Raw genomic sequence first — 55,359 nt, 5'->3', positions numbered from 1 at the left:
AGCAGCCGTACTTCGTGCTTCCCGCCGACGGATCGGTGTTCGCGATGGCCGGCCTGTACGAGTTCTGGCGGGACCGGACCCTGCCCGACGACCACCCGCAGGCATGGTGGGCGACGTGCTCCGTCATCACCACCGAGGCCGAGACGACCCCGCTGGCGGCGGCCCCGCAGGAGGGCCCGCACACGCTGGCGGACATCCACCCGCGGATGCCGCTGATGCTGACACCGGACCGCTGGGACGCGTGGCTCGACCCGGCGCGGACGGACACCGACGACGTCCGGTCGCTGCTGGAACCGCCGCCCGCGGGACTGCTGCGGGCGTATCCGGTGTCCACCGCGGTCAGCAACGTCCGCAACAACGGACCGGAGCTGCTGAAGCAGCTGGAGGGGCCGGAGGAGGGCACACTCTTCTGACGTGACCAACGTGACCAACGTGACCAGTGAGATCGTCGGGACGGACGCCGGGGACGCCCGTATCACCTGGCATACGGCGAGGAGGCCCCGGCTCGTGCTCGCCGTCGGCCACGGCGCCGGCGGCGGTGTCGGGGCCCGCGACCTCCAGGCGCTGGCGGCGGTGCTGCCCGCGCACGGAGTGACCGTCGCGCTGGTGGAGCAGCCCTGGCGGGTGGCCGGCCGGAAGGTGGCCCCCGCGCCGAAGACCCTGGACGTGGGCTGGCGGGGCGTGTGGCCGGCGCTGACCGCGCCCGGACCACCCGTGATCTCCGGCGGCCGCAGCGCGGGCGCCAGGGTCGCCTGCCGTACGGCCGTGGAGCTCGGCGCGCACGCCGTCCTGGCCCTCAGCTTCCCGCTGCACCCGCCGGGCAGGCCGGAGAAGTCCCGCGCGGCCGAACTGCTCGGGTCGGGCGTGCCCACCCTCGTCGTCCAGGGCGGCAACGACCCCTTCGGGAAACCCGAGGAGTTCCCCGAGGGGACGTACGAACTGGTCGGGGTGGCGCACGGCGATCACGGCTTCGCCGTACCGAAGCGGGCGGAGCTCACCCAGGACCAGGCCATGACGCTGATCACGGACGCGGTGGTGCGGTGGAGCGGGTCACTCGGGTAAAGCTTCGGGAATGCCGCGCACCGGCCCACTGTTGAGGCGGACAGAAGTGCTGAAGCACCAGCGCCGACGTCGTAGGAGAGGAAGTCCGCCGCATGGGTTCGACCATCTGCCCGCCCGTCGCCCACGATCAGACCGTGAGCGGGCTTCGTCCGGCGGGATCCGACGCGGCCCGCGGCAGCCGAGCTGACCTGGACTGGACAGTGCTGCACGCGGCGAGGACCGTCCCGGTTCGGGCGGCGGGCGGACCGGATCGTCGTCTATCCTCCGATTCTGATGGGACCGGTTTCGGTCCCGTCCGGACATTCGAGGAGGTGGGTCCGGTCACTGGGACCGACGCAGGGACCGAACACGGCCAGGCGGAGCAGCCCGAGGGCCGGGGCACGGGCGACGTGACGACGGAATCGTCCGCCGAGCGCAGCGCGCGCTTCGAGCGGGACGCGCTCGAGTTCCTCGACCAGATGTACTCGGCCGCGCTGCGCATGACGCGCAACCCGGCCGACGCCGAGGACCTGGTGCAGGAGACGTACGCCAAGGCGTACGCGTCCTTCCACCAGTTCCGGGAGGGCACCAACCTCAAGGCGTGGCTGTACCGGATCCTGACGAACACGTTCATCAACTCCTACCGCAAGAAGCAGCGCGAGCCCCAGCGCAGTGCGGCCGAGGAGATCGAGGACTGGCAGCTGGCGCGCGCCGAGTCGCACATGTCGACCGGTCTGCGCTCGGCGGAGTCGCAGGCGCTCGACCACCTGCCCGACTCGGACGTGAAGTCGGCGCTGCAGGCGATCCCCGAGGAATTCCGCATCGCGGTCTACCTCGCGGACGTCGAGGGCTTTGCGTACAAGGAGATCGCGGACATCATGGGGACACCCATCGGTACGGTGATGTCCCGGCTGCACCGGGGCCGCCGTCAACTGCGCGGCATGCTCGAGGACTACGCCCGTGACCGCGGACTGGTCCCGGCCGGTGCCGGAGAGTCGAACGAAGCGAAAGGCTCGGGCTCATGAGCTGCGGAGAGCCGCACGAGACGGATTGCAGCGAGATCCTGGATCATCTCTACGAGTTTCTCGACCATGAGATGCCCGACTCCGACTGCACCAAGTTCGAGCACCACTTCGAGGAGTGCTCGCCGTGCCTGGAGAAGTACGGCCTGGAGCAGGCGGTGAAGAAGCTCGTCAAGCGCTGCTGCGGACAGGACGACGTGCCGACGGACCTGCGCGCCAAGGTCATGGGGCGGATCGACCTGATCCGCTCCGGGCAGGCCGTGCCGGAGCACGACATCTCCACCGCCCCGGCGTCGCAGGAGTCCCGAACTCCCGCCCCGAAGCGGTGAGTCGTCACTCGTCCGTGCTAATCCCCGGGGCTTGAGCCCGCGGACCCCCCGCCCGCCGTTCTAGGCTCCCCACCGGAGCCGCGACGGCCGGGGGAGGCGCGTGATGGAGACCGTTCCGGCACGGGCCCGTGTCTACGTCCTCGGTGTCGCCGCCGTCGCGCTGCTGTCTCTGCGGGAGCTGCCGGCCGCACACGCGCCCTGGCCGGCGGTCCTCCTGCTCGCCGTGGTCTACGGGGGCTGCGAACGGGTCGCCGCCCGCTGGCAGTTCGCCGGAACCTTCTTCCCCGTACTGCTCGCGGGAGCCTTCCTGCTGCCCCCGGCCGCCGCGGCCCTCGTCGCGGTACCGGGGGCGCTGCTGTCCCCGGTCGACGATCCACCGCGGGGCCTGCGGCGGACCTGGCGGGCCGCCCAGCTCGTCCTCGCGGTGTGGGCGGCGGCCCGGGCGCAGGGCGCGCTCGGCGGACGGGACGCGGTCGCCGTGCCCGACTTCCCCTACGCGCTGGTGCCCGCCGCAGCCGCCGTACTGGCCTTCTGCGTCGTGCTCTGCCTCCTGGAGGGCGGCCTCGGGGCGCGGGCCGCCGGGGGCCCGCCCGTGCCCACCGGGCCGCGCGGGGCGGCGCGGCGGATCTGGCGGGGGCCGTTCCCGCGGACCCTGGCACCGGTCGCCGTTCACGGGCTAGCCGGGCTGATGATGGCCGTGCTGTGGCGCAGCCCCTACGGCCCGGTCGCCGCGCTGCTCGTGCTGTGCCCGATGGGTGTCTCCTGGTGGGCGTTCGCCCAGTACCACCGCGAGCGGGCCGCGCACCGGGCGACCATCCGCGCGCTGGTGCAGGCCGTCGACATCAAGGACGGCTACACGCGCGGGCACAGCGAGCGGGTCGGCCAGGCGTCCATGATGATCGCCCGCGAACTCGGCATGGACGACGAGCGGGTCGAGGTGCTGCGCTTCGCCGGCATCCTGCACGACGTGGGGAAACTGGGCGTCCCCACCCGCCTGTTGCGCAAGGACGGGCCGCTCACCCCCGAGGAACGCCGGGTGATCGAACTGCACCCCGAGTACGGGCACGAGATGGTCCGCGGGATCTCCTTCCTCGGCGAGGCCCGGGCGGCCGTCCTGCACCACCACGAGCGGCTCGACGGCAGCGGATACCCCTACGGCCTCGCCGGCAGCCAGATCCCCGAGTCCGCGCGGGTGGTCGCCGTCGCCGACGCCTTCGACGCGATGACCTCCACCCGCTCCTACCGCAGGGCCCGGCCCGTGGACGCGGCGCTCGCGGAACTGGGCCGCTGCGCCGGCAGCCAGTTCGACCCCCGCATGGTGACGGCCCTGCTGCGGGCACTGACCCGGCACGGCTGGCACCCCGTCGCGACCGGCGACGAGACCCGCCCGCCCCACCCCCGCCCGCCGGTCCCGAGCCTGCCGGAGACCCGGCGATGAGTGCGCGCCGGCCCCCTCGCCCGCGCACCCTCGTCCATGCCGCCGCCGCCCTCCTCGGTGCCCTCGCCCTGCTCACCGTGGTGCGCGCCGGCGGCCTCGCCGAACGGCCCCTCGCCCTCGCGTTCGGCCTGTTCGTCACCGTCGGTGAGCTCACCCTCCCGCGCTGCTGCCCCCGCTCCGGCGAGGAGACCTCACCGCCCGGCGTCCGGGTCGGGGAGGCCGCGCCGCTCGGGGCCGCGGGCGCCCTGTCGTACGCGCTGGTCGCGGCGGACGCGGGGCAGCCCACGCACCACGGTGTCGCCCAGGTCGTGGCCGTGGTTCTGGCCGGCACGCTCCTCGGCAGCGTGCCGCACATCGCGCGCGGGCAGCAGACGACCTCCGACCATCTCGCCCGGCGCGTGCTGACCACCGGATTCGCGGCCGTGTGCTGCCAACCCCTGCACCCCGAGGGGGTGTCGGAGCTCCGGGCCGGGTCCGCCCACGCGGTGTCGCTGCTCGCGCTGCTGTCCCTCACCGCGCTGTGCGACGCCGTCCTGGCCGCCGCGCTGGCCCACTCCCGCACTCGCCGGCCCTTCGGCCCGCTGCTGCGCGACGAACTGCGGGCGCTGCTCGGGATCGGCTCCGCCGTCATCGCGACCGGAGCGGTGATGGCCCTCGCCGTCGCCGTGGTCGGGCTCTGGGCGCTGCCGGTGTTCTCGCTGCCGCTGCTCCTCGCCCAGCTGTCCTTCCGGCGGTACGCGGCCGTCCGGACCACCTACCGGCAGACCATCGCCTCCCTCGCCCGCGCCACCGAGGTCGCCGGCTACACCCCGGCCGGTCACGCCCGGCGGGTGGCCGCGCTCAGCAAGGCCGTCGGACGCGACCTCGGCCTGTCCGGACCCGCACTGACCGTGCTGGAGTACGCGGCCCTCATGCACGACATCGGGCAGCTCAGCCTGGTCGATCCGGTGCCGGCCGGAGCCACCGCCGGGCTGTCCGTCGACGAGCAGCGGCGGATCGCGCTGCTCGGCGGTGCCGTCGTCCGGCAGACCGGCGTCGACGCGGCGGTCGCCGTGGTCGTGGAGCGGCAGGCCGACCCCTGCGGGGAGCAGCCGACGGCCGCGCGGATCGTGCGGGTCGTGAACGCCTACGACGAGAAGGTCCGCGACGCCGGGCCCGGCGGTCCGCTGACCGCGCTGGAGGAACTGCGCCTGGCGACCGCCGGGGACTACGCGCCGGAGGTCGTGGAAGCCCTGGCCCGGGTCCTGTCCCGGGACTGTCTTACCCTGCCCGTGGCTGGGTAACCCATGGGTAATGAGCGCCCTTCCAGCGGTACGTGGTTGGATGCGATGGAAAGGGTGTCCGGGGGCAGCCAGCCCACTCCACGGAACTGGCAGGCGGAATCGTGAGGATCTTCGGCAAGGGACGGCACCGGCCCTCCGCCTCCTGGCGGCAGGCCACCGACCGCGCGTTCACCCTCATCGGCGACGGCCGGTACGAGGACGCCGGCGCGCTGCTCACACGGGCCGCCGATCTGGAGCCCTGGCTGTCGGAGTCCTGGTTCAACCTCGCCCTGCTGCACAAGTTCCGGCACGACTGGGAGCAGGCCCGCGCGGCCGGACTGCGTGCCGTCGCCCTGCTCGACCGGGAGACCGGGGCGCCCGACTGGTGGAACGTGGGCATCGCCGCCACCGCCCTGCAGGACTGGCCGCTGGCCCGGCGGGCCTGGCAGGCGTACGGGCTGCGGGTGCCCGGCGGTGCCACCGCGGCCGGTGAGCCCCTCGGCATGGACCTGGGCAGCGCGGCCGTACGGCTGTCGCCCGAGGGGGAGGCCGAAGTGGTGTGGGGGCGGCGGCTGGACCCCGCCCGCGTCGAGGTGCTGTCCATTCCGCTGCCGTCCTCCGGGCGGCGCTGGGGTGAGGTCGTGCTGCACGACGGGGTGCCGCACGGCGAGCGGACCACCGCCGCCGGGCACGCCTACCCGGTGTTCGACGAGATCGAGCTGTGGGCGCCCTCACCCGTCCCCACCTGGGTGGTTCTCCTGGAGGCCGCCACGGAGGCGGACCGGGACGCGCTGGAGCAGCTCGCCGCCGACGCCGGCTTCGCCGCGGAGGACTGGTCGTCGTCCGTACGGCTGCTGTGCCGGATGTGCTCCGAGTCGCGGATGCCGTCCGACGAGGGCGACGGCGAACACCTCGACCCGCACGACCACAGCGAGCCGGGCCATCCCGGACCGCTCGGGCACCGGACGGACGGGCAGCTGTGGGTGCCCGAGCGGGAGTGCGGGCTGGCCGCGCCGGCCTCCCTGGTGAGGGGCCTGCTGGACGGCTGGGTCGCCGACAGCCCGGACGCTCGGGACTGGCGGGACCTCGAAGAGGTGTGCTGACGCAGGCCGCCGGGCGCCCGTCGTGGCCGCCCGCGCCCCCGCGGCCGGGCCCGCCCGCCGCAACCGGCCCGCGCCGCCGCGAGGCAGGCGCCCCGTACCCTGTATCCAGCATGCACCCCCTGTTTTTCTAGGAAGGCGTACGTCGGTCATGGCGCAGCAGGACACCGATCAGCAGCACGCGGGCGTGCTCCCCGTGGACGACGAGGGCTTCGTCGTCGACACGGAGGACACCGAGGAGCGCGAGAACGCCTGGCGTGAGCGCGGCACCTCGCGGCCGATCACGGTCGTCGGCAACCCGGTCCTGCACAAGGAGTGCAGGGACGTCACCGATTTCGGCGACGAGCTCCAGCAGCTGGTCGCGGACATGTTCGCCTCGCAGCGCACCGCCGAGGGCGTGGGCCTGGCCGCCAACCAGATCGGCGTGGACCTGAAGGTCTTCGTCTACGACTGCATGGACGACGAGGGCAGGCGGCACGTCGGCGTGGTCTGCAACCCGAAGGTGGTCGACCTGCCCGCCGACCGGCGCCGGCTGGACGACAGCAACGAGGGCTGTCTGTCGGTGCCCACCGCCTACGCGCCGCTGGCCCGCCCCGACTACGCCGAGGTGACCGGACAGGACGAGCGGGGCGCGCCGGTCAGGGTGCGCGGCACCGGTTACTTCGCTCGGTGTTTGCAGCACGAGACCGATCACCTGTACGGGTACCTCTACATCGACCGGCTCTCCAAGCGTGAACGCAAGGACGCGCTGCGGCAGATGGCCGAGAACGAGCCCCGCTACCCCGTGGTCGCCAACGACTGACGCCCCACCGTCCCCGTACTCCCGACGCCTGTTCAGGTCTCCCGTCCTGAACAGGCGTCGTGCGTCTGTGCGTCGCACGTCCGATCGTCTGCGCTCGTTCGGTGATCCGTAATCAGTCACAGACGGGGACCGGCGGGGCACTGTGGGGTAGTGAATGAAGCAAATCCGTTCCCAGAACGGTCAGTTGTAGGGCTGAATGGAGTGTGAGGGGATACGCAACGGCGCACGCCCGGGTACGGCGGGAGGGGCGTGTGCGACTGGCGGCTGAGAGGGGTTTGTTCGTGCATGCTTTCCCACACAGCACCACACCGACGGCGATCGCGGTTCCTCCTTCGCTCTCTCTCCCGGTGATCGAGACAGCGTTTCCCAGGCAACTGCACCCGTATTGGCCCAGGCTCCAGGAGAAGACGCGTACCTGGCTCCTGGAGAAACGGCTCATGCCACCGGACAAGGTGACGGAATATGCCGACGGCCTGTGCTATACGGACCTGATGGCGGGCTACTACACCTCCGCCTCCGACGACGTCCTCCAGGCGATAGCCGACTACAGCGCGTGGTTCTTCGTCTGGGACGACCGTCACGACCGCGACATCGTGCACGGCAGGGCCGGCGCCTGGCGGCGACTGCGGTTTTGCCTGCACGCGGCCCTCGACGCCCCGCACGACCACCTGCGGCACCAGGATCCGCTGGTCGCCGCCTTCGCGGACTCCATGGTGCGGCTCTACTCGTTCCTGCCCGGAGCGTGGAACGCGCGGTTCGCCCGCCACTTCCACGAGGTGATCGACGCCTACGACCGGGAGTTCCACAACCGCACCACCCAGAGGGTGCCCACGGTCGAGGAGTACCTGGCCCTGCGCCGCCTCACTTTCGCCCACTGGATCTGGACCGATCTGCTCGAACCGAGCGCGGGACTCGTCCTTCCCGACCCGGTGCGGAAACACCCGGCCTATCGGCGGGCGGCCCTGCTCAGTCAGGAATTCGCCGCCTGGTACAACGACCTGTGCTCCCTCCCGAAAGAAATAGCGGGTGACGAGGTGCACAACCTCGGACTCAGCCTCATCACGCACGAGGGTATGACCCTGGAAGAGGCCGTCGGGGATCTCAGGCGCCGGGTCGAGGAATGCGTCGACGAATTCCTCGTGGCCGAACGCGAGGCATTACGTTTCGCCGACGAACTCGGTGACGGCGCGGTACACGGAAAGGAACTCGGCACCGCCGTGCGGGCCTGCCTCGGCAATATGCGCAACTGGTTCAGTTCCGTCTACTGGTTCCACCACGAGTCCGGCCGGTACATGGTCGACAGCTGGGACGACCGGTCCACGCCCCCGTACGTCAACAACGAAGCGGCAGGTGAGAAATGACCGTCGAGTCCGTGCAACCCGAATCCCCCGCGGTCCGCGAACTGCGGGAGCCGCCCCTGGCGGGCGGCGGCGTCCCGGGCCTCGGCCACGGCTGGCAGCTGGTCCGCGACCCGCTGGCCTTCATGGCCGGCCTGCGCGACCACGGAGACGTCCTGCGGCTGAGGCTCGGGCCCAAGACGGTGTACGCCGTCACCGCGCCGGCGCTCACCGGAGCCCTCGCGCTGAACCCCGACTTCATCATCGCGGGGCCGCTGTGGGAGTCGCTGGAGGGACTGCTCGGCAAGGAGGGCGTCGCGACGGCCAACGGGCCGCTGCACCGGCGCCAGCGGCGCACCATCCAGCCCGCCTTCCGGCTCGACGCGATCCCGGCGTACGGCCCGATCATGGAGGAGGAGGCGCACGCGCTGGCCGCCCGCTGGCAGTCGGGCGAGACCATCGACTGCACCTCCGAGTCCTTCCGGGTCGCCGTGCGCGTGGCCGCCCGTTGTCTGCTGCGCGGCGACTACATGGACGAGCGGGCGGAGCGGTTGTGCGTCGCGCTGGCCACCGTCTTCCGGGGCATGTACCGGCGGATGGTGATCCCGCTCGGACCGCTCTACCGGCTGCCTCTCCCGGCCAACCGCACATTCAACCGCGCGCTGGCCGATTTGCATCTCGTCGTCGACGAGATCGTGGCCGAGCGGCGGGCATCTGGTCAAAAGCCGGACGATTTGCTGACGGCATTGCTGGAGGCGAAGGACGACAATGGCGACCCCATCGGGGAACAGGAGATCCACGACCAAGTGGTCGCCATCCTCACGCCCGGCAGTGAAACCATCGCGTCCACGATCATGTGGCTGTTGCAGGCGCTGGCCGAACATCCGGAACACGGGGACAAGGTGTGCGCGGAGGTCGAAGCCGTCACCGGAGGACGCCCGGTGGGATTCGAGGACGTCCGCAGGCTCACGCACACGAACAATGTCGTCGTCGAGTCCATGCGTTTGCGTCCCGCGGTATGGATATTGACGCGTCGGGCGGTCAGTGACACGGAACTCGGCGGCTATCGCATTCCGGCTGGGGCCGACATCGTGTACAGCCCGTACGCCATCCAGCGCGACGCGCGTTCGTATGCGCGGAACCTGGAGTTCGACCCCGACCGCTGGCTTCCGGACCGGGTGCGGGAGGTGCCGAAGCACGCCATGAGCCCGTTCAGCGTGGGCAACCGCAAGTGCCCGAGCGACCACTTCTCGATGACGCAGCTGACGCTCCTCACGGCGGCGCTGGCCACGAAGTACCGCTTCGAACAGGTGTCCGGTTCCCGCGACGCCATACGCGTGGGCATCACCCTGCGTCCGCACCGGTTGCTGCTGCGGCCGGTGCCCCGGCGGTGACCGCTCAGGCCGCCTCCGGCCCCCGGAACGTGCGCCGGTAGGCGTTCGGGGTGGTGCCCAGCGCGTTGTTGAACTGATGGCGCAAAGCGGCCGCGGTGCCGAACCCGGTTCGGCCCGCGATCGCGTCCATCGTCTCGTCCGTCTCCTCCAGCAACCGCTGGGCCAGCAGCACCCGTTGGCGCAGGATCCAGCGGTAGGGCGTCGTCCCCGTCTCCTGCTGGAAGCGGCGGGCGAAGGTGCGCGGGGACATGTGGGCGCGGTCGGCGAGCTGCTCGACGGTGACCTCCTCGTCGAGGTGCTCCGCCATCCACACCAGCACGTCACCGACGGTGTCGCAGGAGGACCGGGGCAGTGGCCGCTCGATGTACTGTGCCTGTCCGCCGTCCCGGTGCGGTGGTACGACCATCCGCCGGGCGATCTTGTTGGCGACCTCGGTGCCCTGCTCCTTGCGCACGAGGTGCAGACACGCGTCGATGCCCGCGGCGGTGCCGGCCGAGGTGATGACCGGGTCCTCGTCGACGTACAGCACGTCCGGCTCGACGGTGACGTGCGGGTACCGGCGTGCGAGCGCCTCCGCCTGGTGCCAGTGCACGGCGCAGCGCCTGCCGTCCAGCAGCCCGGCCGCGGCGACCAGGAAGACGCCGGAGCAGACGCTCAGTACCCGGGCGCCGCGGGCCGTCGCGCGGCGCAGCGCCGCCAGGAGTTCGGGCGGGAAGTCGCGGGACTCGTAGTTCTCCCCGGCCGGTACGGCGATGAGGTCGGCCTCCTCCAGCCGCTCCAGGCCGTGTTCGGTGTGCAGGCTGAAGCCCGCCCGCGAGCGCAGCGTCGGCCCCTCGGCCGAGACCACCGCGAAGTCGTACACGGGCAGTCCGTCGTCGCTGCGGTCGGTGCCGAACACCTCGCACGCGACGCCGAGTTCGAAGGGGTTCACGCCGTTCAGGATGACCGCGGCCACGTTTCGCAACATGCGACCAGTGTGCCTCGAAAGTGGCAGTAAATCGAGGCCCTACGGCAGTCCTGCCACTGTTGGTAAGGAGTGTCCGGCGCAAGACTCTTGTACATGGATACGACACACGCGCAGGCTCTCATCGGAATGCTGACCGTTCTCGGGCTGCTGGTGTTCATGGTCACCCCCGCGGTGATCGGCATCGTGCACGACCGGCGGATCGAACGGCAGATCAAGCAGGCGGAGCGGTCCCACCGGGATCCGGCCCCCGCCCGCCCCGGACGGACGCGGTCTCAGCGCTTCGTCACCACCACCGTCACCCACCACTCCTGAAGCCCCTTGCAGGCGACACGGCCGGCCGCGGAGGCGCACAGCGGCCGGGACGCGGAGATCCGGACCGTCCCGGCCGACACCGCCTCGAAGGCGGCGGAGGCGTCACCGGGCAGCAGGACGACACCGCTGTTGACGGCCCTGAGGCCGGGGCCGTCGGCGGCGACCGTCGACCAGGGCCGGGCGGCGGTGCCGTCCAGGGCGACCCGGATCACCCCACCGGCCGGCAGGCAGACCCTGCGGCCGCTGTCGCCCGCGTCGAGGGCCGGCCGCGCCGCACAGGCCGCGGCGGAGCCCCCCGTGGGGGCCGCACTGCTACTGGTACTGCTACTGCCGCTGCCGCGGCCTGGTTCGCTTCCCGTTCCGGCCTGCGTGCCGCAGCCGGCGAGGGCGAGTGCCACCGCCGCGAGGGCGGCGATCCGGTGCTGGACGGTTCTGCTCATGGGGCGACCTCCTTATCCCCTGGGACGTGTCGGCCGCCCGACCGGATCCACCCGGGCCCCGACCGCCGACGCGGCCGGGACCCGGTGCGGAGCGGTGATCAGCTCGTCGTGACGGCGGTGTCGTCGATGACGAAGCTGGTCTGGAGCGAGGAGTCCTCGACCCCGCCGAACTTCAGCGTGACACTGCCGGAGCCGGCGAACGACGACAGGTCGACGCTCTTCTGGACGTACCCGGTGGCCTTGTTCAGGTTGGAGTAGGTCGCCAGCGTGGTCGAGCCGGCGGTGACCGTGAGCTTGTCGTAAGCCGTGGTGGTGCTCGTCTCGGCCGAGTCGACGTGCAGGTAGAAGGTCAGCGTCGCCTTGCAGCCGCTGGGCACCGTCACCGACTGGGACAGCGTGTCGGTGTGGGCGGAGCCGTAGCCGTCCAGCCAGGCGTAGGAGGAGCCGCCGTGCGCCGCCTCACTCGCGGAGCTGGTGATGACCCCGCTGCTGGTGCTCCAGGTGGTGGAGCCCGACTCGAAGCCCGGGTTGCCGAGCAGCTGCGCCGAGGTGCAGCCACCGCCCGAGGCGCCCACCGTCCACGTGAAGGACGCCGAGCCGGAGGCGCCCGTGCTGTCGGTGGCCGTGACCGTGGTGCTGTAGGTGCCGGCCGTGGTCGCCGTGCCGGAGATCAGCCCGGTCGAGCCGTTGATCGACAGCCCCGTCGGCAGACCGCTCGCGCTGTACGTCAGGGTCGCGCCCGCGCTGTCCGAGGCGGAGATCTGGAGACTGACCGAGCCGCCGGTGGCGGTGGTCCGGCTGCCCGGGTTGGTGACGGTCACCGTGTTGCCGGTGCTGCTGCCTGAGGTGAAGGCGCTGGTGCCGTTGGGGGTGCCCCAGCCGGTCGGGCCGTCGTAGCCGGTGGCCGCGGTGCAGAAGTAGGAGGGGGAGCAGCTGCCGTTGCTGCCGCTGGTGACGTCGTAGAGGGCCGAGGTGTGGGTGTAGGGGTACTTGGCCGGGTAGTCGGCGCTGCCCGGGGTGCCGGCCAGCGCGTACACGCCCGCGATGATCGGCGCGGAGGCACTCGTACCGCCGTAGACCGCCCAGCCCGAGCCGCCGTAGGTGTCGTACACGGCCACGCCGGTCGCGGGGTCGGCGACCGCCGAGACGTCCGCCTCCATGCGCTTGGAGCAGCCGGTGTCGGTCTGCCAGCTCGGCTTCGGGTCGTACGCGGAGCAGCCGGAGCCGGTGCCCTCGGTGCTGCTCGTCTTCCACACCGACTCGCTCCAGCCGCGGGAGTTGGACGAGGTGGACAGCGCGGTGCCGCCGACGGCCGTCACGTACTGCGAGGTCGCCGGGTACTCGGCGCCGTACGCGGAGTCGCCGGAGGACACGGTGATGGCGACGCCCGGGTGCTTGAAGTAGGAGGTGTCCTCGCCGGTCTGGGCGGAGGACTCGTCGCCGCCCCAGCTGTTGGAGACGAACTTCGCTCCCAGCGCGACGGCCTCGTTCTCGGCGGTGCCGAGGTCGGAGTCGTTCGCCGAACTGGCCTCGACCAGAATGATGTTGCAGTTGGGGCAGACCGCGCTGACCATGTCGATGTCCAGCGCCTCCTCACCCGCCCAGCCGGTGTCGTTGGTGGGCAGCGAGGTGGTCGAACCGGTCTGGCTGACCTGCTTGAAGCAGCCGTTGGCCTTGGTGCAGGCCGACAGTCCGAACTGGGAGCGGTAGGTGGCCAGGTCGGCGGCGGCGTTGGGGTCGTTGTAGGCGTCGACCACCGCGACCGTCAGACCGGAACCGCCGGTCGAGGGCAGGTTGTACGCGCTGTGCAGGTTGGCCGGGCTGAGGCCGGAGACCGCGGCGGCGGCGTCCGCGGAGACGGCCGCGGCCAGCCGCTGCCGGATGTCGGTGCGCCGCTGCGCGAAGCAGGAGGCGTGACCGGGGGCCGGGGTGCCGCACAGACGTGTGGTCGGCACCTTCTGCCCGGCCTTGCCGGTGGCGTGGACGGCCTGCGCCGAGGGGGCGGTGAGGGCCTTGGCGTTCTGGGTGGCGCGGGAGGTGTGGGTGGCGGCGGGCGCCGCGTGCGCCGGTGCCGCGACGAGCCCCGCGAGGCTGAGCGCGAGGGCGGGCAGGGCGGCGGCCAGGAGTCTTCGCGGGCTCCGCCTGGACTTACCGGTGTGCGTCTGACGCATGGGGTACTGCCTCCGTCGTGGGAGTGGGGATCTCGACGCTGGTGGCAGGCCTGTGACGCGCGTAGCGGCGGCGGGGCGCGATGCCGTCATGGGCATGACACTTCTGGCGTCCTGTGATGCCGCCGTGCGGTGTCGTTGTGGGTGACATGACAGAACGGCCAGAACGTATCCGGGGCCCGTGCGGCGCGGATAGCGGCGCCGGGAGAACTTTGCCGCTCCATAAGGGGTCCATGGACGGCCCATGGATGCTCCATGGGCCGTCCGAAGCCTGGGGGGCTTCCGGAGCGTCAGAAGTCCTCGTCGAGGTCGACCGTCCCCTCCACCGCGACCTGGTACGCCGACGGGCGCCGCTCGAAGAAGTTCGTCAGTTCCTGGACGCCCTGCAACTCCATGAAGGAGAAGGGGTTTTCGGAGCCGTAGAGGGGGGCGAAACCGAGCCGGGTGAGCCGCTGGTCCGCGACGCACTCCAGGTACTGGCGCATCGACTCGGTGTTCATGCCGGGCAGGCCGTCGCCGCAGAGGTCGCGGGAGAACTGCAGCTCCGCCTCGACGGCCTCCCGGATCATGTCCGTTACCTGGTCCCGGAGTTGGTCGTCGAAGAGGTCCGGCTCCTCCTTGCGGACGGTGTCGACCACCTCGAAGGCGAAGGACATGTGCATCGTCTCGTCGCGGAAGACCCAGTTCGTCCCCGTGGCCAGTCCGTGCAGCAGACCCCGGCTGCGGAACCAGTAGACGTAGGCGAACGCGCCGTAGAAGAAGAGGCCCTCGATGCAGGCGGCGAAGCAGATCAGGTTGAGGAGGAAGCGGCGGCGGTCGGCGCGGGTCTCCAGGCGGTCGAGTTTCTCGACCGAGTCCATCCAGCGGAAGCAGAACTCCGCCTTCTCGCGGATGGAGGGGATGTTCTCCACCGCCGCGAAGGCCGCCGCGCGGTCCTCCGGATCGGGCAGGTAGGTGTCCAGCAGCGTCAGGTAGAACTGGACGTGTACCGCTTCCTCGAAGAGCTGCCTGCTCAGATACAGGCGCGCCTCGGGGGAGTTGATGTGCTTGTAGAGGGTCAGCACCAGGTTGTTCGCCACGATGGAGTCGCCCGTCGCGAAGAACGCGACCAGCCGGCCGATCATGTGCTGCTCGCCGGGCGAGAGTTTCGCCAGGTCCGACACGTCGGAGGCGAGGTCGACCTCCTCCACGGTCCAGGTGTTCCTGATGGCGTCCCGGTAGCGCTCGTAGAAGTCGGGGTAGCGCATGGGACGCAGGGTGAGTTCGAAGCCCGGGTCGAGCAGGTTCTTGGTGGTGTCGGCGGTCATTACTGGCAGGCCTCGCAGGACTCGGGGTTCTCAAGGGAGCAGGCGACGGCGTCGGGGTCGGCGGCCTGCTGGAGGGGGACGGCGGGTTCCGGCTGTGCCTGGGCGCGGGCCGCGCGGGCGATGCGGGTCGCCGGGCGCGAGCGCAGGTAGTACGTCGTCTTCAGGCCCGACCGCCAGGCGTAGGCGTACATCGAGGAGAGCTTGCCGATGGTCGGTGTCTCCAGGAAGAGGTTCAGTGACTGGGCCTGGTCCAGGAACGGGGTGCGGGCGGCGGCCATGTCGATCAGGCCGCGCTGCGGGAGTTCCCAGGCCGTGCGGTACAGGGCGCGTACGTCCTCGGGGATCCAGGTGAAGCCGCTCACCGAGCCGTTCGCGTCGCGCAGCGCCTCACGGGTGCGCGCGTCCCAGACGCCCAGCTCCTTCAGGTCCCGCACCAGGTAGGAGTTGACCTGGAGGAACTCGCCCGACAGGGTCTCGCGCTTGAAGAGGTTGGAGACCTGCGGCTCGATGCACTCGTAGGCGCCGGCGATCGAGGCGATGGTGGCGGTGGGCGCGATCGCGAGCAGCAGCGAGTTGCGCATGCCGACGGCCGCGATCCGCTCGCGCAGGGCCGCCCAGCGCTCCGGCCAGGTGAACTCCGCGTCGAAGTGGTCGGGATGCAGCACGCCCCGGGCGGTACGGGTCTTGTCCCAGGCCGGCAGCGGGCCGTTGCGCTCGGCGAGGTCGGCGGACGCCTCGTACGCGGCGAGCATGACGCGCTCGGCGATGCGCGTGGACAGCGCCTTCGCGGCCGGTGAGTCGAAGGGCAGGCGCAGCTGGAAGAAGACGTCCTGGAGGCCCATGACGCCGAGGCCCACCGGGCGCCATCTGGCGTTGGAGCGGCCGGCCTGCTCGGTCGGGTAGAAGTTGATGTCGACGACCCGGTCGAGGAAGGTGACGGCGGTGCGGACCGTCGCGTCCAGCCGCTCCCAGTCGACGTCCCGGGCCGCCGGGTCCACGAACGCGCCCAGGTTGACCGACCCGAGGTTGCAGACCGCCGTCTCCCCGTCGTCGGTGACCTCCAGGATCTCGGTGCACAGGTTGGAGGAGTGGACCACGTGGCCGGGTTCGGCCGTCTGGTTGGCGGTGCGGTTGGCCGCGTCCTTGAAGGTCATCCAGCCGTTGCCGGTCTGCGCGAGGGTGCGCATCATGCGGCCGTACAGGTCGCGGGCCGGCAGGGTCCGGCGCGCGAGGCCCGCGGCCTCCGCCCGGCGGTAGGCGGCGTCGAACTCCGCGCCCCACAGGTCGACGAGTTCCGGCACGTCGGCGGGGGAGAACAGCGACCACTGGCCGTCCGTGTCGACCCGGCGCATGAACTCGTCGGGGACCCAGTGCGCGAGGTTGAGGTTGTGCGTACGGCGGGCGTCCTCGCCGGTGTTGTCGCGCAGTTCCAGGAACTCCTCGATGTCGGAGTGCCAGGTCTCCAGGTAGACCGCGGCGGCGCCCTTGCGCCGGCCGCCCTGGTTCACGGCGGCGACCGAGGCGTCCAGGGTCTTGAGGAACGGGACGATGCCGTTGGAGTGCCCGTTGGTACCCCGGATCAGTGAACCGCGGGCGCGGACGCGGGAGTAGGACAGGCCGATGCCGCCGGCGTGCTTGGAGAGGCGGGCGACCTGGTGGTAGCGGTCGTAGATGGAGTCCAGTTCGTCCAGCGGGGAGTCGAGGAGGTAGCAGGACGACATCTGGGGGTGGCGGGTGCCGGAGTTGAAGAGCGTGGGGGAGGAGGGGAGGTAGTCGAGCCGGCTCATGAGCCCGTAGAGCGCGGCGACCTCGTCCAGGGAGCGTGCGGTGTCGTCCTCCGCGAGGCCGCTGGCGACCCGCAGCATGAAGTGCTGCGGTGTCTCGATGACCTGACGGGTGATCGGGTGCCGGAGCAGGTAGCGGCTGTGCAGGGTGCGCAGGCCGAAGTAGCCGAAGCGGTCGTCGGCCCTGGGGTCGACGAGGGCGTCGAGGCGGTCGGCGTGGACGCGGACGAACTCGGCGGTGCGGTCGGCGAGAAGTCCCTCGCGGTGTCCGACCGCGACCGACTCGGTGAACGTGGTGACGCCCTGCGAGGCGGCTTCCGCGGTGATGCTCAGGGTGAGCAGCCGGGCGGCCAGCTTCGAGTAGGCGGGGTCCTCGGAGATGAGACCTGCCGCGGCCTCGGTCGCCAGCTCCCGCAGTTCCGCAGTGTCCGCCCGCGCGGACCGGCCGCGCAGGGCTGCGGCGGCGACCCGGCCGGGGTCGGCGTCGGGGAGGTCGGCGGTCAGCCCGGTCAGGGTCCGCAGCAGCGCGGCTCTGGGGCCGTCGTCGGCCACGGGGTCGGCTGTCGCTGAGGCCGGTTCGGCTGGCGCGATGGTCACGTGGGGCTCTCCCTCGCTCGGCACGGGGCCTTGCGGAAGGGGGCAGCTCGCGAGCGCGCGCGGCGTCGCGTCCACCGGCCCATTCCACGAGGCCCGGACGTCCTGGCGGCCCGGCCGGACGGCCGGGCGCCACTGTCGGCAGGTGCTCGGACTTGAGTCTCGTACGCGGATATGCGCGCATGAGTACACCGTTGCGGGACAGTTCCGGATTCGCACCGGATTCCCCTGCGGCGACAGCGAGCATGAGCATACATCTTGTGCCGGGCCGCAGTTGCACCCCCAGATGTTGTGTCCTGTCGGCTTCGGAGCGTGTCCGGGCGTCCACGGGCGGAGTGCGGCGGCGAGGTGGGGGACACGGCTGCGGGCCGCCGGAGACGCTCCGGCGCCCCGCTGTCGGACAGGTCCTCGGGTCAGTGCGCGGTGCCCGCCGTGGCCGGGGGCAGCTCCACCTCCACGCCCGGGTCGCCCGCGTCCGCCGTGTAGTCCTGCGGCCGGGTCTCGTCGATGCCGTCGGGGGCCTTCGCCGCCTTCAGCGCGAAGGTGAGGACCACCGTGACGACGAGGTTCAGCACGAACGCCGTCAGACCGATGTAGCCGATCTCCCCGATGCCGGGGATCTCCTTGGCCGAGCCGCCGAAGTGCTTCTGGGTGGGGGAGGCGACGCCGTACGCGGCGAAGGTGCCGTAGACCATGCCGACCGCCCAGCCGGCCAGCAGCGCCCAGCGGTGGAACCAGCGGGTGAAGAGGCCGCCGACCAGCGCCGGGAAGGTCTGGAGGATCCAGATGCCGCCCAGCAGCTGGAAGTTGATCGCCACCGTCTTGTCCATGGTCAGCACGAAGACCAGCGCGCCCACCTTCACCAGCAGCGAGACCAGCTTGGAGACCTTGGTCTCCTGCGCGGGTGTCGCGTCGGGCCTGATGAAGTCCCTGTAGATGTTGCGGGTGAAAAGGTTCGCGGCCGCGATCGACATGATCGCCGCCGGGACGAGCGCGCCGATGCCGATCGCGGCGAACGCGACGCCCGCGAACCAGTCCGGGAACATGTTCTCGAACAGCTGCGGGATCGCCAACTGCCCGTTGGTGACCTTGACTCCGGCCGCGATCGCCATGAAGCCGAGCAGGGCCAGCAGGCCGAGCATCAGCGAGTACAGCGGCAGGATCGTGGTGTTGCGGCGGATCACCTCACGACTGCGCGAGGACAGCGTCGCCGTGATCGAGTGCGGGTACATGAACAGGGCGAGGGCGGAGCCCAGCGCCAGGGTGGCGTACGTCCACTGTCCCGCCTCGGCCGGGACCAGCGCCCCGCGCGGTTTGCCCGTCGCCGGGTTGGTCTGGCTGAACGCCTCGCCGGCCTTGGCGAAGATGTCGTCGAAGCCGCCCAGCTTGATCGGGATGTAGATGATCGCCACCGCGATGACGACGTAGATCAGCCCGTCCTTCACGAACGCGATCAGCGCGGGCGCCCGCAGTCCCGACGAGTAGGTGTAGGCGGCCAGTACGCCGAAGGCGATCAGCAGGGGCAGGTCCTTCACGAACCAGTTGGTGTTCTCCCCGCCGCCCACGCCCATCACGTCCAGCACGGCCTGGATGCCGACCAGTTGGAGCGCGATGTACGGCATCGTCGCCAGGATGCCGGTGACGGCCACCGCCAGCGACAGGCCCTTGGAGCCGAACCGGCCGCGCACGAAGTCCGAGGTGGTGACGTATCCGTGCTTGTGCGAGACCGACCACAGGCGCGGCAGGAACGTGAAGATCAGCGGGTACACCAGGATCGTGTACGGGACGGCGAAGAAGCCCGCCGCGCCGGCCGCGTAGACCGCCGCGGGCACCGCGACGAAGGTGTACGCCGTGTAGAGGTCGCCGCCGAGCAGGAACCAGGTGACCCAGGTGCCGAACGACCGTCCGCCCAGGCCCCATTCGTCGAGGCTGTGCTCGTTCTCCGCCTTGCGCCAGCGCGCGGCGAGGAAGCCCATGGCCGTGACGGCCAGGAAGAAGAAGATGAAGACGCCGAGCGCGACGCCGTTGACTCCGTCGTTCACGTCGACGCGCCTCCGTTCCGTGCGGCGCGGGCGCGCTGGTCACGGCGCCACAGCGCGTACGCGGTCATCGTCAGGGCCGTGGAGATGAGCACCCACAGCATCTGGTACCAGTAGAAGAACGGGATCCCGATGAACGCCGGGTCCGTCTTCGCGTACGAACCGATCCACAGCATCGCGACGAACGGCGCCGCCAGACACAGCGCGATGACCACGCGGACCGGTGTCACCACCGGTGGTCGTACTTCGGGCACATCGGACATGGCGCGGCTCCGTCCCCTCGCTGATCACCTGGGCAATGCGCAGGCAATGTAGGCGACGGCGTCACGGCAGCGAAAGCCCCCGTCCGGATATCGACCCGACATCCTCACCTGGCCCGACGCGACCCGACCCGACCCGGCCACGGGACGCGGGGCCTGTCGCGGCCCTAGTCCTGCGGACGCTTGAGCCTGGCCACGAACTTGTAGCGGTCGCCCCGGTACACCGACCGCACCCACTCCACGGGCTGGCCGGTCCGGTCCAGCGAGTGCCGGGACAGCATCAGCATCGGCAGGCCCACGTCGGTGCCGAGCAGGCCGGCCTCGCGCGGGGTGGCCAGCGAGGTCTCGATGGTCTCCTCGGCCTCGGCGAGATGGACGTCGTAGACCTCGGCGAGCGCGGTGTAGAGGGAGGTGTACTTGACGAGGCTGCGGCGCAGCGCCGGGAAGCGCTTGGCCGACAGGTGGGTCGTCTCGATGGCCATCGGCTCGCCGTTGGCCATGCGCAGCCGCTCGATGCGCAGCACCCGGCCGCCGGCCGTGATGTCGAGCAGGTCGGCGAGCCGGTCGTCGGCGGTGATGTAGCCGATGTCCAGGAGCTGGGAGGTGGGTTCGAGGCCCTGGGCGCGCATGTCCTCGGTGTACGAGGTGAGTTGGAGCGCCTGGGAGACCTTCGGTTTGGCGACGAAGGTGCCCTTGCCCTGGATGCGTTCGAGCCGGCCCTCGACGACGAGTTCCTGCAGCGCCTGGCGCACGGTGGTGCGGGAGGTGTCGAACTCGGCGGCCAGGGTGCGCTCGGGCGGGACGGGCGTGCCGGGCGACTGCGTCTCCGTCATGTCCAGCAAGTGCTTCTTGAGGCGGTAGTACTTGGGCACGCGCGCGGTACGGACGGTCGCCCCACCCTCGTTCTCCGCACTGCTGACCTCGGTGCTCATGCTCCGCCTTCCCGGCTCCGGACGCCGAAACGACCGACATCCGTCGGCCACGGCTCACATCGTGGCACGGTCCGGGCGGGTTGGCCCCACACGCTCCGTGATCCCCTCTGTATACCCTCGGCGCCGTTGTTGGTCTAGTCCACCGCGCCGCTCCCCGGGCTGTGGTACAGCGCCGGTGGTCCGTCCGATTGGTCGCTTGCGCAATGAAAGGTCCCTGCATATCTCGGTCGCATCACGGACGCCCGGAGCCCGCTTGAACACCCTTGACACACCAATTGGTCTGGGCCAAGCTCCCCCTACTGGTCTACACCATTGGTCCAGTCCCGGCTTCATGGGCGGTACGTGCTTTGGCTGGCACCGCGGGGAGGCAGGGGGGTTCGTGGGCATCCCTGAGGAGGGTGGCGTGAAGCGCAAGCTGATAGTCGCGATCGGTATCGCGGGCATGATGGTCTCCATCGCGGCGTGCGGGGACGACGGCAGCGGGAGTTCGGACAAGAGCGGCGCGGACGCCAAGGAGCTGACCGTCTGGCTCACCGTGGACGCCCAGAACAACTGGCCGGAACTGGTGAAGGCCGCTGACGCCGCCGTACAGAAGAAGCACCCCGGCGTCAAGATCAACCACGAGTACTACGGCTGGCCGGACAAGAACACCAAGCTCGACGCGGTGCTCGCCACCGACAAGGCCCCCGACGTGGTCGAGATGGGCAACACCGAGATGCTCGGCTACATGGTGAAGGGAGCCTTCGCCCCCCTCGACACGGCGAAGTTCGACAATTCCTCCGCCTGGCTGGACGGCCTCAAGGCCTCGGTGACCTACGACGGCAAGACCTACGGCGTCCCCTACTACGCCGGTGGCCGGGTGGCCAACTGGCGCAAGGACCTCTTCGCCTCGGCCGGCGTCAAGTCCACCCCGAAGACGTACGCCGAACTGACCTCCGCCCTGGACAAGGTCCAGAAGAAGGAGGGCAAGAAGTTCAGCGCCTGGTACCAGCCCACCCGTGACTGGTACGCGGCCATGTCCTTCGTCTACGACGCCGGCGGCTCCATCGCCAAGGAGGAGGGCGGCCAGTGGAAGGCCAGCCTCTCCTCGCCCGAGTCGGTCAAGGGCCTCACCGAGTTCAAGAACGTCGTCGACAAGTACATGCACGGCGACAAGACCAAGGACGAGTCGGACCGTTACATCGTCTACGGCCAGGGCAAGTCCGGCATGATCTTCGGCGCGGCCTGGGAGGGCGCGACCTCCGAGGACCCGAAGAACGACAAGACCGGCAAGCTCAAGGGCAAGCTCGAGAACTTCGTGATGCCCGGCCCGTCCGGCAAGAACCTGCCCGTCTTCCTCGGCGGCAGCGACCTCGCCGTCCCGGTGAAGTCGAAGGCGCAGGCCCTCGCCGCCGAGTGGATCAACGCGTTCACCGGTCCCGCCGGCCAGAAGGGTCTGATCGGCAAGGGCAACCTGCCCAACAACAAGACCGACCTCGCGACCCTCAAGAACGACCCCGCGACCGCGGTCCCGGCCACCGCGGCCGAGTCCAACTGGTTCGTCCCGATGGCACCGGGCTGGGGCCAGGTCGAGAAGGCCCAGGTCCTGCAGACGATGCTGCAGGAGATCGGCACCGGCAAGAAGTCGGTCGAGGACGCCGCCAAGGAGGCGGACACCGCGATCGACAAGGTCATCAACACCAAGTGACCTGGAACGGGGCCCCGCCGACAGCGGGGCCCTGCTTTCCGTACGACCTGAGGGACCGCTGAGGAGCGCGCCGATGAGTGCCGCAGACACGACCACTGCCAAAGTGCCGCCGACGCGGCCGTCGCCACCACCACCGGCGCTCGCCGAGAAGCCACCGGGCAAGCGGAGCCGGGGCGCCGCCGGCACCCCGTGGCTGCTGCTCGCCCCCTGTCTGCTGATCCTGGCGCTCGTCCTCGGCTACCCGCTGGTCCGCCTGGTCACCCTCTCCTTCCAGAAGTTCGGGCAGTCCCAGCTGTGGGGCTTCCAGCCGGCCGAGTCGGTCGGCTTCGACAACTTCACCAAGGTGCTGGGCGACAGCGAGTTCTGGCAGGTCGTGGTCCGCACGATCGTCTTCGCCGCCGGCTCGGTGATCTTCACCATGGTCCTCGGCATGCTGGTGGCGCTGCTGCTCCAGCGTGTCTCCGGCTGGGTGAAGACCCTCATCAACATCGCGCTGGTGGCCAGCTGGGGCATGCCGATCATCGTCGCCACCACGGTCTTCAAGTGGCTGTTCGACGCCGACTACGGCATCCTCAACGCGCTCCTCAGCAAGCTGCCCGGCGTCGACATGATCGGCCACAACTGGTTCGCCAGCGGACCGCAGGGGCTCGCCGTGATCATGCTCCTGGTGGTGTGGGGCGCGGTGCCGTTCGTCGTCATCACCCTCAGCGCGGGTCTCACCCAGGTGCCCGCCGAACTGGAGGAGGCGGCCCGGCTGGACGGCGCCGGCGCCTGGGGCGTGTTCCGCTACGTCACCCTCCCCATCCTCAAGCCGATCATCGTGATGCTGACGACCCTCTCGGTCATCTGGGACATGGGCGTCTTCCCGCAGGTCTTCGTGATGCGCAACGGCCATCCGGAGGCGGAGTTCCAGCTCCTCACCACGTACTCCTACGACCGGGCCTTCGTGGTCAACGACTACGCGCAGGGCTCCGCGATCGCCCTGCTCACCGTGGTGCTGCTGCTCGGCGTGGTCGCCGTCTACATGCGCCAGATGCTGAAGATCGGAGACGTCGAATGACCGTCATGGACGCCGTCGCCACCACGACAGGCGGCGCGGGCACCCCGCGGCCCCGCAGATCCAGGGCCGGCTGGAACCTTCTCGGTCTCCTCGTCTTCGTCAGCGCGGGCTTCCCCGTCTACTGGATGCTCAACACGGCGGTCAAGCCGGCCAAGGACGCCATCGACCCCGACCCGAGCCTGCTGCCGACCGGCTTCACCCTCTCCAACTTCAGCCGGGCGCTGGACATCGCGGACTTCTGGGGCCCGGTCGGCCGCAGCCTGATCGTGTCCCTGTCGGTCGTGGCCATCGGCATCGTGGTCGGCATGCTGGCCGCGCTCGCCATCTCCCGCTTCGCCTTCCGCGGCCGCAAGATCGTGATCGTGGGCATCCTGGCGGTCCAGATGATCCCGCTGGTCGCCATGATCATTCCGGTCTTCCTGCTCCTCAACGACCTGGAGCAGTACGACAAGCTCACCGGCCTGATCCTCACGTACCTGACCTTCATCCTCCCCTTCACGGTGTGGACGCTGCGCGGCTTCATCGTCAACATCCCCCGGGAGCTGGAGGAGGCGGCCATGGTCGACGGCTGCTCCCGCACCGGCGCCTTCATCCGGGTCGTCTTCCCGCTGCTGGCCCCCGGCATGGTCGCCACCTCGGTCTACGGCTTCATCCAGGCGTGGAACGAGTACCTCTACGCCCTCATGCTGCTCAGCCAGAAGAACCAGACCGCGACCGTCTGGCTCGGCAACTTCACCACCAAGCACGGCACCGAGTACGCCCCGATGATGGCCGGCTCCACGCTGATGGCCGTGCCGATCGTCGTCCTGTTCCTCCTCGTCCAGCGCAAGATGGCCGCGGGTCTGACCGCTGGCGCCGTGAAGGGATAACGCAGCCCGATGACGACATTCGCCAGTGGCACCACTGCGTCCGATTCAGGGGGAGACGGTCTCTCGCGTGACGCGCTGACCGTCCTCCAGCCCGGCTTCCCGGGCACCACGCCCCCCGACTGGCTGCTGCGCAGGCTCGGCGAGGGACTCGCCTCCGTCGGACTGTTCGGCCGTAACATCGCCTCGCCCGAGCAACTGTCGGCGCTGACCGACCGGTTGCGCGCCGAACGCGAGGACGTGCTGGTCGCGATCGACGAGGAGGGCGGTGACGTCACCCGTCTGGAGGTGCGCACCGGTTCCTCCTTCCCCGGCAACCACGCGCTCGGCGCGGTCGACGACGTCGAGCTGACCGGACGGGTCGCCGCCGAGCTCGGCCGCCGCCTCGCCGCGTGCGGGGTCAACCTCAACTGGGCCCCGTCGGCGGACGTCAACTCCAACCCGGCCAACCCGGTCATCGGCGTCCGGTCCTTCGGCGCCGGCACCGACCTGGCCGCCCGGCACACGGCCGCCTACGTCACCGGCCTGCAGTCCGCCGGTGTCGCCGCCTGCACCAAGCACTTCCCCGGCCACGGCGACACCGCGGTCGACTCCCACCACGCGCTGCCCCGCGTCGACGCGGCAGCGGACGTGCTGCGGACCCGCGAACTCGTGCCGTTCCGCGCCGCCGTCGCCGCCGGCACCCGCGCGGTGATGAGCGCCCACATCCTGGTCCCCGCCCTCGACCCTGACCGTCCGGCGACACTGTCCCGGCGCATCCTGACCGACCTGCTGCGCGGCGAACTCGGCTACGACGGCCTGATCGTCACCGACGGCATGGAGATGCGGGCCGTCGCCGGCACCTACGGCATCGAACGCGGCAGCGTCCTGGCCGTCGCGGCCGGCGCCGACGCGATCTGCGTGGGCGGCGGCCTGTCCGACGAAGAAACGGTACGGCGCCTGCGCGACGCGCTGGTCACGGCGGTGCGCTCCGGCGAGCTGCCCGAGGAACGCCTCGCGGACGCGGCGGAGCGGGTACGCGCCCTCGCCCGCTGGACGGCGTCGGCGGCCGGCGCCGCCGGACAGCTCGCCGCGGACCCCGAGGTCGGCCTGCGCGCGGCCCGGCGCGCCCTGCGGATCACCGGGGCGCCGGACTTCACCCCCCTGAGCGAAGCGCCCTACGTCGCCGCGCTCACCCCCGTCGCGAACATCGCGGTGGGCGACGAGACGCCCTGGGGCGTGGCCGCGGAACTCTCCCGGCTGCTCCCCGGCACCCGCACGGGCAGCTTCTCCGGCGAGGACGCCGGGCATCTCGCCCTGGCCGCCGCCGGTGAGCGCCGGATCGTGGCCGTCGTACGCGACGAGCACCGCCACCCCTGGATGGCGGCCGCCCTCGACATCCTGCTGGCGGCCCGCCCCGACACGGTCGTCGTGGAGATGGGCCTGCCGCGGGCCGCCCCGCGAGGAGCCGTGCACATCGCCACCCATGGCGCGGCCCGGGTGTGCGGCCGCGCGGCGGCGGAGGTCGTCGCGGGCGTGTGACCCGTACGGCGAAGGCGCCGGCCCCCATGCGGGACCGGCGCCTTCCGTTGTGCGCGCGGCGGGTGACGACAGGTCGCCGTCGCCTGGGACCGCTCGTCCGGATCGGGCCGGGCTCGTGGGTCCGGCCCGATCCGGACGGAAGACCCTAGATGCCCTGCCAGTCCGGCTTGTGGGCGAAGGTGTGCCGGAAGTAGTCGGCGAGCTTCAGCTTGGACGCGGCGGCCTCGTCGACGACGACGGTGGCGTGCGGGTGGAGCTGGAGCGCGGAGGCCGGGCAGACCGCGGCGACCGGACCCTCCACCGTCGCGGCGACCGCGTCCGCCTTGCCCTCGCCGGTGGCCAGCAGCACCAGGTGCCGGGCCTCCAGGATGGTGCCGATGCCCTGCGTGATGACGTGGTGCGGGACCTGCTCGATGTCGCCGTCGAAGAAGCGCGCGTTGTCCACGCGCGTCTGTTCGGTGAGCGTCTTGATCCTGGTCCGGGAGGCGAGTGAGGAGCAGGGCTCGTTGAACCCGATGTGCCCGTCGGTGCCGATCCCGAGCAGCTGGAGGTCCACCCCGCCGGCCTCGGTCAGCGCCCTGTCGTACGCCTCGCACGCCCCGAGCACGTCCTCGGCCGTGCCGTCGGGGCCCATGAACGCGTCCATGCCGATCCCGAGCGGCTCCAGCACCTCGCGCCGCAGCACCGAGCGGTAGGACTCCGGGTGGTCGGCGGGCAGCCCCACGTATTCGTCGAGCTGCGCGATCCGGGCCCGCGAGGCGTCCACGGCACCGGACTTCACGCCGGCCGCCAGCGCCTCGTACACGGGCAGCGGGGTCGAGCCGGTGGCCACCCCGAGCAGGGCCTCGGGCCTGTGCCGCAGGAGGCGGGCGATGGCGCCGGCGATGAGTTCCCCGCCCGACCGGGCGTCCGGAACGATGACAACTTCCACGCTGGGCCTGCCGATCTGGAGAGCGATCCGAACACGGTAAGAATGATGATATGTGGTTTAGACCAATCTAACAGAGGGGGACGAGCCGGCGGCGGCCGCGGAAACTGTCCTCGCGATCCGGCCCCGCGCACGAACCCACACGGGTTAGGCTGCGTGGTGGACGCCCAGGCGTCCGGCCTGTTCCAGAAGAGACAACAACAAACAGCCTCCAACGCATGGACACACGTAGTGGTCTAGTCCAGAATGCGGGGGAGAAACCACCACGCCTCCGTCCTCCCCGCACAGGAGGACGGACCGAGGATCCGGAGCTCTCTGCCCTGACTGCCCCGGCTCCTCATCCTTCGGCCGACCGGGACCGCACACCCCGCGGCCGTTGTTGCTCCGGGCTGCGGTGCCGGGAGGGTTGAGGGTCCCTCCCAGGCGCCGCGGCCCGCGGGTGTCTTTGGGCCCCCGCCACACGCCGTGACCGTCTCCGCGTTCCCGTGCGGCTTGTTTTAGGCCCTGCACATACCCCCAGGTACGCTCGGCCACGTGCCCTCCATGAACGAACTCGTACGCCAGCACACCGCCCTCGAGGACTCCGACCTCGAGTGGCTCCACCTGCTGGTCTCGGAGTGGCAGCTGCTCTCCGACCTCTCCTTCGCCGACCTCGTCCTGTGGGTGCCCACCCGCGACGGCACCCGCTATGTGTCCGTCGCCCAGATGCGGCCCAACACCGGCCCCACCTCGTACCAGGACGACATGGTCGGCCACCTCGTCCCGCGCGGGCGCCGCCCGATGCTGGACGCGGCCCTCGACGAGGGGCGGATCGTGCGTGAGGGCGACCCCGAGTGGCGTGAGGAGGTCCCGGTCCGCGTCGAGTCGATCCCCGTCCGGCGGCAGGGCCGCGTGCTCGGCGTCATCGCGCGCAACACCAACCTCCTGACCGTGCGCACCCCGAGCCGCCTGGAGCTGACGTACCTCCAGAGCGCCTCGGACCTCGCGCAGATGATCGCGGCCGGCTCCTTCCCCTTCCCGAACCAGCAGGTGGACATGGACGCCTCGCCCCGGGTGGGCGACGGTCTGGTCCGGCTGGACGTGGACGGCATCGTCCAGTACGCCTCGCCGAACGCCCTGTCCGCGTATCACCGCCTCGGTCTCGCGACCGACCTCGTCGGCCAGCACTTGGGCGAGACCACCGCCGAACTCGCCCCGTCGCTCGGGCCGGTTGACGAGGCGCTGGCCAAGGTCGCCAGCGGCTGGGCACCGCGTGAGTTCGAGATCGAGTCGCCTGACGGGGTGATCCAGTTCCGGGCGATCCCGCTCAAGCCCAAGGGCACCCGGATCGGTTCGCTGGTCCTGCTCCGCGACGTGACGGAACTGCGCCGCCGTGAGCGCGAGTTGATCACCAAGGACGCCACCATCCGGGAGATCCACCACCGGGTGAAGAACAACCTCCAGACGGTGGCCGCCCTGTTGCGGCTCCAGGCCCGGCGCATCGAGTCCGACCGCGGCCGCGAGGCCCTGGAGGAGGCCGTACGGCGGGTCGGCTCGATCGCGATCGTGCACGAGACGCTCTCCCAGAACCTGGACGAGCGCGTGGAGTTCGACGAGATCGCCGACCGCGTGCTCGCGATGGTCGCCGAGATCTCGCCGGGCAAGGTGGCCGGCCGGCGCACCGGCCGCTTCGGCATCCTGGACGCCGAGGTCGCCACCCCCCTGTCGATGGTGCTGACGGAGATCCTGCAGAACGCCCTGGAACACGGCTTCCGCGAGGGCGAGACCGGCACGGTCGAGGTCTCGGCGGTCCGCAGCGGCACCACGCAGGACACCCGTCTCCTGGTCACCGTCCAGGACGACGGCGTCGGACTGCCCGAAGGCTTCGATCCGCACACCGGCGGCAACCTCGGCCTCCAGATCGTACGGACGCTGGTGGAGGGCGAGTTGGGCGGCACGTTCGACATGGTCCCGGCGCCGGAGCGGGGCACGCGGGTGATCCTCGACATCCCGGTGCGGACCCCCAAGTAGCTCGGCCCGCCGACGGCCCGTCGTAGGCCCGTCGGAAGAAGAACAGCAAGAAGCCCCGGACCGTCGAGCGGTCCGGGGCTTCCTCATGCTCGTTGCCAGCGTGTGCTGCGCATCGGGGGTACTGCGCGCTGCGGCTCGGGGGCGGGAGAAGCGTACGCGCTGTACGCGCCGCCAAGCCAGGCTGTCGCGGGGCGGGTGTGTCAGGCGGTGGCCTGACGGGCCCGGTTGCGGGCGGCGCGGCGCTTCATCGCACGGCGCTCGTCCTCGCTGAGACCACCCCAGACGCCGGAGTCCTGGCCGGACTCAAGCGCCCACTGCAGGCACTGCTCCATGACGGGGCAGCGGCGGCAGACGGCCTTGGCTTCCTCGATCTGCAGCAGCGCAGGACCGGTGTTGCCGATGGGGAAGAAGAGCTCGGGGTCTTCCTCGCGGCAAACGGCGTTGTGACGCCAGTCCATGGCTGCTACCTCTCCTTGGTATTACATGCACGTTGCTTGTGAATGTGAACGCTTTCACGAATCCCTCAACAAGTGAAGGGCCGACCGCCAGGTTTCCCTGGTGTGGTCCTGTGTGTGATGAGGGGTTCTGGTGATCAGTGGAGGCCGGTGTTGCGGGCCGTCTCGATCGCCACGTAGAGACTCGCAAACCTCAGCGACGGATACAACCCCTTCCGGAAAGTTTTTTTTGATTCCTCGGTGTCGACTAGGTCACAGCCGTACTTCCATGGGGTGGACCCTGGTCTAAACGTTCGAGTGAAAGGACTTTCGCGCCTTCTGCTCACACAATCACACGCAGTGCACGGCGTACGCCTGTGAACGTCACGCTCGTACGGAGCCCGAGGTGGTCGCCGTCCATCTGAAGGGGCAGCGGGGCCTTCGAATGCAAGGTGAACTCGGTCAGGTCGTGCAGCGACACCGCGTGCTTGCCATGAGGTCCGCGCTCGGGGGACGAACTGAGCAACTGGGTGCCATACCGGGCAACCGCGGCCGTCGACAGACGGCTGAGACCGAGCACGTCGAGCCCTTTATCGAACGAGGCCTTAGGCGACGTGTACATGGGGCGATTGCCGAGATACGTCCAGGGCGAGGTGTTCGAGACTATCGCCACCACCAGATCGGTGACCGTCTCCTCGCCGGGCCGCTCGACACTGACCATGCCGTGCCGGCGGTTGGTCTCCCCGAGGAACTGCCGCACCACCTGACGTACATACAGCGCGTGCGTCGACCTGCGGCCTCGCTCGCGCTGCTGCTCCACTCGGCCCACCACACCCGCGTCGAAGCCGAGTCCGGCGTTGAAGGTGAACCAGCGGGACGGCACGGCCTCGTCCTCGGTGCCCGGGGTGCCGGACGTCAGGCCCAGCCCGACCGTGCGCTCCCGGCCCTCGCGCAGCGCGTCCAGCAGTGCGCCCGTGGCCTCCACCGCGTCGTTGGGCAGGCCCAGGGCCCGGGCGAAGACGTTGGTGGAGCCGCCGGGGACCACCGCGAGTCCGGGCAGGCGCTCCGGCTCCGGGCCGGCGTGCAACAGACCGTTGACGACCTCGTTGACCGTGCCGTCACCGCCGAGGGCCACCACCAGATCGACGTTCCCGCTCTCCGCCGCCTGCCGGCCCAGGTCGCGCGCGTGGCCGCGGTACTCGGTGGTGACCGCCTCGAGTTTCATCTCGCTCGCCAGCGCGTGGATCAGTACATCGCGCGTACGTGCGCTTGTGGTGGTTGCCGCCGGATTGACCACGAGGAGTGCACGCATGGATTGCAGCGTACCTACTCGGCGGTACCGATCCCAGGCCGAGTCAAGGATCAGGTAAGAGATCGGTGCGTGAACCTCACCACGGGAGGCTGCGCGGGCACGGCTACCCTGCAAGGGTGACCTCTCAGCAGAACCCCGCCCCCGAAGCCGTCCGGGACAGCGGGCCCCGCCCCGCCCGGCTCACCGCCGCGGCGGCGCTCGCCGCGCTGGAGGGGCTCGCCCTGGTCGTCGGCGGCGCCTGGATTCTGGTCGAGGGCCTCACCGGGGAGCCGGACGACCGCGGGTCGGCCGTCACCGGCGGGATCACGCTGATCGTCCTCGCGCTGCTGCCGCTGCTCGCCGCGCGCGGGCTGCTCGGCCGGCGCGGCTGGAGCCGGGGGCCCGCCGTCATCACGCAGCTCGTCGCGCTGCTGGTGGCGTACGACCTGCTGCAGGCCGACAGCGTGGCGATCCCGGCCGGGATCGTGCTCGCGGTCGTCGCCGTCGTGGCGCTGGTACTGCTGGTCAATCCGGCGACGACCCAGGCCCTCGGGATCAAGGGACCGGGCCGCGCCCGGGACGAGGAGCGCGGGTAGCAGGACCGGGGCCCCGGCTCCGGGGCCGGGCGGTCTACTCCTCCACGAGCAGCTTCTCCCGCAGTTGGGCCAGCGTGCGGGCCAGCAGACGGGACACGTGCATCTGCGAGATGCCGACCTCCTGCGCGATCTGCGACTGGGTCATGTTGCCGAAGAAACGCAGCAGCAGGATCCGCTTCTCGCGCGGCGGGAGATCTTCCAGGAGTGGCTTGAGCGACTCGCGGTACTCGACGCCCTCCAGCGCCTCGTCCTCCGCGCCCAGGGTGTCCGCGACCGCGGGGGACTCGTCGTCCGTGTCGGGGACGTCGAGGGAAAGCGTGGAGTACGCGTTGGCGGACTCCAGGCCCTCAAGGACCTCCTCCTCCGAGATGGCCAGCTTCTCGGCCAGTTCGTGGACGGTGGGGGAGCGGCCGTGCTGCTGTGACAGCTCGGCCGTCGCCGTGGTCAGCGCGAGGCGCAGTTCCTGCAGCCGGCGCGGGACGCGCACCGCCCAGCCCTTGTCGCGGAAGTGGCGCTTGATCTCGCCGACGACCGTGGGGGTCGCGTACGTCGAGAACTCGACGCCGCGCTCCGGGTCGAAGCGGTCCACGGACTTGATCAGGCCGATGGTGGCGACCTGGGTGAGGTCGTCCAGCGGCTCGCCGCGGTTGCGGAAGCGGCGGGCGAGGTGTTCGACGAGCGGCAGGTGCATGCGCACCAGCCGGTTGCGCAGCTCCGCGTACTCGGGGCTGCCGTCCTGCAGTTTGCGCAGTTCGATGAACAGGGCGCGTGCCCCGCTGCGGTCCTGAGGGCTGTGCTGAGTGGCCCGCACGCGCTGCGGGGCCTTTTCGTCTTCTCGCTCGTGCTCGCTCATCGTCCCGCCCGTTGCCCTTCCCCGAGCCCGCGCCTCCGCTGGGACGGGGGTGACGCCGACCTGTCCGTCCGCGGGCGTGTTCTGCGCGGTGCCTTCCCGCTCCCGCTGCCCGTCGCCCGCGGGCTCCGAGGAGTCGTCCTCCGGGTGCGGCCGGGCCTGCTCGGGGATGCCGTCGATGCCGTCCGCCGTGCGCCGGAACGTACTCGGGCCGCCCGCTCCCGAGCCTCCGGCCGTACCCGAGCCGGGGAGACCCCCCTCGGCCGGCAGCTCCCGTGTGCCGCGCTCTTCGTCCCGCACCGGCCCGTCCCCGTTCCTCACGCCGGCCCGGGTCCCGCGCCGCGCTGTTTGTAGAGGCTGATCGAAACGGTTTTGTCCTCGTCCACGGCGGAGGAGACCTTGCCCGCCAGGGCCGACAGCACGGTCCAGGCGAACGTGTCCCGCGCGGGCGCGTGACCGTCCGTGGTCGGCGCCGAGACGGTGACCTCGAGCGAGTCGTCGACGAGCCGGAAAACGCAGCTGAGCACCGAGCCCGGCACGGCCTGCTGGAGCAGGATCGCGCAGGCCTCGTCCACCGCGATGCGGAGGTCCTCGATCTCGTCGAGGGTGAAGTCCAAACGGGCCGCGAGGCCGGCCGTGGCCGTCCGCAGCACCGACAGGTAGGCACCCGCAGCCGGCAGCCGGACTTCCACGAAGTCCTGGGTCGCGGGTTCGCCTGCGATCTGGGACACCCTCACCTCCAAGGTGGTACAAGCTTTTCGGGCCGAGGGTCGCCCCCCGGGGTAACGCGACACGTCGTGCAGCGGTGACGCTACCGCGCTCTCGACTTTCCTGTCCCCGGGACCCCAACCCCCTGCTGTCACTCATAGTAAACCTATGAGCACGCTCCGTGGCTAGAGGGTTCGCGGCCCCAATTGGGAACAGGGCACGTCGGGTTGACGTACCCAGACGTCAGACGGTCGAACCGTGCGGATCTGAGTCTCCCCGCGCGGCCCGGAGTCACCGGACCCAGCGTCACACGAGTACGTGGTCCACGAAGCACCAACGCCAGTTCTCGCCGGGCTCGAAGGTCCGCATCACGGGATGCCCGGTGTCCTTGTGGTGCTCGCTGGCGTGCCGGGCCGGCGACGAGTCGCAGCAGCCGACGTGACCACAGGTGAGGCACAGCCGAAGCTGTACCGGGTGCGTACCGTCGCGCAGGCACTCCAGGCAGGTCTCGCTCAGCGGCCCGGGGTCCGGGTGCGGCAGCGCGTCGGCATGCGTGCACTGTTTCATGATTGCCAGATTACGACGGGTGTGCGGGTGACCGCGCGCAAAAAACCGAGGGCGGGCGAGAACCATGGACGTGATGCCACTGCTGTTGCTGGTGGCGGGGAGTGCGGCGGTCGCCGCCGGAGCCCGGCGCACCCCGGTCCCGGCACCGCTGCTGCTGGTCGCGGCCGGCCTGGTGATCTCGTACGTCCCCGGCGTTCCCGGCTACACCCTCGACCCGCACATCGTGCTCCCGCTGATCCTGCCCCCGCTGCTCTACACGTCCGCCACCGACAGCTCCTACCTCGACCTGCGCGCGCAGTTGCGGCCCGTCGCGCTGCTGTCGGTGGGGTACGTGCTGTTCGCCACCTTCGTGGTCGGCTGGGCCGTCTACCGGATCGTCCCGGGGCTGCCGCTGGCCGCGGCCCTGGTGCTGGGCGCGGTGGTGGCGCCGCCGGACGCCGTCGCCGCGACCGCGGTGGCACGCCGGGTCGGACTGCCCTCCCGGATCACCACGATCCTCCAGGGCGAGTCACTGGTGAACGACGCGACCGCGATCACCGCCTACCGGGTCGCCCTCGCCGCGGCGGTCGGCGAGGGCGCCACCTGGGCCGAGGGGATCGGCGAGTTCCTGCTCGCGGCGGTCGGCGGGGTCGGGATCGGCCTGCTGCTGATGGTGCCGATCCACTGGCTGCGCACCCGTCTGAAGGAGGCGCTGCTGCAGAACACGCTCTCCCTGCTGATCCCGTTCGTCGCCTACGCGGTCGCCGAGCAGGTGCACGCCTCCGGAGTCCTCGCGGTCGTGGTCGTCGCGCTGTACCTCGGCCACCGCGCGTGGGAGGTGGACTTCGCCACGCGCCTCCAGGAGGAGGCGGTGTGGAAGATGGTCGCGTTCGTCCTGGAGTCGTCGGTGTTCGCCCTGATCGGACTCCAGCTCCCGGTGGTCCTCAAGGGCCTCGGGGAGTACGCCGGCACCACCGCCGCCTGGTACGCGGTGGCCGTCTTCCTGGTCGTGGTCGTCACCCGCTTCGTGTGGGTGTACCCGGCGACGTTCCTGCCGCGCATGGCGTCGGCGCGCATCCGGGAGCGGGAGTCCAACCCCACCTGGAAGGGCGCGTTCGTGATCGGCTGGGCCGGCATGCGCGGGGTGGTCTCGCTGGCCATCGCCTTCTCGATCCCGCTGACGGTGCACGGCGGCGAACCGTTCCCCGGGCGCAACCTGATCCTCTTCCTGACCTTCACGACCGTCATCGGGACACTCGTCGTGCAGGGCGTGACACTGCCCCCGCTGATCCGCCTGCTGAAGCTGCCCGGCCGCGACCAGCAGGCCGAGACGCTCGCCGAGGCCAACGCCCAGGCGCAGGCTTCCCTGGTCGCCGAACGGCGGCTGGAGGAACTCCTCGACGACGAGCACAACGTGCTTCCGCCCCCGCTCGCCGACCGGCTGCGCGCGGTCCTGGAGCGCCGCCGCAACGCCGTCTGGGAACGCCTCGGCCAGGTCAACCCGCTCACCGGGGAGACCGTCGACGACACCTACCGGCGCCTGTCGCGGGAGATGATCAGCTCCGAGCGGAAGGTGTTCGTGCGGCTGCGGGACGCCCGCCACATCGACGACGAGATGCTGCGGACGCTGCTGCGCAGGCTGGACCTGGAGGAGGCGGCGGCCTTCCGGGAAGCGGCCGGCTGAGCGCCCGAGCGGGGTGCGGGGCGGCCGTGGTCAGGTCGCGGGGTGGCTGTGGTCAGGGTCGCAGGCCGGTCGTGGTCAGGGTCGCAGGCCGGTCGTGGTCAGGGTCGCGGGTCGAACGGCCGGCCCGTGACGACGGCCGTCACCGTCGTCCCGCGCGGGAAGGCGCCCTCCTGGACGAGCGTGAGCACGCCGTAGAGCAACTTGGCCACATAGAGACGCTCGACGGGCAGTCCGTGACGGTCCTCGAAATCGCGTGCGAAGGCGTCGAGCTCCGCACCGGTGCGGGCGTAGCCGCCGAAGTGGAAGCGGTCGTCGAGGTGCCAGGACCCGCGCGGGCCGCCGAACGCCTCCGCCTGAAGAGCCGCTATGTCGGTGGTGAGGAAGCCGCCCCTGAGGACGGGGACGCCCAGCGCCCGCTGGCCCGGGGCGAGCCCGGCGGCCAGCCCGGCGAGCGTGCCGCCGGTGCCGCAGGCGACCGCGACGACGTCACCCCGGCCGCGCAGCTCCGCGCCGAGCACGCGACAGCCCCGTACGGCCAGGGCGTTGCTGCCGCCCTCCGGGACGACGTACGCGGCCTCGGCGTCCACCGCGCGCAGCAACGCGCGCAGGACGTCCGGTTCGGTCTTGCGGCGATACGTCGACCTGTCGACGAAGTGCAGTCGCATGCCGTCCGCCGCACACCGGGCCAGCGAGGGGTTGAGGGGACGGCCGGCGAGTTCCTGGCCGCGGACCACGCCGACCGTCGACAGGCCGAGAAGGCGGCCGGCGGCGGCCGTGGCACGCAGGTGGTTGGAGTAGGCGCCGCCGAAGGTGAGGATCGTACGGCCCGCCGCGGCCGTGAGGTTCGGAGCGAGTTTGCGCCACTTGTTGCCGATGAGCTCCGGGTGGACGAGGTCGTCGCGCTTGAGCAGCAGACGGACGCCGTGACGGGCGCAGCGCGGGTCCGACAGTTCCTGCACGGGAGACGGCAGGCGGGGACGCAGGGCGGCGGTGTCAGGGCTGGTCACGGCACCATTGTCGCCGCTCAGGCCGGGCCGTGGCCTACTTCAGCCGGTCCCGCACCCGCTCCCGCAGCCATGCCATGGTGAACCCGCGCGGGTCGACCTTCCCCGGCTGCCACTCCAGGTGGCCGAGGACCGAACGCTGCGTCCAGCCGTGGTGCCGGCAGACAGCCGCGGCGGCCTTCTCCACGGCCTCCAGCTGGGCCGCCGGCCAGGGGTCCTCGCCGTCGCCGAGGTTCTCGCACTCGAAGCCGTAGAAGTGGCGGTTGCCGTCGGTGTTCGCCTCGTTGTCGTGCGGCAGCGACTTCTCCCCGATCACCGCGCGCAGCACGTCGTCGTCGCCGAGCCCGGCGTGGTTGGCCCGGCCGTAGCCGACGAGGTGGACGGTGCCGTCCTTGGTGATGACGCCGTGGCACAGCGGCCCCGGCAGGTCCGGGCGGCCGTCCCGGCACAGCGCCACCGTCAGCGCGCCGCCGTGCGTCACGGTGTGGTGGAACATCACGCCGTGGACCGGGCCCCAGGGTCCCTTGTGGTTGCGGTTGTGGTGCTGCCAGTCGCCGACCTCGACGACGGTGAGGCCCTCCGCCCTGAGTACGGCCAGGAATCCGCCCGCGGACATGGGTGAGGCCATGACCGCCTCCTTCGTGCTGTGCGCCGTCCGCCGTGCGCGGCCGTCTGGTATCGATGCTTCTACCGAAACCGGGACGGCCCGGACACATCGTTCGCACAGTGAGCGAGCCGATCCGGACAGGCCGCGGCCGGTTTGCGGCGTGCGGTGGGCTGCGGGGTCGGGGTCGGCGGGGGAGGTGCGCGGTCCGGGCCGGCGGGGGAGGTGCGGGGCGGGTGTGCGGGGGAGGTGCGGGGCCGGGGGGTGGACGGAAAGCCCACCACTGCCCAACCGTCCCGTGATCCATTCCCCCTCTTTCGTGTAATAGCACCGACACGCTCCGTGAGGAAGGCTTGGTCACGCAGATCGATGCCCCGGCGCAGATCGGTGCCGGGGCATGACCGGGAGGGCAATTCCTTATGTCGGTAGGCGAAGAGGTCCGCACAGAGCAGGGCAAGCCGCAGCAGAGTCTCGGCACGGCGGCCGCGCGGAACCTGGCCACCACCACCAAGTCCGCGCCCCAGATGCAGGAGATCAGCTCCCGCTGGCTGCTGCGCATGCTGCCCTGGGTCAACGTCCAGGGCGGCACGTACCGGGTCAACCGGCGGCTGACCTACTCCGTGGGCGACGGCCGGGTCACGTTCGTGAAGACCGGCGACCGTGTCGAGGTGATCCCCGCCGAGCTGGGCGAACTGCCCGCCCTGCGGTCCTACGAGGACGAGGAGGTGCTCACCGAACTCGCCGGGCGCTGCCAGCAGCGCGAGTTCACTCCGGGTGACGTGATCGCCTCCTTCGGCAGCCCGGCCGACGAGGTGTTCCTGCTGGCGCACGGCAGGGTGGAGAAGGTCGGCACCGGCCCCTACGGCGACGACGCGGTCCTCGGGGTCCTCGCCGACGGCGCGTACTTCGGCGACCAGGCGCTGCTGGACCCCGACGCCATCTGGGAGTACACCGCCCGCGCGGTCACCGCCTGCACCCTGCTCGTGCTGCCCCGCCAGGACGTCGAGCAGGTCGCCGAGCGCTCCGGGTCCCTGCGCGAACACCTCCAGCACCTGCTCGCGATCCCGGAACAGCGCACCAACAAGTTCGGCGAGAAGGAGATCGACGTCGCGGCCGGCCACTCCGGCGAGCCGGACATCCCGCACACCTTCGTCGACTACGAGGCCAGGCCCCGCGAGTACGAACTGAGCGTCGCGCAGACCGTGCTGCGCATCCACTCGCGCGTGGCCGACCTCTACAACCAGCCGATGAACCAGACCGAGCACCAGCTCCGGCTGACCGTCGAGGCGCTGAAGGAACGCCAGGAGTTCGAACTCATCAACAACCGCGAGTTCGGGCTGCTGAACAACTGCGAGTACGACCAGCGGCTCCAGCCGCACGACGGCGTGCCCGGCCCGGACGACCTGGACGAACTGCTCAGCCGGCGGCGCGGCACGAAGCTGCTGCTGGCCCACCCGCGCGCGATCTCCGCGTTCGGCCGCGAGCTCAACAAACGCGGGCTCGTCCCCGAGACCATCGACGTGGCCGGCAACCGCATCCCCACCTGGCGCGGCGTTCCGATCTACCCGTGCGGCAAGATCCCGGTGACCGAGGCCCGCACCACCTCGATCATCGCCATGCGCACCGGGGAGGCCGAGCAGGGCGTCATCGGCCTCCAGCAGGCCGGCATCCCGGACGAGATCGAACCCAGCCTGTCCGTGCGCTTCATGGGCATCAACGAACAGGCCATCATCAAATACCTGGTGACGGCCTACTACTCGGCCGCCGTTCTCGTGCCGGACGCGCTCGGCGTCCTGGAGAACGTCGAGATCGGCCGCTGGAGGTGACCTCCCCGCACCGGGAAGCCGTGCCCCCGCCCGCCGGGGCGGGGACACCCGGCCACACGCGGCCGTCCGCAGCGCGGCCACCCTCCGCGCACCGCCTGAGGGGAACCCCGTGACCGAGTTCATGACGGAGCCGAAACGGCGGCCCGCGCGGCAGCCGGCCACCGAGGGGGGCCGGTCCGACGGGCAGGAGGCCGCGGCGATCCTGGAGAGCGCCCGGACCTGTGTCGATCCCGAACTGCGCGCCGCTCTCGACGCGTTGCCCGGCTCGATGCGCCGCGTCGCGCTCTACCACTTCGGCTGGGAGCGGGCGGACGGCACCCCGGCGGCGGGCAACGCGGGCAAGGCGATCCGGCCGGCGCTCGTCCTCACCGCGGCCGCCGCGCTCGGCGGACCGGCCGCCCGGTCGGCGGCCCTGCGGGCGGCCGCGGCGGTGGAGCTGGTCCACAACTTCACCCTGCTGCACGACGACGTGATGGACCGGGACACCACCCGGCGCCACCGGCCCACCGTCTGGACGGTGTTCGGCGACGCCGACGCCATCCTCGCCGGGGACGCGCTCCAGGCGCTGGCCCTCGGACTGCTCGCCGAGGACCCCCACCCGGCGTCCTCGGCGGCCGCCGCCCGGCTCACGGCCTGCGTCATGGAACTGTGCGCGGGCCAGCACACCGACACGGCCATGGAAGGACGCGCGCCCGGGGAGGTCACCCTCGGCGAGGTGCTCACCATGGCCGAGGCGAAGACGGGCGCGCTGCTGGGGTGCGCCTGCGCGACGGGCGCGCTGTACGCGGGCGCCGCGCCCGAGGACGTCGAGGCCATGGACGCGTTCGGCCGGCAGGCGGGGCTCGCCTTCCAGCTCATCGACGACGTGATCGGCATATGGGGAGACCCGGGGCGCACCGGCAAGCCGGCCGGCGCGGACCTTGTCGCCCGCAAGAAGTCACTGCCGGTGGTCGCCGCCCTCTCCTCCGGCACGCCGGCCGCCGCCGAACTGGCCGAGCTGTACCGGCTTCCGTACCGCGAGGGGGACCTGGAGCGGACGGTGCTGGCGGTGGAGCGGGCAGGCGGGCGCGACTGGGCGCAGGTCCAGGCGGCCGACCGGATGGCCCGCGCCATGCAGGAGCTGGCCCGCGCGGTACCCGACCCGGAGGCGGCGGGAGGGCTGCTCGCGCTGGCCGAGTTCGTCACCCGGCGCACCAGCTGACGGTCCCGCGGCAGGGGGCACCGATACCCCGGAAGGGCCGGCACTCGCGGACCTGACGCCGCGCGGTGTCCGGGGACTCCGAACGGCGGGTCCCGCACATCCCCACGGTGTGCGGGACCCGCTCCCTCACGTCACCGGCTAGTCTCAACGCCCGTACGATCAACGTCGGTTGGGCGAAGGGGCGGACATGGGTGTGGCGATCCGGGTGGCCGGCGAGGACGACCGCGAGCCGGTCGTCCGGCTGCTGGACCAGGCGTTCCAGGACGATCCGGTCAGCAGGTGGGTCTTCCCGGGCGACGCGTACCGCCGCGCCACGCACCACCGGCTGATGGCCGCCTTCACCGACATCGTGCTCGCCGAGGGCCGTGTCGACGTCACCGAGGACGGCGCGGGCTGCGCGCTGTGGCTGCCCGTGCCCGCCCGGGACGCCGCCGACGAGCATGCCGCCGACGAGGGGCCGGCGCAGGTGCGCGCCGCCGTCGACCCGGACAACGAGCGCGTCGAGCTGATCGCCCGGCTGACCGCGGACGTCCACCCCGCCGGCCGCGCCCACGAATACCTCTGGATGATCGCCGTGGCGCCGCAGCGGCAGGGCGAGGGGCTCGGCAGCGCGCTCATCGGGTCGGTCCTCGACCGCTGCGACCAGCAGGCGCTGCCCGCCTACCTGGAGGCGAGCAGCGCGCGCAGCCGCACGCTGTACGAGCGTCTCGGCTTCACCCTCACCGACCGCCCCCTCGACCTGCCGGACGGCCCCCGGATGTGGCCGATGTGGCGCGAACCCCAGGCCGGCTAGCCCCCACGGGCCACGTCACCGCGGGTCCGGCCCCGTCGGGCGGGAAGCGGTGGCGGGGCCCGCGTCCTACGCTGGGTACATGGACGGTCAAGAGCGTCACTGTCCCGTCTGCGGGCAGAGCGTCGGCACGGTCGTCCGGCGTCACAAGACGCTGGGCGCGTGGGTCCCGGTCTGGGTGGGCGGCCCGTGCCACAACCCGGACTGCGACGCCTTCGTGGCGGACGGCGCGGCGCCGTTCCCCACGAGCGCCGCGGACGACGCGGCGCCACTCCCGCCGGGTGCCGCGGACGCTGTGGGGCCGCGCCCGGAGGGTGCCGCGTCGCGGGCCGCCGCTCCCGGCCAGGAGCCCGCAAAGCGCGCCGCGAAGGACTCCTGACCCGCGTCGGGACAGCGGGCCGGAACACCGGGCGCAGGCGCGGGCGGCCCCGCCCAGGCCGTAACGTGCGGGCCATGTCCGAACCCACGCACATCCTGCACATCACCGAACGCTCCCTGTGGGAGGCGGCGCGCGCCCGGGGCACGTACGAGATGTCGACGCGCGGCCGCACCCTCCGGGAGGAGGGCTTCATCCACTGCTCGACGCGTGACCAGCTCCCGCGCGTGGCCGCCTTCCTGTACGGCTCGGACGGCCCCGGCGACCTGGTGGTGCTGGTCGTCGACCCCGGACGGCTCGCCGCGGAGGTGCGCTACGAGGCACCGGAGCCCGGCGGCGAGGAGTTCCCGCACGTGTACGGGCCGATCACGGTGGACGCCGTGGTCGACGTGGAGGAGTGGGGGTGACGCGGGCCGGGGGAGAGCGCAGTCGCCGCGTGTGGCGGTGGGCGCTGGTGGTGTGGGCGGTGACGGTGACCGTCGGCGGCGGACTGACCCTGTGGCTCCAGGACACGACGGAGCCGCGCCGCACCGGTTGGTACAGCGGGCCGGAGACCCCGGACCCGGCGGCGTCGCTGCTCCGGCTGGACGGGGACGACAGCGACTGCCCGGGTCCCGGGGTCTCCCGGCCAACCGGCGAAGAGCCCGCCGCCGTGACCTGCGCGTACGTGACAGGCCCCTGGGGTCTTCGTCCGGATCGGGCCGGGCTCGCGGGCCCCGGCGCCGCACCTCGCCGCGGTGCCGTCGGTCGCAGGGCTCCGCCCTGACTCCCTCCTCCGCCTCGCGACGCACGGGCACCGAACCCACCCTGCCTCCTCCGCCGTGCGACGCACGGCACCGGACCCACCCTGCTCCCCGATCCGCAGCCGGAGGGCCTGACCCGGACGAAAGACCCTGAGCCGTGGCTGACCCCTGGCGTTGGCCGCCCGGCGGGAGGACACGGCTCAGCTGGGGTCCCGGAGGAGTCCGCCGGTCTCCGGGTCGCGGCCGGTCAGGCAGTACGTCCCGCCGGCCGGGTCGCGCATCACCGTCCAGTGGCGTCCCCGGGCGACGAGCTGTGCGCCGCGCCGCTCGTGGGCGGCCCGGGTCGCCTCGATGTCCGCGCAGGCCAGGTCGACATGGGCACCGGCGGGCCGCTCCTCGCCGAGACGCTGGAGCAGGACGCGGACCGGCAGCCCGGGCGGCGGCTTGATCACGTGGAACTCCGGGAGTGAGCCCGGCAGTGACTCCCAGCCGGCCAGCAGGCCGCTCCAGAAGGCGACTTCGGCGTCGTAGGCGGACGGTGGGGTGTCCAGGCAGACCTGGTCGAGCCGGCTGCCGTGGGTGACGGGCGGGCGGGCCGACTCCGAGTGCCAGGGCACGGCACAGAACAACTGCCCGGCGGGAGACCGCAGTACGGCACACCCGTCGTGCTGTGCGGACACCGATGCCCCGAGTCGGAGCGCCGTCCTCACGAGGCCCGGGAGGTCGTCGACGGCGAGGTCGAGGTGGGCGCCGGCGTCCCCGCCGCCGACACCCTGGATCTTCACGCAGGCGTCGGCCGCCGCCGGCACGAGCGTGGCGAACTCCCCGCGCGTGCCCCGGGGTGCGGACAGCCGGGTGTCCGTGACGGCCGTCCAGAACGCACCGGCCGGGCCGAGGGAGCCGGCGGGCCGGTCGATGAAGGCGTACGTCCAGCGGATGGTCATGCCGTGATCGTAGGCGGGCGGCCCGCCCGGCCCGGTACCGGTGTCAGCCGCCGTCCCGCTCCATGAAACGCAGCATGTTCCCGGCCGGGTCGCGGAACGCGCAGTCGCGAACGCCGTACGGCTGGTCCATCGGCTCCTGCAGGACGTCGGCGCCGGACTCGCGCACGCGCGCGTAGAGGGCGTCGCAGTCGGCGGTGGTGAAGTTGACCCCGCGCAGCATCCCCTTGGCCAGCAGCTGGGCCATCGCCTCCCGGTCCGCGGGGGAGGCGTCGGGGTTCGCGCCCGGCGGCTCCAGCACGATCTCCACGTCCGGCTGCAGCGGCGACCCGACGGTCACCCACCGCATCCCCTCGAACCCGACGTCGTTGCGCACCTCCATGCCCAGGACGTCCCGGTAGAAGGTGATCGCCTTGTCGTGGTCGTCGACGGCGATGAAACACTGCCTGAGTCTGATGTCCATGACGGCAGGTTAGGCCGTGCCGGGCGCCGCCCGCCCGGCGGAGACTGCCGGACCCGACCTGATTCCCCGCAAGCCCTTAGGGCCAGGACGTCGGCTTCGCCGCCCGTCTCGGCCGGGTGAAGGTGCGGGCCACGCAGGCCGGGATCGCCGCCCCCGACTCGTGCGAGCGGGCCCGGTAGGCGCTCGGGGTCTCGCCGACCAGTTCGGTGAAACGGGAGCTGAAGGAGCCCAGCGAGGTGCAGCCGACCGCGACGCAGACCTCCGTGACGGTCAGGTCACCGCGGCGGAGCAGCGCCTTGGCCCGCTCGATACGGCGGGTCATGAGGTAGCTGTAGGGCGTCTCGCCGAAGGCGGCGCGGAAGCTGCGCTGGAAGTGGCCCGGCGACATCAGTGCCGTGCCGGCGAGCGCGGCCACGTCCAGGGGCTCGGCGTACTCGCGGTTCATCCGGTCTCGTGCCCGCCGCAGACGGATCAGATCCTCCGTGGTCACCATCACGCCAGCATCGCACGATCCGTACCCCGCGGACCGGCGGTCGCGGCCGGACACCGAAGGGCCCGGCCGAGGATCGGCCGGGCCCTTCGGGATGCCCGCGGGCCTGCGACGGTGCACCGGTCGCGGGCCCGCGGAGGCTGACGGGTGTCAGGCCTTCTTCGTCTCCCAGAAGATCTTGTCGATCTGGGCGATGTAGTCCAGAGCCTTCTGGCCGGTGGCCGGGTCAGTGGACGCCTTGGCGGCCGACAGGGCCTTCAGGGCGTCGTTGACCAGCTGGTGCAGCTCCGGGTACTTCTCGAAGTGCGGGGGCTTGAAGTAGTCGCTCCAGAGCACCGAGACGTGGTGCTTCGCGAGCTCGGCGCGCTGCTCCTTGATGACGGTGGCACGCGCCTGGAAGTGCGGGTCGTCGTTGGCGGCCATCTTCTCCTGCACGGCCTTCACCGACTCCGCCTCGATGCGGGCCTGGGCCGGGTCGTACACACCGCAGGGCAGGTCGCAGTGCGCGCTGACCTTGACCTTGGGGGCAAACAGGCGGGAAAGCATGGAGCGTTCCTTCCTCGTGATCGTCTTCTCAGGTGGGACATTACTCCCTGGGGGCGGGCTTTTCGCGGGTGCCCCCAGGGGCTTAGGACAAAAGTCCGGGGTCAGACTGAGACTGGTGGAGGAACACACCGGGGAGGTGCCGGGGATGCCGGAGCTGTCGCAGGAGACCGAGCGGGGGAGGGCGACGCAGCCCTTCGGACGGTTCGAGGTGACCGGGCCGTCGATGGTGCCCACGCTGTACCAGGGCGACTGGCTCCTGGTGCGGCACGGGGGCCGGATCAGGCCCGGTGACGTCGTGGTCCTGCGCCATCCCTTCCAGCAGGACCTGCTCATCGTGAAGCGGGCCGTGCAGCGGCGTGAGGGCGGCTGGTGGGTGCTCGCCGACAACTCGTTCGCCGGCAGCGACAGCAACGACTACGGCGTCGTGCCCGACGACCTGATCCTGGGGAAGGTCCGCTTCCGTTACCGGCCGCTGCGGCCGGATCAGCGTTCGCCGCTCGCGGTGCTGCGCTGGGCGCTGTCGGCCGCCAGACCGGTCCTGTGGGACCGGTCGGTCTCCAGGCGTTTGCGGGCCCGGTAGGCCGCCACGTTGGCGCGGGTCGCGCAGCGGTCGGAGCAGTAGCGCCGCGAGCGGTTGGTCGAGGTGTCCAGGTAGGCGTTGCGGCACGGGGCCGCCTCGCACAGGCCGAGGCGGTCCACGCCGTGCTCGGTCAGATGGAAGGCCAGGCCCATGGCGGCGATCGCCGCGTAGCCCGCGGTCGCGTTCGACGGGTGGTCGGCCAGGTGCATGTGCCACAGCGGGCGGCCGTCGTCGTCGCGGAAGTCGTGGCCGGAGATCTGCGGGCTCACCGGGAACTCCAGGAGCAGGGAGTTCAGCAGGTCCACCGCGAGCGTCTCCTCGCCCTGGTCCGCCGCCTCGAAGACCGAGCGCAGCCGGCCGCGGACCGAGCGGAACCGCGTCACGTCCGCGTCGGTGGCGCGGCGGGCCGCCGACGAGTTGCCGCCGAACAGGTCGCGGACGGCCTCGACCGAGGTCAGTGAGTCCTTGCCCCGGGCCGGGTCCTCGCTGTTGACGAGACGGACGGCGTAGTCCGAGTAATAGGCCAGTTCCACTTGTAGTCCTTACGGAGGCGTTCTATCGTCGGAGTGCGGTCGGGTAAGAGCTGATCGTGCTTCCAGGGTATTACGCGGGCGACCGAAACGAGGGCTTCCATGACCACCGGTACCGGAACCGACTGGCACGCCTGGCAGGAGAGCTGGGACCGCCAGCAGGAGTGGTACATGCCCGACCGCGAGGAGCGGTTCCAGATCATGCTCGACATGGTCGAGGCCCTCGTCGGCCCCGCGCCCCGCGTCCTCGACCTCGCCTGCGGCACCGGCACCATCACCGCCCGGCTGCTCGCCCGCCTCCCGGACGCCACCAGCACCGGCGTCGACCTCGACCCGGCGCTCCTCGCCATCGCCCGGGGCACCTTCGCGGGCGACGAACGGGTCTCCTTCGTCACCGCCGACCTGACGGACCCGCGATGGCCGGCCGGACTGCCGTACGACTCGTACGACGCCGTCCTGACCGCCACGGCCCTGCACTGGCTGCACACCGAACCCCTCACGGCCCTCTACGGTCAGGTCGCGGCGCTCGTCCGCGACGGCGGTGTCTTCATGAACGCGGACCACATGATCGACGACACGACGCCCAGGATCAACGCGGCCGAGCGGGCCCAGCGTCACGCCCGCATGGACCAGGCCCGGGGCGGCGGCGTCCTCGACTGGTCCGAGTGGTGGCAGCTCGCCGCCCAGGACCCGGTCCTCGCCGAACCGACCGCCCGCCGCTTCGAGATCTACGGCGACCACGCCGACGGCGAGACACCCTCCGCCGCCTGGCACGCGCGGGCGCTGCGCGAGAAGGGCTTCGCCGAGGCCCGCCCGGTGTGGTGCTCCCCCTCGGACACGCTGCTGCTCGCCCTCAGGTGAGGGCCCGGCACACGCGGAAGGGGCGGTACGGGAATCCCGTACCGCCCCTTCCGCGTGTATGCCCCTAGAGCACCTTGGACAGGAACGACTTCGTCCGGTCGTGCTGGGGGTTCGTCAGGACCTCGCGCGGGTGGCCGGACTCGACCACCACGCCGTCGTCCATGAAGACCAGCGAGTCGCCGACCTCACGGGCGAAGCCCATCTCGTGGGTGACGACGATCATCGTCATGCCGTCCTCCGCGAGGTCCCGCATGACGTCGAGCACCTCACCGACCAGCTCCGGGTCGAGCGCCGAGGTCGGCTCGTCGAAGAGCATCAGCTTCGGCTCCATCGCCAGCGCGCGGGCGATGGCGACCCGCTGCTGCTGACCGCCGGAGAGCCGGGACGGGTAGTGGTCCTTGCGGTCGCCGAGACCGACCCGGTCCAGCAGGCGCTGCGCCCGCTCCCGAGCGACGGCCTTGGACTCGCCCTTGACCTGGAGCGGCGCCTCCATGACGTTCTCCAGCGCCGTCATGTGGGGAAAGAGGTTGAAGCGCTGGAACACCATGCCGATGTCCCGCCGCTGCGCCGCGACCTCCTTCTCCTTCAGCTCGTAGAGCTTGTCGCCCTGCTGCCGGTAGCCGACCAGGTCGCCGTCGACCGACAGCCGGCCGGCGCTGATCTTCTCCAGGTGGTTGATGCACCGCAGGAAGGTGGACTTGCCGGAACCGGACGGGCCGATCAGGCAGAACACCTCACGCGGGTTCACCTCCAGGTCGATGCCCTTGAGGATGTGCGCGAGCCCGAAGGACTTGTGCACGCCCTCGGCCTTGACCATCGGGTGGCCGCTCGTGCTCGGCGCGACGTCCTTGCTGAGACCGCTCATCGGGTCACCTCCGGGCGGCGGAAGGAAACGAACAGCCGCAGGTTCTTCTTCAGGCGCTGGAGCGGGGTCGGCGGCAGGGTGCGCATCGAACCACGGGCGTAACGGCGTTCCAGGTAGTACTGGAAGACGCTGAAGACGCTGGTCAGGATCAGGTACCAGATGGATGCCACGAAATACAGCTCGACGACGGCCAGTGACGTACTGGAGACGTCCGTGGACCGTTTGATGAGTTCGTTGAACTGGACCGCGTACGCGAGCGACGAGGTCTTCAGCATGTTGATGAACTCGTTGCCGGTCGGCGGCACGATCACGCGCATGGCCTGCGGCAGGATCACCCGGCGCAGCGTCTTGGCCTGCGTCATGCCGAGCGCGTGCGAGGCCTCCGTCTGCCCCTCGTCGACCGACTGGATGCCGGCCCGGACGATCTCGGACATGTACGCGGCCTCGTTGAGACCGAGGCCGAGCAGCGCGGCGAGGAACGGCGTCATCACGTCGTTCATCTCGTCCTTGTAGAACCCCAGGTTGAGCACGGGGAACACCAGGGCGATGTTGTACCAGAGCAGCAGCTGCACCAGCACCGGGGTGCCGCGGAAGAACCAGATGTACACCCAGGACACCGTGCTGGTGACCGGGTTGGACGACATCCGCATGACCGCGAGGATCACGCCGAGGACGAGCCCGAGCACCATGGCGAGCACGGAGATGTACAGCGTGTGCCAGACGCCGGACAGGATCAGGTCGTCCGTCAGGTAGTCCGGGATGATGCCGTAGTTGATGTTCGCGTTGGAGAACGCGATCCCGATCAGCACCAGGACGGCGATGACCGCCGCCCCGGCCACCCAGCGGCCGTAGTGGCGCACCGGGATGGCCTTGATCTGCTCCGGCGGCACCGACGGCGCCGGAGTCTTGTCGACAATGTCAGTCACGATGACTGCCCTTCAGTGGTACGTCGGGCTGGATCACGAGCCGCCGTTAATCTTGGCCTCGGTCACCGCGCCGTCCGTGACGTTCCACTTCTCCAGGATCTTCTTGTACTCGCCGTTCGCGATGATCGCGCTCATCGCGGCCTGCAGGGCGTCGCGCAGCTGGGTGTTCGACTTGCTGACGCCGATACCGTACGGGCCGGCCTCGATCTGGTCGCCGACCACCTCGAAGTCCTTGCCGCCGCCCGAGGTCTTCGCGTTGTACGCGGCGACCGGGAAGTCGTTGAGGTCCGCGACGGACGCGCCCTGCTTGAGGCGCAGCAGCGCCTCGGGGTCGGTGTCGAAGGTCTGCAGCGTGATGGCCTTCTTGCCGTCCTTCTTGCACTTGGTGCTCTGCGTCTTGGCGATGCCCTCGGACGTGGTGCCCTTCTGCAGGGCCACGACCTTGCCGCACAGGTCGTCCAGGGACTTGATGCCCTTGGGATTGCCCTTCTGGACCAGGATCGAGGTGCCGGCGGTGAAGTAGTCGACGAAGTCGATGCCGTCGCCGACCTTCTTGCCGGTGTCGGAGTCGATGCCGTTCTGGCGGTCCTTGGTGTCGTTCATCGCGGACATGATCGCGTTGAAGCGCTTGGACTGCAGACCGACGATGAGCTGGTCGAACTTGCCGTTCTGGAAGTCGAACTTCACGCCCAGTTGCTTGCCGAGGGCGTCCGCGATGTCCGGGTCGATGCCGACGGCCTTGCCGCCCTCCATGTACTCGACCGGCGGGTACGCGATGTCGGAGCCCACTTTGATGACGCCGGCGCTCTTGATGTCCGCGGGGAGCTTGCCGGCGAGCGGAGCGGCGGACGCGGACGACTCCGACGAGCTGTCGCTGCTGCTCTTGTCCGTCTGGTCACCGCAGGCGGTGAGCAGCAGGGCGCCTGCGACCGCGATCGCACCGACCGCGACTGTCCGGGAGTGCGCGGCGGTGGTACGACGGGTGGTGCTTGCGGTCATGGTGGGTTTCCTCCGGCGGATGGGTGGAGTGCCGATGGGGCCGGCGGTCGTCGACGCGGTCGACAGTTGCCGTGGGTCGACAAGAACACACGTCTTCGAGTGTCGCGACCTCGTGTGATTACGGCATCTTGCCATTCGGACTGAACCATTCAGGGGACTCGGCATGTCAAAATCGGATAACGGGTGACCCCCGAACCACACCAGGTCGGTACATCATGACCGCACCTTCTGCGGGAATCTGTCCTTCCGGCCGGAAGATCTTCGGCGCATCTCAGAATGCGGTCCTTGCCTTGCGCAACGGATGTGATCTTCCCCCCGCCCTCCGGCGCCTCGTCGAGCGACTCTCGAGGACTTGTCCAGATATCTGCTCATGATTCGTGTCACCGTCAGCACCCGGCCCCTTCCGGAATGTCACCTCCGGGATGTGACCTTGCACGTATTGGACTCGTCGGCGCGCGGTCCGTCCGGTAAGAAGGTTCTTTACACCCCTCATCCGGGGCTCAGGGCGCGTGTGCGGCGCGCCCGTCGCGTACGGCCCCCCGCAACACGACACGGGCCGCCCGCGGTGCCCGCCCACTTCTCAACCAGGAGTGGCCACCCTCAAACCATGCAGACCTAAGGGGTAAGACAAAGTGGCAGCGGAGATCGTCAATCCTCGCAGCGACAGCGAAACGGGCCAGGACGGCGGGGCGGAGCCCCTCGATTCCTTCGACCCCGCGTTCGCGCTGCACCGCGGCGGCAAGATGGCTGTGCAGGCCACCGTGCCCATCCGTGACAAGGACGACCTGTCCCTGGCGTACACGCCCGGCGTCGCGAAGGTGTGCAGCGCGATCGCCGAGCAGCCGGACCTCGTGCACGACTACACCTGGAAGTCCTCGGTCGTCGCCGTCGTGACGGACGGTACGGCGGTGCTCGGGCTCGGCGACATCGGCCCCGAAGCCTCCCTCCCGGTCATGGAGGGCAAGGCGATCCTCTTCAAGCAGTTCGGCGGTGTGGACGCGGTCCCGATCGCGCTGGCCTGCACCGACGTGGACGAGATCGTCGAGACCGTGGTGCGCCTCGCGCCCTCCTTCGGCGGCATCAACCTCGAGGACATCTCGGCGCCCCGGTGCTTCGAGATCGAGCGCAAGCTCCAGGAGCGGCTGGACATCCCCGTCTTCCACGACGACCAGCACGGCACGGCGGTCGTCACACTGGCCGCGCTGCGCAACGCCGCGCGGCTGACCGGGCGGGGCCTCGGCGACCTGCGGGCGGTGATCTCGGGCGCCGGCGCGGCCGGGGTCGCCATCGCGAAGTTCCTGGTCGAGGCCGGGATCGGAGACGTGGCGGTGGCGGACCGCAAGGGCATCGTGTCCGCCGACCGTGACGACCTGACCCCGGTCAAGCGCGATCTGGCCGGCTTCACCAACAAGGCCGGGATCACCGGCCCGCTGGAGGCGGCCCTGGAGGGCGCCGACGTCTTCATCGGCGTCTCCGGCGGTACGGTCCCGGAGCCGGCGGTGGCCTCGATGGCGGACGGCGCCTTCGTGTTCGCCATGGCCAACCCGAACCCCGAGGTGCACCCCGACGTCGCCCACAAGTACGCGGCCGTCGTCGCGACCGGGCGCTCGGACTTCCCGAACCAGATCAACAACGTGCTGGCGTTCCCGGGCATCTTCGCCGGGGCGCTCCAGGTGCGGGCCTCCCGGATCACCGAGGGCATGAAGATCGCGGCGGCCGAGGCGCTGGCCTCGGTCGTGGGCGACGACCTCGCCGCGGACTACGTCATCCCGTCGCCGTTCGACGAGCGGGTCGCTCCCGCCGTGACGGCGGCCGTGGCCGCCGCCGCCCGCGCGGAGGGCGTCGCGCGCCGCTGACGTTCACCGGAACGGCCCCGTCCTACCGGGCGGGGCCGTTTTTTTACCTGGCGGTCCGGCTGATCGGGTGGTCCGGGCGGCCGGGTTGCCGGGTTGTCGGGCGGCCGGGGATGCCGACCCCCTACGGCGTCTGCGGACGGGGCGGTCAGCCGAAGCGGGGCCGGGGCGGGGGCCGAGGCCATGGCCGGGGCGATGGCCGGGGTCGCGGTGCTCGGCGGATGCCCAGTCGGCGGCCGGCGCGGATGTCCGGTTTGGGGTCCGTTCCGGTGTCCTCCCCTGTGTCCGGGCCGGCGTCCTTCCCTGTGTCCGGGCCGGCGTGTTCCCGGTGTCCGGCTGGGCCTACGTTCCGGTGTCGGTCCCGGTGTCCGGTTGGGTGTCCGTCCCGGGGTGGGGCCGGTGTCCGGTGGGGCGTCCCGTTCCGGTGTCCGTCCCGGTTCCGGTTGGGTGTCCGGGCCGGTGTCCCGGCCGGAGGCAAGAGGGTATGTGTCACAGGGCGCCCCGGTTCAAAAACCGCGCGTCCGGCGCCTATCGTCGAGCCATGTTCGCTGCCTACGCCGCCCGCATCGACCGTGACCAGCCGCTCACCGGCCTCGAGTTGGGGGAGCGTCCGGCTCCCGAGGCCCGTGCCGGCTGGAGCGTCGTCGACGTCAGGGCCGCCTCCCTCAACCATCACGACCTCTGGTCCCTGCGCGGAGTGGGTCTCGCGGAGGACAAACTGCCGATGATCCTCGGCTGCGACGCCGCCGGGATCGACGAGGACGGCAACGAGGTCGTCCTGCACTCGGTCATCGGCCAGACCGGCCACGGTGTCGGGCCCAGGGAACCCCGCTCCATCCTCACCGAGCACTATCAGGGCACCTTCGCCGAGCGGGTCGCCGTACCGACGTGGAACCTCCTGCCCAAGCCCAGGGAGCTTTCCTTCGCGGAGGCCGCCTGTCTGCCCACGGCCTGGCTGACGGCGTACCGGATGCTCTTCACGAACGCCGGAGTGCGGCCCGGTGACTCCGTCCTCGTGCAGGGCGCCGGCGGAGGCGTCGCCACGGCGGCCATCGTGCTGGGGAAGGCGGCCGGGTTGCGGGTGTTCGCCACCAGCCGGGACGAGGCCAAGCGGAAGCGGGCCCTGGAACTCGGCGCGGTGGAGGCGGTGGAGCCGGGCGCGCGGCTGCCGCAGCGGGTGGACGCCGTCATCGAGACCGTCGGCGCCGCGACCTGGTCGCACTCGGTGAAGTCCCTGCGTCCCGGCGGCACCCTCGTCATCTCCGGTGCCACCAGCGGCGACCGGCCCGCGCACGCCGAGCTGACCCGGATCTTCTTCCTCGAACTCAAGGTCGTCGGTTCCACGATGGGCACCAAGGACGAGCTGGAGGACCTGCTCTCCTTCTGCGCCGCCACGGGCGTCCGTCCGGTCATCGACGAGGTGCTTCCGCTCGACCGCGCCCGCGAGGGCTTCGAGCGGATGGAGGGCGGGGACCACTTCGGCAAGATCGTCCTCACGAACGGGTAGTGGCGCACCCGTCCTGACCTCTTGTTCTCTCCTCCCAGCTCACGGCCGGTCCGGTTTCCGGGCCGGCCGTCGCCGCATGAGGCGCGTCAACTGGGGTTGACAGTCTGATTCTGTCAACTTAGATTGACGGCATGACGGAAGCAACGGATCTCGCCGAGCGGGCGGGTGACCGCGACCCCCGGGTGGGGCTGCGCGCGGTCGCCGCGCTGCGCAGGCTGCTGGAGCAGCTGGAGGCGGTGCAGGTGCGCAGTGCGCGCCATCAGGGCTGGTCGTGGCAGGAGATCGCCGCGGAACTCGGCGTGAGCAGGCAGGCCGTGCACAAGAAGTACGGGAGGCATTGATGTTCGAGCGGTTCACGAAGGACGCCCGCGCCGTGGTCGAGGGCGCGGTGGGGCATGCCGAACGGGAGGGGGCGGAACGGGTCGAGGAGACGCACCTGCTCCTCTCCCTGCTCGACCGGGAGGGCAGCCGGGGGTCGTTCGCACTGGCCTCGCTCGGTCTGCCGCCCGGCGGCCGCGATGGGCTGGTGCGGGACCTGGCCGAGGCCCGCCGCCGTGGCGGACTCTCGCGGGCCGACGCCGACGCGCTGTCGGGGCTGGGCATCGACCTGTCGGACATCGTTTCGAGGGTGGAGGAGGTGCACGGCGAAGGGGCGCTGGCAGCCGGCGCCAAGGGCGGTCCCCTCGGCGGTTGGCCGGGACGGCGGCCGTTCGGCCGGGGCGCCAAGGACCTGCTCGTCGCGACCCTGCGCGTCGCCGTCGCCCACCGGGAACGCGGCATCGGCGACGAGCACATCCTCCTCGCCCTGGTGGCCCGCCCCGGCGTCCCCGCCGAAACCCTCGCCGATCACGGAGTGACGCACCAGTCGCTCACCCGCGTGCTGTACGGCGGGGGAGAGGCGAAGGCGGGCTGAGCACCCCACTCCGCCTCCGGCGCCCGGCGGCCGGTCACTCCGGGCCTCGGGCGGCTCCGCGCCGCCTGCCGCGGTCACGCGGGGCCCCGGGTCAGACCTTCGGGGTTCTCAGCAGCGCCCCGATGTGTGCCGCCGCCGACGACAGGTGGTTGCGGGCGCTGTGGAGTTGGTCCTGGGTGACGCCGTGGTCGCGGGCCGCGTCGCGGATGTCGTCGCGGAAGCGGTCGAGCAGGCGGTCCAGGTCGCGGGCCGGGTCGCCCGAGGAGGCCGCGTCCTCGTGTGCCCAGGACGGCTCGAACTCGGCCGGGAAGTCCTCCGGCGTCCGGGTGTACTCGGGCTGGGGCGTTGTCCTGCCGGCGCCGCCGCGTCCGAAGCCGAAGTCCTTACCGAACTCCTTGCCGTAGTCCTTCCCGAACTCGCCGAACTCCTTCACGAGTTCGGTCAACCCCTCGCGCACCCCAGTCGGCCAGTCACCCCGCGCGAAGTGGTCCTGCACCTGGTCCTGGACCCGCCGGGCGATGCGCTGCATCTCCTCCTGCGCCTGGGCCCGCGCCCGGTCCTGCGCCTCCCTGGCCTGGTTCCGGGCCCGCTGGGCCTCCTCGCGGGCCCGCCGGCTCTCGTCCTTCGCGCGCCGGGCCTGTTCCTTCCACTCCTGCTTGACGCGCCGCATCTCCTCCTTGGCGGCGCGCCAGGCCTCCTTGTCCCCGAGCTCGCCGAAGTCCCCGAAGGGAGCCCCCTGTTCGCGACCGGCCTTGGCACCGGCGCCCCGCCGGGCCTCCGTGGCCGCCGCCCGCATCTCGCGTCGCAGGTCGCCCGCCGCGCCGCGCACGTCGGCCCGGATCTCCGCGGCGAGTTCGGCGACCGACTCGCGGATCTCCAGCTCCAGGTCGGCCAGTTCACCGCTGCGGTCGGCCAGTTCGGCGCGGCCCGCGTCCGTGATGGCGTACACCTTGCGGCCGCCCTCCGTGGTGTGGGTGACCAGGCCCTCGGCCTCCAGCTTGGACAGACGCGGGTAGACGGTGCCCGCCGACGGCGCGTACAGCCCCTGGAAGCGTTCTTCGAGCAGCCGGATCACCTCGTAACCGTGGCGCGGGGCCTCGTCGAGCAGCTTCAGCAGGTACAGGCGCAGGCGGCCGTGGGCGAAGACGGGGGGCATGTCAGAGCACCTTCTTGTCGGTCGTGCCGTCGGCCGGGGCGCTGGTCGAACCCTCGCCCGGGCCGGAAGCGGAATTGTCCCCCGACGCGCCGTGCGGCCCGCCCACCGGGTCACCGGCGGCCTGGTCGGTGGTCTTCGCCCATGGACCGGAACCGCCCGTGTCCCGGGGTTCCGGCTCCTCGTCCTCCACCGGCGGCCGGCGCAGCAGGGCGATGGAGCCGGAGACGGTCGTGGCGCGGAGTCTGCCGGTGCCGGCGCCGAGTCGGCCGGTGACCTTGTGGGCGCCCCACTGGCCGTGCACGCGGAGGCCCTCGAAGGCGTTGGAGATGGTGCCGCTCGCGGTGTTGGCCTCGACCTCGGCGTCCGCCGGGGTGGGCAGCCGGATCGCGATCTCGCCCGAGACGCTGGTCAGTCCGATGTCCGTGGGGCCCTCCGGATCGAGGTCGACGATCATCGAGCCGCTGAACGACTCGGCCCGCACGGAGGAGCCCGAGCCCTCGACGACGGTGAGGTCGCCGGAGACGGAGTTGAACCGCAGGTCGCCGGTGACGGCCTGGGCCTCCAGGTTTCCCGACACGGTGTCCGCGCGGACCGGGCCGGACAGGGCGACGAGCGTGGTGTCGCCGGTGACCCCCTTGACCACGGACGACCCGCGGAGCCCGGAGACGACCGCGGCGGCGCCGACCACGCCCACCTCGACGCGGGTGTCGGCCGGGACGGCCAGCGAGACGACCGCGCTGCGCCGCCAGCCCTTGCGGTCGAGCCACTTGAGGAAGCCCCGCCAGGGCAGGTCGTCGTACGCCACGGTCAGCGTGCCGCCCTGCTGGCCGACCGTCAGCGGCGGTCCCTCGATCTCGGAGACTTCCAGACGGGCGGAACCCTCGTCGGTGCCCACGACGTTCACCGTGCCGTTGACGATGCGTACGTGGAGTTCCCTCACGGGCTCGTCGAACGTGAGCTTCCGGGGCTCTGCGACGGACCACTCGGACATGATGGCGACCTCCCGTAGCAACGCGCCATATCGCGTCTTCCGTCATTCACGATATATCGCGGCGCGCCAAAGTCAAGACACCCGTTCAGGGGACGGCGACACCGGAAAAAGCTCCGACAGGGCGGCACGGCGCCCCGGAGCGGGATCACACACGAAGGGCAGGTCTCCCGGGCGACCCGGGCCTGCGGCACGCTACGGCGGTGCAGGACAACGGACAACGGCACACAGGGCGGCAGGACAACGGCACGTACTGCGGTGCAAGACTGCGCCTGTGCGGCGGCGGGGCGCCTGTGGGGGAAGACGTACGGGGCGGGGGCGGCGGCGCGGCCGAGCGGCCCGGTCGCGGCACCCCCGCCGAGGTCCTGCGAGGTCCCGCCGCGATCCTGCCAGGTCCCAGGGGGGGGGGGGGGGGGGGGGGGGGGGGGGGGGGGGGGGGGGGGGGGGGGGGGGGGGTGGGGTGTTCGCGTCGGTTGGTGCTCCAGTTG

General features: G+C 71.2%; 55 protein-coding genes and 1 riboswitch (1 of these 56 cut by a window edge). Of the genes, 29 read left to right on the top strand and 26 right to left on the bottom strand.

Annotation, left to right across the window (positions count from 1 at the left end; genetic code table 11):
• The 10 genes from AC07AZ_RS24855 to AC07AZ_RS24810 form a co-directional block, all read left to right on the top strand.
• Positions 1-413, top strand: partial view of an SOS response-associated peptidase gene (locus tag AC07AZ_RS24855; protein WP_478851294.1) — the 3' portion only. 403 nt of this gene lie to the left of the window's left edge; 413 of the gene's 816 nt are visible here — the last part of the coding sequence; its start codon lies beyond the left edge, outside the window; its stop codon occupies positions 411-413.
• A gap of 19 nt (positions 414-432) precedes the next feature.
• On the top strand, positions 433-1,062 hold the full coding sequence (locus AC07AZ_RS24850; RefSeq protein WP_478851332.1) for an alpha/beta hydrolase family protein: 630 nt from the start codon (positions 433-435) through the stop codon (positions 1,060-1,062).
• Positions 1,063-1,373: 311 nt separating this feature from the next.
• Entirely contained in the window at positions 1,374-2,066 is a 693-nt protein-coding gene (gene sigR / locus AC07AZ_RS24845; RefSeq protein ID WP_478851292.1) for an RNA polymerase sigma factor SigR, read from the top strand.
• On the top strand, positions 2,063-2,392 hold the full coding sequence (rsrA, locus tag AC07AZ_RS24840; RefSeq protein ID WP_478851290.1) for a mycothiol system anti-sigma-R factor: 330 nt from the start codon (positions 2,063-2,065) through the stop codon (positions 2,390-2,392). The genes sigR and rsrA overlap by 4 nt, the downstream gene beginning before the upstream one ends.
• 103 nt (positions 2,393-2,495) lie before the next feature.
• Entirely contained in the window at positions 2,496-3,830 is a 1,335-nt protein-coding gene (locus AC07AZ_RS24835) for an HD-GYP domain-containing protein (protein WP_478851288.1), read from the top strand.
• The gene (locus AC07AZ_RS24830) at positions 3,827-5,113 is read left to right on the top strand and encodes an HD-GYP domain-containing protein (RefSeq protein WP_478851286.1); all 1,287 of its coding nucleotides are present in this window, start codon (positions 3,827-3,829) and stop codon (positions 5,111-5,113) included. Before AC07AZ_RS24835 ends, AC07AZ_RS24830 begins: the two co-directional genes overlap by 4 nt.
• A 101-nt stretch (positions 5,114-5,214) precedes the next feature.
• Positions 5,215-6,195: a tetratricopeptide repeat protein gene (locus tag AC07AZ_RS24825; RefSeq protein ID WP_478851284.1), complete on the top strand. Its 981-nt coding sequence runs from the start codon at positions 5,215-5,217 to the stop codon at positions 6,193-6,195.
• A gap of 148 nt (positions 6,196-6,343) precedes the next feature.
• Entirely contained in the window at positions 6,344-6,994 is a 651-nt protein-coding gene (gene def / locus AC07AZ_RS24820; RefSeq protein ID WP_478851282.1) for a peptide deformylase, read from the top strand.
• Positions 6,995-7,275: 281 nt separating this feature from the next.
• On the top strand, positions 7,276-8,355 hold the full coding sequence (gene cyc1 / locus AC07AZ_RS24815; RefSeq protein WP_478851280.1) for an epi-isozizaene synthase: 1,080 nt from the start codon (positions 7,276-7,278) through the stop codon (positions 8,353-8,355).
• Positions 8,352-9,725: a bifunctional albaflavenone monooxygenase/terpene synthase gene (locus AC07AZ_RS24810; RefSeq protein ID WP_478851278.1), complete on the top strand. Its 1,374-nt coding sequence runs from the start codon at positions 8,352-8,354 to the stop codon at positions 9,723-9,725. Before cyc1 ends, AC07AZ_RS24810 begins: the two co-directional genes overlap by 4 nt.
• Positions 9,726-9,729: 4 nt before the next feature.
• On the opposite strand, the gene AC07AZ_RS24805 is transcribed toward AC07AZ_RS24810, so the two are convergent.
• The gene (locus AC07AZ_RS24805) at positions 9,730-10,692 is read right to left on the bottom strand and encodes a GlxA family transcriptional regulator (protein WP_478851276.1); all 963 of its coding nucleotides are present in this window, start codon (positions 10,690-10,692) and stop codon (positions 9,730-9,732) included.
• A gap of 93 nt (positions 10,693-10,785) precedes the next feature.
• Between AC07AZ_RS24805 and AC07AZ_RS24800 the strand changes: the two genes are divergently transcribed.
• Positions 10,786-11,004 carry a hypothetical protein gene (locus AC07AZ_RS24800; protein ID WP_478851274.1) on the top strand — a complete coding sequence of 73 codons (219 nt, stop codon included), beginning with the start codon at positions 10,786-10,788 and terminating at the stop codon, positions 11,002-11,004.
• On the opposite strand, the gene AC07AZ_RS24795 is transcribed toward AC07AZ_RS24800, so the two are convergent.
• The 7 genes from AC07AZ_RS24795 to AC07AZ_RS24765 form a co-directional block, all read right to left on the bottom strand.
• Positions 10,965-11,444 carry a hypothetical protein gene (locus AC07AZ_RS24795; RefSeq protein WP_478851272.1) on the bottom strand — a complete coding sequence of 160 codons (480 nt, stop codon included), beginning with the start codon at positions 11,442-11,444 and terminating at the stop codon, positions 10,965-10,967. The two genes, AC07AZ_RS24800 and AC07AZ_RS24795, sit on opposite strands and share 40 nt — an antisense overlap.
• A gap of 98 nt (positions 11,445-11,542) precedes the next feature.
• A complete protein-coding gene (locus AC07AZ_RS24790; protein WP_478851270.1) occupies positions 11,543-13,615 on the bottom strand; it encodes a putative Ig domain-containing protein in 2,073 nt (690 codons plus the stop codon).
• A gap of 287 nt (positions 13,616-13,902) precedes the next feature.
• Positions 13,903-14,919: a ribonucleotide-diphosphate reductase subunit beta gene (locus AC07AZ_RS24785; protein ID WP_478851268.1), complete on the bottom strand. Its 1,017-nt coding sequence runs from the start codon at positions 14,917-14,919 to the stop codon at positions 13,903-13,905.
• Positions 14,919-17,300: a ribonucleoside-diphosphate reductase subunit alpha gene (locus AC07AZ_RS24780; RefSeq protein ID WP_478851266.1), complete on the bottom strand. Its 2,382-nt coding sequence runs from the start codon at positions 17,298-17,300 to the stop codon at positions 14,919-14,921. The genes AC07AZ_RS24785 and AC07AZ_RS24780 overlap by 1 nt, the downstream gene beginning before the upstream one ends.
• A gap of 119 nt (positions 17,301-17,419) precedes the next feature.
• A riboswitch (cobalamin riboswitch) is annotated at positions 17,420-17,585 on the bottom strand.
• A gap of 125 nt (positions 17,586-17,710) precedes the next feature.
• The gene (gene mctP / locus AC07AZ_RS24775; protein ID WP_478851264.1) at positions 17,711-19,339 is read right to left on the bottom strand and encodes a monocarboxylate uptake permease MctP; all 1,629 of its coding nucleotides are present in this window, start codon (positions 19,337-19,339) and stop codon (positions 17,711-17,713) included.
• Entirely contained in the window at positions 19,336-19,599 is a 264-nt protein-coding gene (locus AC07AZ_RS24770; RefSeq protein WP_478851262.1) for a DUF3311 domain-containing protein, read from the bottom strand. Before AC07AZ_RS24770 ends, mctP begins: the two co-directional genes overlap by 4 nt.
• Positions 19,600-19,763: 164 nt before the next feature.
• Positions 19,764-20,528, bottom strand: coding sequence for a GntR family transcriptional regulator (locus AC07AZ_RS24765; RefSeq protein WP_356032854.1), 765 nt, complete (start codon positions 20,526-20,528; stop codon positions 19,764-19,766).
• A 403-nt stretch (positions 20,529-20,931) separates the two neighbouring features.
• Here AC07AZ_RS24765 and AC07AZ_RS24760 point away from each other — a divergent pair, with 403 nt between their 5' ends.
• The 4 genes from AC07AZ_RS24760 to AC07AZ_RS24745 all read left to right on the top strand — a co-directional run bounded on the left by AC07AZ_RS24760 (position 20,932) and on the right by AC07AZ_RS24745 (position 25,662).
• Entirely contained in the window at positions 20,932-22,215 is a 1,284-nt protein-coding gene (locus AC07AZ_RS24760) for an extracellular solute-binding protein (RefSeq protein WP_478851259.1), read from the top strand.
• 73 nt (positions 22,216-22,288) lie between these two features.
• On the top strand, positions 22,289-23,275 hold the full coding sequence (locus tag AC07AZ_RS24755; protein WP_478851257.1) for a carbohydrate ABC transporter permease: 987 nt from the start codon (positions 22,289-22,291) through the stop codon (positions 23,273-23,275).
• A 5-nt stretch (positions 23,276-23,280) separates the two neighbouring features.
• Complete coding sequence (locus tag AC07AZ_RS24750) at positions 23,281-24,144, top strand: carbohydrate ABC transporter permease (RefSeq protein WP_478851330.1); 864 nt, start codon at positions 23,281-23,283, stop codon at positions 24,142-24,144.
• A 9-nt stretch (positions 24,145-24,153) separates the two neighbouring features.
• The gene (locus AC07AZ_RS24745) at positions 24,154-25,662 is read left to right on the top strand and encodes a glycoside hydrolase family 3 protein (protein ID WP_478851255.1); all 1,509 of its coding nucleotides are present in this window, start codon (positions 24,154-24,156) and stop codon (positions 25,660-25,662) included.
• 145 nt (positions 25,663-25,807) lie between these two features.
• Here the strand turns inward: AC07AZ_RS24745 and nagB are convergent, their stop codons facing one another.
• Positions 25,808-26,593 carry a glucosamine-6-phosphate deaminase gene (nagB, locus tag AC07AZ_RS24740; RefSeq protein ID WP_478851253.1) on the bottom strand — a complete coding sequence of 262 codons (786 nt, stop codon included), beginning with the start codon at positions 26,591-26,593 and terminating at the stop codon, positions 25,808-25,810.
• A 531-nt stretch (positions 26,594-27,124) separates the two neighbouring features.
• Here nagB and AC07AZ_RS24735 point away from each other — a divergent pair.
• On the top strand, positions 27,125-28,600 hold the full coding sequence (locus AC07AZ_RS24735) for a sensor histidine kinase (RefSeq protein WP_478851251.1): 1,476 nt from the start codon (positions 27,125-27,127) through the stop codon (positions 28,598-28,600).
• A 200-nt stretch (positions 28,601-28,800) separates the two neighbouring features.
• Here AC07AZ_RS24735 and AC07AZ_RS24730 read toward each other — a convergent pair whose 3' ends face one another.
• Both AC07AZ_RS24730 and AC07AZ_RS24725 read right to left on the bottom strand, forming a co-directional pair.
• Positions 28,801-29,058, bottom strand: a complete 258-nt coding sequence (locus AC07AZ_RS24730; protein ID WP_006380970.1) for a WhiB family transcriptional regulator — start codon at positions 29,056-29,058, stop codon at positions 28,801-28,803.
• A 319-nt stretch (positions 29,059-29,377) separates the two neighbouring features.
• Positions 29,378-30,346, bottom strand: coding sequence for a diacylglycerol/lipid kinase family protein (locus AC07AZ_RS24725; protein ID WP_478851248.1), 969 nt, complete (start codon positions 30,344-30,346; stop codon positions 29,378-29,380).
• Between the two features lie 116 nt (positions 30,347-30,462).
• Between AC07AZ_RS24725 and AC07AZ_RS24720 the strand changes: the two genes are divergently transcribed.
• Complete coding sequence (locus AC07AZ_RS24720; RefSeq protein ID WP_478851246.1) at positions 30,463-30,921, top strand: hypothetical protein; 459 nt, start codon at positions 30,463-30,465, stop codon at positions 30,919-30,921.
• Positions 30,922-30,955: 34 nt separating this feature from the next.
• Here the strand turns inward: AC07AZ_RS24720 and AC07AZ_RS24715 are convergent, their stop codons facing one another.
• The 3 genes from AC07AZ_RS24715 to AC07AZ_RS24705 form a co-directional block, all read right to left on the bottom strand.
• A complete protein-coding gene (locus AC07AZ_RS24715; RefSeq protein ID WP_478851244.1) occupies positions 30,956-32,092 on the bottom strand; it encodes an RNA polymerase sigma factor SigF in 1,137 nt (378 codons plus the stop codon).
• On the bottom strand, positions 32,089-32,502 hold the full coding sequence (locus tag AC07AZ_RS24710; RefSeq protein ID WP_019058277.1) for an ATP-binding protein: 414 nt from the start codon (positions 32,500-32,502) through the stop codon (positions 32,089-32,091). Before AC07AZ_RS24710 ends, AC07AZ_RS24715 begins: the two co-directional genes overlap by 4 nt.
• Positions 32,503-32,785: 283 nt before the next feature.
• On the bottom strand, positions 32,786-33,046 hold the full coding sequence (locus tag AC07AZ_RS24705; protein ID WP_478851241.1) for a UBP-type zinc finger domain-containing protein: 261 nt from the start codon (positions 33,044-33,046) through the stop codon (positions 32,786-32,788).
• A gap of 64 nt (positions 33,047-33,110) precedes the next feature.
• Here AC07AZ_RS24705 and AC07AZ_RS24700 point away from each other — a divergent pair, with 64 nt between their 5' ends.
• A complete protein-coding gene (locus AC07AZ_RS24700; RefSeq protein WP_478851239.1) occupies positions 33,111-34,709 on the top strand; it encodes a Na+/H+ antiporter in 1,599 nt (532 codons plus the stop codon).
• A 98-nt stretch (positions 34,710-34,807) separates the two neighbouring features.
• Here the strand turns inward: AC07AZ_RS24700 and AC07AZ_RS24695 are convergent, their stop codons facing one another.
• Entirely contained in the window at positions 34,808-35,716 is a 909-nt protein-coding gene (locus tag AC07AZ_RS24695; RefSeq protein WP_478851237.1) for a 1-aminocyclopropane-1-carboxylate deaminase/D-cysteine desulfhydrase, read from the bottom strand.
• 34 nt (positions 35,717-35,750) lie between these two features.
• Complete coding sequence (locus AC07AZ_RS24690; protein WP_478851235.1) at positions 35,751-36,341, bottom strand: N-acetylmuramoyl-L-alanine amidase; 591 nt, start codon at positions 36,339-36,341, stop codon at positions 35,751-35,753.
• 395 nt (positions 36,342-36,736) lie between these two features.
• Here AC07AZ_RS24690 and AC07AZ_RS24685 point away from each other — a divergent pair, with 395 nt between their 5' ends.
• From AC07AZ_RS24685 to AC07AZ_RS24665, 5 genes are all read left to right on the top strand, one after another.
• Positions 36,737-38,143: a family 2B encapsulin nanocompartment shell protein gene (locus AC07AZ_RS24685; RefSeq protein ID WP_478851233.1), complete on the top strand. Its 1,407-nt coding sequence runs from the start codon at positions 36,737-36,739 to the stop codon at positions 38,141-38,143.
• A gap of 121 nt (positions 38,144-38,264) precedes the next feature.
• Positions 38,265-39,344 carry a family 2 encapsulin nanocompartment cargo protein polyprenyl transferase gene (locus AC07AZ_RS24680; RefSeq protein WP_478851328.1) on the top strand — a complete coding sequence of 360 codons (1,080 nt, stop codon included), beginning with the start codon at positions 38,265-38,267 and terminating at the stop codon, positions 39,342-39,344.
• A 187-nt stretch (positions 39,345-39,531) separates the two neighbouring features.
• Positions 39,532-40,137 (top strand): GNAT family N-acetyltransferase, encoded by a 606-nt coding sequence (locus AC07AZ_RS24675; protein ID WP_478851231.1) that lies wholly within the window; start codon positions 39,532-39,534, stop codon positions 40,135-40,137.
• Positions 40,138-40,216: 79 nt separating this feature from the next.
• Positions 40,217-40,513 (top strand): hypothetical protein, encoded by a 297-nt coding sequence (locus AC07AZ_RS24670; RefSeq protein WP_478851229.1) that lies wholly within the window; start codon positions 40,217-40,219, stop codon positions 40,511-40,513.
• A 74-nt stretch (positions 40,514-40,587) separates the two neighbouring features.
• Positions 40,588-40,917 (top strand): DUF952 domain-containing protein, encoded by a 330-nt coding sequence (locus tag AC07AZ_RS24665; protein ID WP_478851227.1) that lies wholly within the window; start codon positions 40,588-40,590, stop codon positions 40,915-40,917.
• 536 nt (positions 40,918-41,453) lie between these two features.
• On the opposite strand, the gene AC07AZ_RS24660 is transcribed toward AC07AZ_RS24665, so the two are convergent.
• From AC07AZ_RS24660 to sodN, 4 genes are all read right to left on the bottom strand, one after another.
• Entirely contained in the window at positions 41,454-42,197 is a 744-nt protein-coding gene (locus AC07AZ_RS24660) for a VOC family protein (RefSeq protein WP_478851225.1), read from the bottom strand.
• Positions 42,198-42,240: 43 nt separating this feature from the next.
• Positions 42,241-42,657, bottom strand: a complete 417-nt coding sequence (locus AC07AZ_RS24655; protein WP_478851223.1) for a VOC family protein — start codon at positions 42,655-42,657, stop codon at positions 42,241-42,243.
• 76 nt (positions 42,658-42,733) lie between these two features.
• Entirely contained in the window at positions 42,734-43,150 is a 417-nt protein-coding gene (locus tag AC07AZ_RS24650; RefSeq protein WP_478851221.1) for a helix-turn-helix transcriptional regulator, read from the bottom strand.
• 147 nt (positions 43,151-43,297) lie between these two features.
• The gene (gene sodN / locus AC07AZ_RS24645; protein ID WP_020123534.1) at positions 43,298-43,693 is read right to left on the bottom strand and encodes a superoxide dismutase, Ni; all 396 of its coding nucleotides are present in this window, start codon (positions 43,691-43,693) and stop codon (positions 43,298-43,300) included.
• 145 nt (positions 43,694-43,838) lie between these two features.
• On the opposite strand from sodN, the gene sodX reads away from it, so the two are divergent.
• Complete coding sequence (sodX, locus tag AC07AZ_RS24640) at positions 43,839-44,273, top strand: nickel-type superoxide dismutase maturation protease (protein ID WP_478851326.1); 435 nt, start codon at positions 43,839-43,841, stop codon at positions 44,271-44,273.
• On the opposite strand, the gene AC07AZ_RS24635 is transcribed toward sodX, so the two are convergent.
• A complete protein-coding gene (locus tag AC07AZ_RS24635; RefSeq protein WP_478851218.1) occupies positions 44,177-44,806 on the bottom strand; it encodes a CGNR zinc finger domain-containing protein in 630 nt (209 codons plus the stop codon). The two genes, sodX and AC07AZ_RS24635, sit on opposite strands and share 97 nt — an antisense overlap.
• Positions 44,807-44,905: 99 nt before the next feature.
• On the opposite strand from AC07AZ_RS24635, the gene AC07AZ_RS24630 reads away from it, so the two are divergent.
• Positions 44,906-45,664: a class I SAM-dependent methyltransferase gene (locus AC07AZ_RS24630; RefSeq protein WP_478851216.1), complete on the top strand. Its 759-nt coding sequence runs from the start codon at positions 44,906-44,908 to the stop codon at positions 45,662-45,664.
• A 64-nt stretch (positions 45,665-45,728) separates the two neighbouring features.
• Here AC07AZ_RS24630 and AC07AZ_RS24625 read toward each other — a convergent pair whose 3' ends face one another.
• The 3 genes from AC07AZ_RS24625 to AC07AZ_RS24615 are packed head-to-tail and all read right to left on the bottom strand — an operon-like array spanning position 45,729 to position 48,454.
• Positions 45,729-46,529 carry an amino acid ABC transporter ATP-binding protein gene (locus tag AC07AZ_RS24625; protein WP_478851214.1) on the bottom strand — a complete coding sequence of 267 codons (801 nt, stop codon included), beginning with the start codon at positions 46,527-46,529 and terminating at the stop codon, positions 45,729-45,731.
• Entirely contained in the window at positions 46,526-47,455 is a 930-nt protein-coding gene (locus tag AC07AZ_RS24620; protein ID WP_478851212.1) for an amino acid ABC transporter permease, read from the bottom strand. The genes AC07AZ_RS24625 and AC07AZ_RS24620 overlap by 4 nt, the downstream gene beginning before the upstream one ends.
• Before the next feature lie 33 nt (positions 47,456-47,488).
• The gene (locus tag AC07AZ_RS24615) at positions 47,489-48,454 is read right to left on the bottom strand and encodes an ABC transporter substrate-binding protein (protein WP_478851210.1); all 966 of its coding nucleotides are present in this window, start codon (positions 48,452-48,454) and stop codon (positions 47,489-47,491) included.
• A gap of 632 nt (positions 48,455-49,086) precedes the next feature.
• Between AC07AZ_RS24615 and AC07AZ_RS24610 the strand changes: the two genes are divergently transcribed.
• The 4 genes from AC07AZ_RS24610 (at position 49,087) to AC07AZ_RS24595 (ending at position 52,727) form a co-directional block, all read left to right on the top strand.
• On the top strand, positions 49,087-50,310 hold the full coding sequence (locus AC07AZ_RS24610; RefSeq protein ID WP_478851208.1) for an NAD(P)-dependent malic enzyme: 1,224 nt from the start codon (positions 49,087-49,089) through the stop codon (positions 50,308-50,310).
• A 538-nt stretch (positions 50,311-50,848) separates the two neighbouring features.
• The gene (locus AC07AZ_RS24605; protein ID WP_478851206.1) at positions 50,849-51,814 is read left to right on the top strand and encodes a zinc-binding dehydrogenase; all 966 of its coding nucleotides are present in this window, start codon (positions 50,849-50,851) and stop codon (positions 51,812-51,814) included.
• 131 nt (positions 51,815-51,945) lie between these two features.
• Positions 51,946-52,155, top strand: coding sequence for a helix-turn-helix domain-containing protein (locus AC07AZ_RS24600; protein ID WP_030038196.1), 210 nt, complete (start codon positions 51,946-51,948; stop codon positions 52,153-52,155).
• Positions 52,155-52,727: a Clp protease N-terminal domain-containing protein gene (locus tag AC07AZ_RS24595; protein WP_478851204.1), complete on the top strand. Its 573-nt coding sequence runs from the start codon at positions 52,155-52,157 to the stop codon at positions 52,725-52,727. The genes AC07AZ_RS24600 and AC07AZ_RS24595 overlap by 1 nt, the downstream gene beginning before the upstream one ends.
• A 91-nt stretch (positions 52,728-52,818) precedes the next feature.
• On the opposite strand, the gene AC07AZ_RS24590 is transcribed toward AC07AZ_RS24595, so the two are convergent.
• Positions 52,819-53,883 (bottom strand): PadR family transcriptional regulator, encoded by a 1,065-nt coding sequence (locus AC07AZ_RS24590; protein ID WP_478851202.1) that lies wholly within the window; start codon positions 53,881-53,883, stop codon positions 52,819-52,821.
• 1 nt (position 53,884) lies between these two features.
• The gene (locus tag AC07AZ_RS24585; protein ID WP_478851201.1) at positions 53,885-54,874 is read right to left on the bottom strand and encodes a DUF4097 family beta strand repeat-containing protein; all 990 of its coding nucleotides are present in this window, start codon (positions 54,872-54,874) and stop codon (positions 53,885-53,887) included.
• Positions 54,875-55,359 lie beyond the last annotated feature (485 nt).

The organism is Streptomyces sp. NPDC043878 (assembly GCF_056435735.1).
This window is presented reverse-complemented; position numbering and strand designations above follow the sequence as displayed.

What these genes read in the sequence shown, in the direction of transcription:
- AC07AZ_RS24835 (WP_478851288.1), top strand. Translation starts at nt 2,496, where the DNA reads ATGGAGACCGTTCCGGCACGGGCCCGTGTCTACGTCCTCGGTGTCGCC.
- AC07AZ_RS24785 (WP_478851268.1), bottom strand. Translation starts at nt 14,919, where the DNA reads ATGACCGCCGACACCACCAAGAACCTGCTCGACCCGGGCTTCGAACTC.
- AC07AZ_RS24755 (WP_478851257.1), top strand. Translation starts at nt 22,289, where the DNA reads ATGAGTGCCGCAGACACGACCACTGCCAAAGTGCCGCCGACGCGGCCG.
- AC07AZ_RS24660 (WP_478851225.1), bottom strand. Translation starts at nt 42,197, where the DNA reads ATGACCATCCGCTGGACGTACGCCTTCATCGACCGGCCCGCCGGCTCC.
- AC07AZ_RS24675 (WP_478851231.1), top strand. Translation starts at nt 39,532, where the DNA reads ATGGGTGTGGCGATCCGGGTGGCCGGCGAGGACGACCGCGAGCCGGTC.
- AC07AZ_RS24700 (WP_478851239.1), top strand. Translation starts at nt 33,111, where the DNA reads ATGGACGTGATGCCACTGCTGTTGCTGGTGGCGGGGAGTGCGGCGGTC.
- rsrA (WP_478851290.1), top strand. Translation starts at nt 2,063, where the DNA reads ATGAGCTGCGGAGAGCCGCACGAGACGGATTGCAGCGAGATCCTGGAT.
- AC07AZ_RS24680 (WP_478851328.1), top strand. Translation starts at nt 38,265, where the DNA reads ATGACGGAGCCGAAACGGCGGCCCGCGCGGCAGCCGGCCACCGAGGGG.
- AC07AZ_RS24630 (WP_478851216.1), top strand. Translation starts at nt 44,906, where the DNA reads ATGACCACCGGTACCGGAACCGACTGGCACGCCTGGCAGGAGAGCTGG.
- AC07AZ_RS24725 (WP_478851248.1), bottom strand. Translation starts at nt 30,346, where the DNA reads ATGCGTGCACTCCTCGTGGTCAATCCGGCGGCAACCACCACAAGCGCA.
- AC07AZ_RS24590 (WP_478851202.1), bottom strand. Translation starts at nt 53,883, where the DNA reads ATGCCCCCCGTCTTCGCCCACGGCCGCCTGCGCCTGTACCTGCTGAAG.
- AC07AZ_RS24790 (WP_478851270.1), bottom strand. Translation starts at nt 13,615, where the DNA reads ATGCGTCAGACGCACACCGGTAAGTCCAGGCGGAGCCCGCGAAGACTC.
- AC07AZ_RS24690 (WP_478851235.1), bottom strand. Translation starts at nt 36,341, where the DNA reads ATGGCCTCACCCATGTCCGCGGGCGGATTCCTGGCCGTACTCAGGGCG.
- AC07AZ_RS24670 (WP_478851229.1), top strand. Translation starts at nt 40,217, where the DNA reads ATGGACGGTCAAGAGCGTCACTGTCCCGTCTGCGGGCAGAGCGTCGGC.
- AC07AZ_RS24600 (WP_030038196.1), top strand. Translation starts at nt 51,946, where the DNA reads ATGACGGAAGCAACGGATCTCGCCGAGCGGGCGGGTGACCGCGACCCC.
- AC07AZ_RS24750 (WP_478851330.1), top strand. Translation starts at nt 23,281, where the DNA reads ATGGACGCCGTCGCCACCACGACAGGCGGCGCGGGCACCCCGCGGCCC.
- AC07AZ_RS24685 (WP_478851233.1), top strand. Translation starts at nt 36,737, where the DNA reads ATGTCGGTAGGCGAAGAGGTCCGCACAGAGCAGGGCAAGCCGCAGCAG.
- AC07AZ_RS24730 (WP_006380970.1), bottom strand. Translation starts at nt 29,058, where the DNA reads ATGGACTGGCGTCACAACGCCGTTTGCCGCGAGGAAGACCCCGAGCTC.
- AC07AZ_RS24585 (WP_478851201.1), bottom strand. Translation starts at nt 54,874, where the DNA reads ATGTCCGAGTGGTCCGTCGCAGAGCCCCGGAAGCTCACGTTCGACGAG.
- AC07AZ_RS24765 (WP_356032854.1), bottom strand. Translation starts at nt 20,528, where the DNA reads ATGAGCACCGAGGTCAGCAGTGCGGAGAACGAGGGTGGGGCGACCGTC.
- AC07AZ_RS24605 (WP_478851206.1), top strand. Translation starts at nt 50,849, where the DNA reads ATGTTCGCTGCCTACGCCGCCCGCATCGACCGTGACCAGCCGCTCACC.
- AC07AZ_RS24655 (WP_478851223.1), bottom strand. Translation starts at nt 42,657, where the DNA reads ATGGACATCAGACTCAGGCAGTGTTTCATCGCCGTCGACGACCACGAC.
- AC07AZ_RS24805 (WP_478851276.1), bottom strand. Translation starts at nt 10,692, where the DNA reads ATGTTGCGAAACGTGGCCGCGGTCATCCTGAACGGCGTGAACCCCTTC.
- AC07AZ_RS24705 (WP_478851241.1), bottom strand. Translation starts at nt 33,046, where the DNA reads ATGAAACAGTGCACGCATGCCGACGCGCTGCCGCACCCGGACCCCGGG.
- AC07AZ_RS24650 (WP_478851221.1), bottom strand. Translation starts at nt 43,150, where the DNA reads ATGGTGACCACGGAGGATCTGATCCGTCTGCGGCGGGCACGAGACCGG.
- sodN (WP_020123534.1), bottom strand. Translation starts at nt 43,693, where the DNA reads ATGCTTTCCCGCCTGTTTGCCCCCAAGGTCAAGGTCAGCGCGCACTGC.
- AC07AZ_RS24595 (WP_478851204.1), top strand. Translation starts at nt 52,155, where the DNA reads ATGTTCGAGCGGTTCACGAAGGACGCCCGCGCCGTGGTCGAGGGCGCG.
- AC07AZ_RS24745 (WP_478851255.1), top strand. Translation starts at nt 24,154, where the DNA reads ATGACGACATTCGCCAGTGGCACCACTGCGTCCGATTCAGGGGGAGAC.
- sodX (WP_478851326.1), top strand. Translation starts at nt 43,839, where the DNA reads ATGCCGGAGCTGTCGCAGGAGACCGAGCGGGGGAGGGCGACGCAGCCC.
- AC07AZ_RS24800 (WP_478851274.1), top strand. Translation starts at nt 10,786, where the DNA reads ATGGATACGACACACGCGCAGGCTCTCATCGGAATGCTGACCGTTCTC.
- AC07AZ_RS24810 (WP_478851278.1), top strand. Translation starts at nt 8,352, where the DNA reads ATGACCGTCGAGTCCGTGCAACCCGAATCCCCCGCGGTCCGCGAACTG.
- def (WP_478851282.1), top strand. Translation starts at nt 6,344, where the DNA reads ATGGCGCAGCAGGACACCGATCAGCAGCACGCGGGCGTGCTCCCCGTG.
- AC07AZ_RS24795 (WP_478851272.1), bottom strand. Translation starts at nt 11,444, where the DNA reads ATGAGCAGAACCGTCCAGCACCGGATCGCCGCCCTCGCGGCGGTGGCA.
- AC07AZ_RS24770 (WP_478851262.1), bottom strand. Translation starts at nt 19,599, where the DNA reads ATGTCCGATGTGCCCGAAGTACGACCACCGGTGGTGACACCGGTCCGC.
- AC07AZ_RS24665 (WP_478851227.1), top strand. Translation starts at nt 40,588, where the DNA reads ATGTCCGAACCCACGCACATCCTGCACATCACCGAACGCTCCCTGTGG.
- AC07AZ_RS24625 (WP_478851214.1), bottom strand. Translation starts at nt 46,529, where the DNA reads ATGAGCGGTCTCAGCAAGGACGTCGCGCCGAGCACGAGCGGCCACCCG.
- AC07AZ_RS24615 (WP_478851210.1), bottom strand. Translation starts at nt 48,454, where the DNA reads ATGACCGCAAGCACCACCCGTCGTACCACCGCCGCGCACTCCCGGACA.
- AC07AZ_RS24830 (WP_478851286.1), top strand. Translation starts at nt 3,827, where the DNA reads ATGAGTGCGCGCCGGCCCCCTCGCCCGCGCACCCTCGTCCATGCCGCC.